Origin of the sequence: Marinobacter sp. OP 3.4 (assembly GCF_036224885.1) — a bacterium.
Lineage (GTDB): Bacteria > Pseudomonadota > Gammaproteobacteria > Pseudomonadales > Oleiphilaceae > Marinobacter.
Genome location: NZ_JAVVLT010000042.1, coordinates 1 through 57,671, shown reverse-complemented (window position 1 = coordinate 57,671; position 57,671 = coordinate 1). Strand labels below are relative to the sequence as shown.

The 57,671-nt window shown below is 61.3% G+C and carries 52 protein-coding genes; 25 read left to right on the top strand and 27 right to left on the bottom strand.

Annotated features, from left to right (window positions below; all coding sequences use genetic code 11):
* Nucleotides 1-193 precede the first annotated feature (193 nt).
* Nucleotides 194-964, top strand: a complete 771-nt coding sequence (locus tag RO069_RS08245; protein ID WP_328186652.1) for a hypothetical protein — start codon at nt 194-196, stop codon at nt 962-964.
* 75 nt (nt 965-1,039) lie between these two features.
* Complete coding sequence (locus RO069_RS08240; protein WP_328186651.1) at nt 1,040-1,465, top strand: host attachment protein; 426 nt, start codon at nt 1,040-1,042, stop codon at nt 1,463-1,465.
* A gap of 49 nt (nt 1,466-1,514) precedes the next feature.
* Here RO069_RS08240 and RO069_RS08235 read toward each other — a convergent pair whose 3' ends face one another.
* Entirely contained in the window at nt 1,515-2,618 is a 1,104-nt protein-coding gene (locus RO069_RS08235) for a DUF2855 family protein (RefSeq protein ID WP_328186649.1), read from the bottom strand.
* Between the two features lie 126 nt (nt 2,619-2,744).
* Here RO069_RS08235 and RO069_RS08230 point away from each other — a divergent pair, with 126 nt between their 5' ends.
* The 3 genes from RO069_RS08230 (at nt 2,745) to RO069_RS08220 (ending at nt 4,953) form a co-directional block, all read left to right on the top strand.
* The gene (locus RO069_RS08230; protein ID WP_328186648.1) at nt 2,745-3,398 is read left to right on the top strand and encodes a TetR/AcrR family transcriptional regulator; all 654 of its coding nucleotides are present in this window, start codon (nt 2,745-2,747) and stop codon (nt 3,396-3,398) included.
* A 218-nt stretch (nt 3,399-3,616) separates the two neighbouring features.
* Nucleotides 3,617-4,582, top strand: a complete 966-nt coding sequence (locus RO069_RS08225; protein ID WP_328186647.1) for a hypothetical protein — start codon at nt 3,617-3,619, stop codon at nt 4,580-4,582.
* Nucleotides 4,583-4,776: 194 nt separating this feature from the next.
* A complete protein-coding gene (locus RO069_RS08220; protein ID WP_328186645.1) occupies nt 4,777-4,953 on the top strand; it encodes a DUF2897 family protein in 177 nt (58 codons plus the stop codon).
* 52 nt (nt 4,954-5,005) lie between these two features.
* Here RO069_RS08220 and RO069_RS08215 read toward each other — a convergent pair whose 3' ends face one another.
* The 11 genes from RO069_RS08215 to amrB form a co-directional block, all read right to left on the bottom strand.
* Entirely contained in the window at nt 5,006-7,024 is a 2,019-nt protein-coding gene (locus RO069_RS08215; protein ID WP_328186643.1) for a carboxylesterase/lipase family protein, read from the bottom strand.
* A gap of 28 nt (nt 7,025-7,052) precedes the next feature.
* Nucleotides 7,053-9,053, bottom strand: coding sequence for a carboxylesterase/lipase family protein (locus RO069_RS08210; protein ID WP_328186642.1), 2,001 nt, complete (start codon nt 9,051-9,053; stop codon nt 7,053-7,055).
* A 287-nt stretch (nt 9,054-9,340) separates the two neighbouring features.
* Entirely contained in the window at nt 9,341-9,811 is a 471-nt protein-coding gene (locus RO069_RS08205; RefSeq protein WP_328186641.1) for an ion channel, read from the bottom strand.
* A 16-nt stretch (nt 9,812-9,827) separates the two neighbouring features.
* A complete protein-coding gene (locus RO069_RS08200; RefSeq protein WP_328186640.1) occupies nt 9,828-10,880 on the bottom strand; it encodes a DUF2955 domain-containing protein in 1,053 nt (350 codons plus the stop codon).
* Nucleotides 10,870-11,985 carry an HlyD family secretion protein gene (locus RO069_RS08195; RefSeq protein ID WP_328186663.1) on the bottom strand — a complete coding sequence of 372 codons (1,116 nt, stop codon included), beginning with the start codon at nt 11,983-11,985 and terminating at the stop codon, nt 10,870-10,872. The genes RO069_RS08200 and RO069_RS08195 overlap by 11 nt, the downstream gene beginning before the upstream one ends.
* Before the next feature lie 59 nt (nt 11,986-12,044).
* Complete coding sequence (locus tag RO069_RS08190) at nt 12,045-13,622, bottom strand: TolC family protein (protein ID WP_328186639.1); 1,578 nt, start codon at nt 13,620-13,622, stop codon at nt 12,045-12,047.
* The gene (locus RO069_RS08185; RefSeq protein ID WP_328186638.1) at nt 13,615-14,742 is read right to left on the bottom strand and encodes an AI-2E family transporter; all 1,128 of its coding nucleotides are present in this window, start codon (nt 14,740-14,742) and stop codon (nt 13,615-13,617) included. The genes RO069_RS08190 and RO069_RS08185 overlap by 8 nt, the downstream gene beginning before the upstream one ends.
* A gap of 14 nt (nt 14,743-14,756) precedes the next feature.
* Nucleotides 14,757-15,272 carry a hypothetical protein gene (locus RO069_RS08180; protein WP_328186636.1) on the bottom strand — a complete coding sequence of 172 codons (516 nt, stop codon included), beginning with the start codon at nt 15,270-15,272 and terminating at the stop codon, nt 14,757-14,759.
* Nucleotides 15,273-15,463: 191 nt separating this feature from the next.
* Nucleotides 15,464-15,856, bottom strand: a complete 393-nt coding sequence (locus tag RO069_RS08175; protein ID WP_328186634.1) for a cupin domain-containing protein — start codon at nt 15,854-15,856, stop codon at nt 15,464-15,466.
* Nucleotides 15,857-16,008: 152 nt separating this feature from the next.
* Nucleotides 16,009-16,677, bottom strand: a complete 669-nt coding sequence (locus tag RO069_RS08170) for a DNA-3-methyladenine glycosylase I (protein ID WP_328186632.1) — start codon at nt 16,675-16,677, stop codon at nt 16,009-16,011.
* 304 nt (nt 16,678-16,981) lie between these two features.
* Complete coding sequence (gene amrB, locus RO069_RS08165) at nt 16,982-17,785, bottom strand: AmmeMemoRadiSam system protein B (protein WP_328186630.1); 804 nt, start codon at nt 17,783-17,785, stop codon at nt 16,982-16,984.
* Nucleotides 17,786-17,915: 130 nt separating this feature from the next.
* Here amrB and amrS point away from each other — a divergent pair, with 130 nt between their 5' ends.
* A complete protein-coding gene (gene amrS, locus RO069_RS08160; RefSeq protein ID WP_328186628.1) occupies nt 17,916-19,010 on the top strand; it encodes an AmmeMemoRadiSam system radical SAM enzyme in 1,095 nt (364 codons plus the stop codon).
* A gap of 5 nt (nt 19,011-19,015) precedes the next feature.
* Here the strand turns inward: amrS and RO069_RS08155 are convergent, their stop codons facing one another.
* Nucleotides 19,016-19,330: a DUF3175 domain-containing protein gene (locus RO069_RS08155; protein WP_328186626.1), complete on the bottom strand. Its 315-nt coding sequence runs from the start codon at nt 19,328-19,330 to the stop codon at nt 19,016-19,018.
* 190 nt (nt 19,331-19,520) lie between these two features.
* On the opposite strand from RO069_RS08155, the gene RO069_RS08150 reads away from it, so the two are divergent.
* Together RO069_RS08150 and RO069_RS08145 are read left to right on the top strand one after the other, a co-directional pair.
* Nucleotides 19,521-20,069: a glycine zipper domain-containing protein gene (locus tag RO069_RS08150; RefSeq protein WP_328186624.1), complete on the top strand. Its 549-nt coding sequence runs from the start codon at nt 19,521-19,523 to the stop codon at nt 20,067-20,069.
* A gap of 160 nt (nt 20,070-20,229) precedes the next feature.
* A complete protein-coding gene (locus tag RO069_RS08145; RefSeq protein ID WP_328186623.1) occupies nt 20,230-21,522 on the top strand; it encodes an MFS transporter in 1,293 nt (430 codons plus the stop codon).
* A 47-nt stretch (nt 21,523-21,569) separates the two neighbouring features.
* On the opposite strand, the gene bla is transcribed toward RO069_RS08145, so the two are convergent.
* Nucleotides 21,570-22,349 carry a class A beta-lactamase gene (bla, locus tag RO069_RS08140; protein WP_328186621.1) on the bottom strand — a complete coding sequence of 260 codons (780 nt, stop codon included), beginning with the start codon at nt 22,347-22,349 and terminating at the stop codon, nt 21,570-21,572.
* 442 nt (nt 22,350-22,791) lie between these two features.
* On the opposite strand from bla, the gene RO069_RS08135 reads away from it, so the two are divergent.
* Nucleotides 22,792-23,379: a YiiX/YebB-like N1pC/P60 family cysteine hydrolase gene (locus RO069_RS08135; RefSeq protein WP_328186620.1), complete on the top strand. Its 588-nt coding sequence runs from the start codon at nt 22,792-22,794 to the stop codon at nt 23,377-23,379.
* Between the two features lie 170 nt (nt 23,380-23,549).
* A complete protein-coding gene (locus RO069_RS08130) occupies nt 23,550-23,963 on the top strand; it encodes a DUF1090 domain-containing protein (RefSeq protein ID WP_328186618.1) in 414 nt (137 codons plus the stop codon).
* A 51-nt stretch (nt 23,964-24,014) separates the two neighbouring features.
* Here RO069_RS08130 and RO069_RS08125 read toward each other — a convergent pair whose 3' ends face one another.
* Nucleotides 24,015-24,713 (bottom strand): SDR family oxidoreductase, encoded by a 699-nt coding sequence (locus RO069_RS08125; RefSeq protein WP_328186617.1) that lies wholly within the window; start codon nt 24,711-24,713, stop codon nt 24,015-24,017.
* A gap of 111 nt (nt 24,714-24,824) precedes the next feature.
* The gene (locus RO069_RS08120) at nt 24,825-25,739 is read right to left on the bottom strand and encodes a LysR substrate-binding domain-containing protein (protein WP_328186616.1); all 915 of its coding nucleotides are present in this window, start codon (nt 25,737-25,739) and stop codon (nt 24,825-24,827) included.
* 181 nt (nt 25,740-25,920) lie between these two features.
* On the opposite strand from RO069_RS08120, the gene RO069_RS08115 reads away from it, so the two are divergent.
* The 4 genes from RO069_RS08115 (at nt 25,921) to RO069_RS08100 (ending at nt 29,254) form a co-directional block, all read left to right on the top strand.
* Nucleotides 25,921-26,352 carry a hypothetical protein gene (locus tag RO069_RS08115; protein ID WP_328186615.1) on the top strand — a complete coding sequence of 144 codons (432 nt, stop codon included), beginning with the start codon at nt 25,921-25,923 and terminating at the stop codon, nt 26,350-26,352.
* Between the two features lie 180 nt (nt 26,353-26,532).
* Nucleotides 26,533-27,753, top strand: coding sequence for a helix-turn-helix domain-containing protein (locus RO069_RS08110; RefSeq protein ID WP_328186614.1), 1,221 nt, complete (start codon nt 26,533-26,535; stop codon nt 27,751-27,753).
* A gap of 68 nt (nt 27,754-27,821) precedes the next feature.
* The gene (locus tag RO069_RS08105; RefSeq protein WP_328186612.1) at nt 27,822-28,454 is read left to right on the top strand and encodes a Vgb family protein; all 633 of its coding nucleotides are present in this window, start codon (nt 27,822-27,824) and stop codon (nt 28,452-28,454) included.
* 62 nt (nt 28,455-28,516) lie between these two features.
* Nucleotides 28,517-29,254 carry a maleate cis-trans isomerase family protein gene (locus tag RO069_RS08100; protein WP_328186610.1) on the top strand — a complete coding sequence of 246 codons (738 nt, stop codon included), beginning with the start codon at nt 28,517-28,519 and terminating at the stop codon, nt 29,252-29,254.
* 10 nt (nt 29,255-29,264) lie between these two features.
* Here RO069_RS08100 and efpL read toward each other — a convergent pair whose 3' ends face one another.
* From efpL to RO069_RS08085, 3 genes are all read right to left on the bottom strand, one after another.
* Nucleotides 29,265-29,831: an elongation factor P-like protein EfpL gene (efpL, locus tag RO069_RS08095; protein ID WP_328186609.1), complete on the bottom strand. Its 567-nt coding sequence runs from the start codon at nt 29,829-29,831 to the stop codon at nt 29,265-29,267.
* A 128-nt stretch (nt 29,832-29,959) separates the two neighbouring features.
* On the bottom strand, nt 29,960-30,598 hold the full coding sequence (locus RO069_RS08090; RefSeq protein WP_328186607.1) for an SDR family oxidoreductase: 639 nt from the start codon (nt 30,596-30,598) through the stop codon (nt 29,960-29,962).
* 136 nt (nt 30,599-30,734) lie between these two features.
* Nucleotides 30,735-33,557: an AMP-binding protein gene (locus RO069_RS08085; protein ID WP_328186605.1), complete on the bottom strand. Its 2,823-nt coding sequence runs from the start codon at nt 33,555-33,557 to the stop codon at nt 30,735-30,737.
* Between the two features lie 154 nt (nt 33,558-33,711).
* Here RO069_RS08085 and RO069_RS08080 point away from each other — a divergent pair, with 154 nt between their 5' ends.
* Nucleotides 33,712-34,446, top strand: coding sequence for a metallophosphoesterase (locus tag RO069_RS08080; protein WP_328186603.1), 735 nt, complete (start codon nt 33,712-33,714; stop codon nt 34,444-34,446).
* A gap of 7 nt (nt 34,447-34,453) precedes the next feature.
* Here the strand turns inward: RO069_RS08080 and RO069_RS08075 are convergent, their stop codons facing one another.
* Nucleotides 34,454-36,187, bottom strand: coding sequence for an isocitrate/isopropylmalate family dehydrogenase (locus RO069_RS08075; protein ID WP_328186601.1), 1,734 nt, complete (start codon nt 36,185-36,187; stop codon nt 34,454-34,456).
* Between the two features lie 273 nt (nt 36,188-36,460).
* On the opposite strand from RO069_RS08075, the gene RO069_RS08070 reads away from it, so the two are divergent.
* The 6 genes from RO069_RS08070 (at nt 36,461) to RO069_RS08045 (ending at nt 48,370) form a co-directional block, all read left to right on the top strand.
* Nucleotides 36,461-36,676 (top strand): hypothetical protein, encoded by a 216-nt coding sequence (locus RO069_RS08070; RefSeq protein WP_328186600.1) that lies wholly within the window; start codon nt 36,461-36,463, stop codon nt 36,674-36,676.
* 302 nt (nt 36,677-36,978) lie between these two features.
* On the top strand, nt 36,979-40,305 hold the full coding sequence (locus RO069_RS08065) for an alkaline phosphatase family protein (protein WP_328186598.1): 3,327 nt from the start codon (nt 36,979-36,981) through the stop codon (nt 40,303-40,305).
* 280 nt (nt 40,306-40,585) lie between these two features.
* Complete coding sequence (locus RO069_RS08060; RefSeq protein ID WP_328186597.1) at nt 40,586-41,410, top strand: gamma-glutamylcyclotransferase family protein; 825 nt, start codon at nt 40,586-40,588, stop codon at nt 41,408-41,410.
* A 9-nt stretch (nt 41,411-41,419) separates the two neighbouring features.
* Complete coding sequence (locus RO069_RS08055; RefSeq protein WP_328186596.1) at nt 41,420-42,148, top strand: hypothetical protein; 729 nt, start codon at nt 41,420-41,422, stop codon at nt 42,146-42,148.
* 22 nt (nt 42,149-42,170) lie between these two features.
* Nucleotides 42,171-47,216 (top strand): diguanylate cyclase, encoded by a 5,046-nt coding sequence (locus tag RO069_RS08050; RefSeq protein WP_328186594.1) that lies wholly within the window; start codon nt 42,171-42,173, stop codon nt 47,214-47,216.
* 335 nt (nt 47,217-47,551) lie between these two features.
* Nucleotides 47,552-48,370, top strand: coding sequence for a PEP-CTERM sorting domain-containing protein (locus RO069_RS08045; protein WP_328186592.1), 819 nt, complete (start codon nt 47,552-47,554; stop codon nt 48,368-48,370).
* 249 nt (nt 48,371-48,619) lie between these two features.
* Here RO069_RS08045 and RO069_RS08040 read toward each other — a convergent pair whose 3' ends face one another.
* Nucleotides 48,620-49,297 (bottom strand): nitroreductase, encoded by a 678-nt coding sequence (locus tag RO069_RS08040; protein WP_328186590.1) that lies wholly within the window; start codon nt 49,295-49,297, stop codon nt 48,620-48,622.
* Nucleotides 49,298-49,506: 209 nt separating this feature from the next.
* Between RO069_RS08040 and RO069_RS08035 the strand changes: the two genes are divergently transcribed.
* Nucleotides 49,507-50,250 carry a pseudouridine synthase gene (locus RO069_RS08035; RefSeq protein WP_328186589.1) on the top strand — a complete coding sequence of 248 codons (744 nt, stop codon included), beginning with the start codon at nt 49,507-49,509 and terminating at the stop codon, nt 50,248-50,250.
* A gap of 17 nt (nt 50,251-50,267) precedes the next feature.
* On the opposite strand, the gene RO069_RS08030 is transcribed toward RO069_RS08035, so the two are convergent.
* The 6 genes from RO069_RS08030 to RO069_RS08005 all read right to left on the bottom strand — a co-directional run bounded on the left by RO069_RS08030 (nt 50,268) and on the right by RO069_RS08005 (nt 54,542).
* Nucleotides 50,268-51,002 carry an esterase/lipase family protein gene (locus RO069_RS08030; RefSeq protein WP_328186588.1) on the bottom strand — a complete coding sequence of 245 codons (735 nt, stop codon included), beginning with the start codon at nt 51,000-51,002 and terminating at the stop codon, nt 50,268-50,270.
* Between the two features lie 193 nt (nt 51,003-51,195).
* The gene (locus RO069_RS08025; RefSeq protein ID WP_328186587.1) at nt 51,196-51,822 is read right to left on the bottom strand and encodes a glutathione S-transferase family protein; all 627 of its coding nucleotides are present in this window, start codon (nt 51,820-51,822) and stop codon (nt 51,196-51,198) included.
* Nucleotides 51,823-52,022: 200 nt separating this feature from the next.
* Nucleotides 52,023-52,439, bottom strand: coding sequence for a DUF7282 domain-containing protein (locus RO069_RS08020; protein ID WP_328186586.1), 417 nt, complete (start codon nt 52,437-52,439; stop codon nt 52,023-52,025).
* Between the two features lie 109 nt (nt 52,440-52,548).
* Complete coding sequence (locus tag RO069_RS08015) at nt 52,549-53,307, bottom strand: anti-sigma factor (RefSeq protein ID WP_328186584.1); 759 nt, start codon at nt 53,305-53,307, stop codon at nt 52,549-52,551.
* A complete protein-coding gene (locus tag RO069_RS08010; RefSeq protein WP_328186583.1) occupies nt 53,304-53,915 on the bottom strand; it encodes a sigma-70 family RNA polymerase sigma factor in 612 nt (203 codons plus the stop codon). The genes RO069_RS08015 and RO069_RS08010 overlap by 4 nt, the downstream gene beginning before the upstream one ends.
* A gap of 141 nt (nt 53,916-54,056) precedes the next feature.
* Nucleotides 54,057-54,542, bottom strand: coding sequence for a VOC family protein (locus tag RO069_RS08005; RefSeq protein WP_328186581.1), 486 nt, complete (start codon nt 54,540-54,542; stop codon nt 54,057-54,059).
* 604 nt (nt 54,543-55,146) lie between these two features.
* Here RO069_RS08005 and RO069_RS08000 point away from each other — a divergent pair.
* The 3 genes from RO069_RS08000 (at nt 55,147) to RO069_RS07990 (ending at nt 57,660) form a co-directional block, all read left to right on the top strand.
* Nucleotides 55,147-55,848, top strand: coding sequence for a hypothetical protein (locus RO069_RS08000; protein WP_328186579.1), 702 nt, complete (start codon nt 55,147-55,149; stop codon nt 55,846-55,848).
* Nucleotides 55,849-56,039: 191 nt separating this feature from the next.
* Complete coding sequence (locus RO069_RS07995; RefSeq protein WP_328186577.1) at nt 56,040-56,795, top strand: FKBP-type peptidyl-prolyl cis-trans isomerase; 756 nt, start codon at nt 56,040-56,042, stop codon at nt 56,793-56,795.
* A gap of 352 nt (nt 56,796-57,147) precedes the next feature.
* On the top strand, nt 57,148-57,660 hold the full coding sequence (locus tag RO069_RS07990; RefSeq protein WP_328186575.1) for a hypothetical protein: 513 nt from the start codon (nt 57,148-57,150) through the stop codon (nt 57,658-57,660).
* The last annotated feature ends 11 nt before the right edge of the window (nt 57,661-57,671 follow it).

Sequence of the window (57,671 nt, the reverse complement as noted above, 5' to 3'; positions counted from 1 at the left end):
CACTAGTCGCCCAGGCACACTGAAACAATGGTGAAAAAATGAACTTTCGGAAAATTGTGATGGGCCTCTGGCCCGGAAAGCGCGTGAGAGATGCTCCGTGCCGGGTGACTGTTACTGGAGTAACCTTCCCGGTTCAGGAGTCACTGATATCGCGACGTCATCACACGATTCCGATACACCCAGGCGGATTGCCATGGATCGTTTTACCGAACGCATCAATACCATCATCGCGGACCGGGAACACGGCTCATCCACCCTTGTTCAGTGGATCATCGATGCCCTGGCTGACCGGGGTCCCGACACACCGTCCCTGGCCCAGCGGCGATGGGCGCTTGAGGCGCTGAGGACCATCGACCACTCCATGGTGGTGGTCCATCACCTCCTGGACACCCTGGGGACCGAACCGGGCGACGATTTCCAGGCCAGGCTGGACGACTATATCCACCGGTGGTCGGACATCCCCACCCGGGTGGCCCGCCAACTGCTCTCACTGGGCGACTGGAAGGGTGCCCGGGTCCTGTTGCACAGCCACAGCGGCATGTTGCTGTCCGCCATCGAGCAGGTGCACCAGGCCGAGCCGACCATACGCTTCTGTCAGACCCGTTCCCTGCCCGGGGGCGAGGGCACAACCCAGCACCGGTTCCTGCAGGATCGGGGAATCGCCTGCGAACTGGTGAATGACGGGGATGTCGCCAGACTGGCCCCATCCCTGTACGCCGCCTGGCTGGGAGTGGACCAGTACGATGACCGCTGTTTCGTCAACAAGGTTGGCAGCAGGCGGATAGCCAAGGCCCTGCTGGCCGCCGGGAAACCGGTATACGTACTCGGTGACTCACGCAAACGGGTCCGGCAGGTAGCCTATTCCGGGGAACTCTTCGAAGCCGTTCCCTTTGCGGAGGGCCTTCATCTGGTGACCGAAGACGGCGTCCAGCCAACGGTATCGGGAGCACACAATTTCTCGTAACATCACAAATAGCGCTGATTTGATCCATACTCACGTCATGAGCCGAACTCACCCACCAACGACGTGGAGGACGCAATGGAAAAGATCTGGATTCTGGTCGCCGACAGTGCCCACGCACGGATCCTGGCTACCACGGCCCGCACGGCCGTACCTACCGAAGTTACCCGACTGGAGCACCCCGAGAGTCGGCTCAAGGAAAGTGAACTGGTAGCGGACCAGCCCGGTCGCTCCCGGGAATCCCTGGCGCAGGGCCATGCCATGTCGGAAGCCAGCGCTACCGTCCAGGAGGAAGCCGCGTTTGCCGGGGAACTGGTCCAGACCCTGGAGAAGGCCCGACAGGAAGGCCGCTTCAGCGACCTGATCCTGGTGGCCAGCCCTCACTTCCTGGGCGTTATCCGCCAGAAGCTCAACGGTCCCCTGGAAAAGTCGGTGATCCAGAGCGTCAGCAAGAACCTGGTGAACGAGAGCGAAAGCGTTATCCACCAGAACATCTTCAACTGACGGTTCCTCTGGAAGGCCCTGCCCTGGCAGGGCCTTCCCCTACCGGTATCTACAGGACAACAACGTGGCCCTTGACCGGATCAACCCGGCCATCCACCAGTGATTGGATCAGTGTCTGCGCGGCTTCCAGCCCCTGGTGTTCCTCAACCGTGAGCCAGGGCGAATCTGGCTGCTGGACACGGTCGATAAAGGCCAGCTGGGCCTCGTTGAACCGGCGAGTCACCTCCGCCGGACCCCAGTCCGCATTACGCTTGCGAATCTGGTCCGGGGCGAAATAGCGCCGGGGCGCTGGCCCTGGAAGCGTCCATTCCGCCTCGTTGATATGTTCGTGATTGTGGGCGGAACCGGCATAACAGTTGTGGACCAGTTGCTCTGTCAGGTGGTGGTGGATGGTGGCCCTGACCCCGTCATTGCCCGAAAAGTCCACATACATAGTCGGCACCGACGGATCGAGACCGGTGATACCGTCATAGCCCACCACCTGGTCGTAGCAGCCCAGACCTTCCACAAAGGCCTTGTTGGACGCTGAGGTCAGCCCCACCACGTCCAGATCGTCGCGATCCTGTAGGCAGAACACGGTGCCATAGGCGGTCTTGCTGGAGGCGCTGGAAATCACCACGCGACGGGCACCGAAGAATCCGTTGTCCTCCAGGTAATCCGCCAGCATGAACGAAGTGATGAACAGTGGCCGCAACAGCATCTGGTAGTCCTCGTTCTCCGGACGATAGGCCGCATCGGTATGCACCCGCTGGTACTGGTTGTAGGCCGAGACCAGCTCCAGGCGGTAGTCACGGCCATCGTAGAACCCCCGCTGGCTGACACGGACCGGATCCACCACCACATGGGTGGCGATGGGCCAGAAGCCATAGAAGCGCTCGCCCGGCTCCACCCCTTCCACGGTGGACTCCACCACCTCCGCGAACCCCCAGGCCGGCATCTGCCCCCAGCCCTGATCCGCCACCGGATAGTAGTCCCAGTAGCGCAGGTGGGGCGTGTGGCCAAAGGCGGCATAGGTGATATTGTTGGTGGTCACCGCCAGGCGGTGAATCCGCATCAGGGCCTGTCCGTCCGCCAGCGGCGGAACCTGCTCGTTGATGAGCTTGGAGACGCCCAGTGCCTGTTGGTCAGTCACCAGTCGGGTGATGTCTGTCATGCGCCTGATCCTCGTAAAAGGTTTACCATGGGTGTTACCGGGAGGCTGTCGATGCCACCCGGTTGCACACGTTCTGTTTCAGGATCATTGTATCCAGCGCCCGAAGACAGGTGGTTCGGAATACCCATGACCAAGCCCCAGGCTGCCGATAGCCCCCGCAACAAGCCGCTCAAGCGGCCGAGACAGGCCCGTGCCCGGTTCACGGTACAGGCCATTTACGACGCCTATGTTCGGATTTGGCAACGCGACGGCTGGGACCAGCTCACCACCCGCAAGGTGGCCCTTGAGACCGGCATCGCGGTGGGCACCTTCTATGACTATTTCCCCAGCAAGGAGGCGCTGCACTCGGGTTATGTCCGCCATTGCATCGAGGAACTGCTCCAGCGGATCGAGGAACGGGTGATCACCCCGGATAACCTGGACTGGCGTCAGCGGCTACGGGGGCTGATCCGCCACCTGGCGGGGCTGGAGTCGGACCGGACCTGGTTCTCCCCGGACATGATGCGACTGGAGCCGATTGTGGCGGACCCCAGGCACCAGCAACGGGCCTACGATGAGCTGCTGGGCATCTGGCACCGGACGCTGGCGGCCTGCCCTGACCTTTCCCCCGGGCCATCCGCCGAGACCGTGGAGGCCCTTCACCTGGCGGTATGGGGTGGCCGGCGCTACGCCCTCCATGTGCATCTGGACGTGGCCCGGGTGGAATCCTGGGCCACGGAGATGGAACGGTTCTGCGCCCTGGCCCTGTCGACACCGGCAGTGGAGGAACCCCGGGGCTGATCTGTCATGCCCTGGTCCGGTCGTTCATGGGCCATTTTCAGCATCTCGCCTGTCTCTCCGGAAGCCAAGCTGGTACGCCAGCCCTTTGGCGGCCGCCTTTCCTTGCCACGTCATCCCCGGGGTGCATCGAATTTACATCTGAGATTCCTCTTTTAATTGACACTACATGAACTTTCTGCAACCTTCTCCCACTCAATAATCAAGGAGGTACCGTTTCAATGAGTGATGCAGTCAAAACCCCGTCAGGAAGCAACAAAGGGAAAATCGCCATCGCGATCGTCGTGATCCTGGCCGCCCTCTACGTCGCCGTATCCAGGTTCATCAATTCCCAGGCGGAAGCCAAGGTCGTGGAAGCGATCGAAACCATCGAAGAGGAAAGCGATGGCGATGCTGTGATCACCTATGACAGTATCGATTCCTCCCTGTTCTCAAGCTCCGCCACCCTTAACGGTGTGCAGGTAAGCAGCAAGTCGGAAGGCGATATTTTCAAGGCTGACAACATCACCGTTGTCATGGAAGGCTATACGGAAAACGAGCGTCTGCCGGACAACTTCAGCCTGTCCGTCGAGAACCTGCAAATCCTTAACGAGGAGCTGCTGACCGAAATGTCCAGCTTTGCCGAGGTCGACTACCGCGAGCACCCCATGGATTTCCAGTTCGGCTATGACGTTGACAGCGGCAACGGCGAGCTGGCCTCCAACCTGACCTGGTCCACCGAGGGCCTGAGCAGCCTGAACCATGAGATGACCCTGTCGGATGTTTCCGGTGGCTGGGAAGCGGTACAGGCTGCCTATAAAGAAAACAGCGGCAGCACCGACTTCACCCCTGCCCAGCAACAGGCCATCCAGGCCGAGCTCCAGAGTGTCCGCTTCAACCACACCCAACTTCGCTATGAGAACGAGGGTGAAGTGGAACTGATGATGGAAGCGGTAGCCAGGAACAACGGCGTGACCGCGGACCAACTCAAGGCCCAGATCCTGGCCGGTATGGAACAACAGCTTGGTGATTCCGACGTGGCTGGGGAGATCCGCGCCTTTATCGAAAACCCCGAGCAGCTCCTGGTGACCATCGAGCCGGAAGAGCCCCTCAGCATGGAGGAGCTGACCCAGGTCAGTATGATGTTGATGATGGGCGCCACCGCCGACGCCACCAAAGTGTTGGGGCTGACCGTCGACGCCAACTGACCGCCGCCTGTAGCCGGTCCGGGTAACCGGGACTGGCCTCCGGATTTGCGGCGACTGAGTCTCTCCCTGAGAAACCAAGGGGCTGTTCGGTAGTCAGCCCCTCCCTTCCCGACCGACCTCTCCCGGCACTGGCATATCCCCCAAACCTGGTTCACCATAAACACCTATTTCATGGATAATCAGGAACCCGGTATATGCCAACGATAGGCTGGATATTCCTCCTGCTCGCCCTGGCACTGGTTGTCGGCAGCCTGCTGATGCTCAGGGACAGTGCCAACATGCCCATCTCGAAAGAGAAGATGGCCAGGATCAAGAAGCAGAAGGCAGAGAACGAGGAACAGGACCGCAAGGACGATAAGGGCGGCTGGTAGCCCAGCCGCCCTGACACGGGGTCCGGCTAATGCCCCGGGCCCCGGCCATCCCTTATTCCAGCGCCGACTCCAGCCCGGTTTCGGCGGCAGCGGCACTGCTTGGGCCGATGTGCATAAAGGCATCATTGAAACCGGTATAGGCCGGCCACGCCAGACTGCCCGTACTCGGGTCGCCGGTCCTGGCGAAATTCGTCCAGAAGGTCATGGTCAGATCGGAAATCGCCACATCATCCGCACCGTATCGCATCGATGCAAAGACATCCGCCGCATCCCCTTCGGTGCCTGACACTCCGTTTCCATTGAGATCGCCGATGTCCGGTTGCGCCCCCTCCGGGGTCAGCACCAGGCCCAACAAGTAATTCTGGACCATGCCGGCTGGATAATTGAATACGTAGGGCAACTCACAACCGTGACAGCTACGCAGCCCCAGCGCGTTCCAGCCATCAGGCACCCGACTGAATACGTAGACAAACTGGTCGGACTCGTAGGCGGCAGAGCGCTGGTCCAGCCAGATCGGCAGGGCCTCCCGCAGACTGTCATAGTCACCATTGGTGGCGCCGGCCATCAGCGGTACGTCACTGGGCATCCCCTCCTGCACATTCTGGTAATAGGTCCTGGTCTGGTAGTGGTTGTCCACGTTGGGCCGGTAGGTCTGGCGCGGGATATTATTGTCCAGGTCCGCCTGGGTAATCTCGGTCCAGGACAGGGCCCGCGCCTCTTCCAGGGTGCTTACCCCAAGCCGCTCGAACAACGCGGTTCCAATAGCCTCGGCTTCCGCCAGCGAGTCCTCGGCGGTTCTGTCCTCATCCATTGGGGCAAAACCGCTCTGCACGATGGCCTTGTGAAACAGGCCCGTCGCCTGGGGTGAGTTCATCAGGGAATATACCTTGCCGCCACCACCGGACTGGCCGAAGATCGTGACGTTGTCGGGGTCACCACCAAAGGCCTCGATGTTGTCCTGGATCCACTGCAATGCCAGCACCAGGTCCATCTGGCCATAATTGCCCGAGCCGTCATAGCCACTTTCTTCGGTCAGCAGGGGATGGGCGATATAGCCAAATGGCCCCAGCCGATGGTTGACGGTCACCAGGACCACGCCCCTGGCAGGCAGGCTTTCCGGGTTGTTGTACTGCATGGAGTTTCCGGAGAGGATGGAGAACGACCCGCCATGGAACCAGACCATCACGGGCAGATCCTCCGCCTCCTTGGGTGTGGTGACATTCAGGTAGAGGGAGTCTTCGCTCATGCCACCCTCATTCACCGATTCCAGGGTCGGGTTCTGGGCCGACTGGTCCGCCCAGGCCGTGGCCTGACGGACACCTTCCCAGGGCTCCGCCGGCTCCGGCGGACGCCAGCGAAGCTCCCCGACCGGCGGCTTCCCGTAAGGCACCCCAAGAAACTGCCAGGTGTCCTCGCTGGACTCAAAACCCCGTAGGTCGCCCCCGGTGATGGCCACCGTGACGCCTTCACTGCGACCACGCTGGAAGTGTTGCGTTGCACCCGCCACGTCACGGGCCTCCCGCGGACGGGGATCCAGGTCGGTGAACCCGCCGCTGTCCTCCAAGGCCGTCAGGACCGGGGCCAGGCCGCTCCGGAAGTCCTCCGGCGCCTGGCCAAAGTCGATCAAGCCAGCATCGGCCGATACCTGGTCACGGATGGCATCGGTGATCTGGATGCCGTTGTTCAGGTCACCGTCGGCATCCAGACTCTGCAACAGGATCAGCCGGTTGACGACCCCGGGATCATCCACAGAACCGGCGCCACTGGTGATCGTCAGGGGCGTCACCACCTCTGCCCCTTCAGTCGACCCCAGTTCCAGTTCGCCGATGGCAAAGGTAATGGTCTCCCCCGGCTGGTACTGGAATTCGCCCTTTTCGTTGGTGCGTCCGGCGGACGTATCCGGGCCGCTATAATCCAGCCCGGCCACCGGGCTGTCCACAAAGGTGCCGGTACGGGCGTCGTCCGAAGAACTGCCGCCGCCATCGCCACCACAGCCGGTGAGCGCTATTGGCGACGCCACCACGGCCATCAGGAAAGTCCGCCACGCCCGGGGCCCGGTTGGAACACTCATCACTACCTCCACGAAACGTTTTCCGGTCTTATTCATTGTCCAGCACCTCCCCCAGGCCACTGTTCACTTCCGCCTCCACGCCGATATCCACGTAGGACTCAGTGGCAGCGTCGTAGACCGGATAGTCGATCTCACCCGGTATGCCGGGATCGCCGGTCTTGGCGAAGTTGATCCAGATGGTGAGCATCCGGTCTATCACCACCGCATCGGTCCCATCGAAGCCGGCGGAGGCAAGGATGTCCGCCGGATCACCGTCCGAGCCGGATACCCCGCTTCCGTTAAGGTCGTCGATTTCCAGGGACTCGCCGGTGGCCGGATCAATCACCAGACCCAGCAGGTAGTGGGTGACCACGCTCTGGGGCATGTTGAACACATAGGCCAGTTCCGCCGCGTGGTAGGCTTCCACGCCCCGGGCACGCCAGCCGGCGGGTTGGTGACTGAACAGGGTGGCGTACATGTCGGAGGTGTTCAGTGGCGCCATCCAGGGGAAGACCTCAATGGCGGTGGCCGTCGGGTCCGGGGTGTCGTTGGTGTTGATGGAGAACATGAACGGCACGTCGTTCTGGTTGCCGTTCTCGAAGCTCGCCCGCTCGGTATAGGGCTGGTAGTGGTTGTCGACGTTGGTGTAGGGCTGCAGTTCCGCGGACGCGGCCACCACCTCGCTCCAGCTGGCGTCGCGCATTTCCGCCAGTGACGAGGCGCCCAGGTTGCTCTGTAGCTGCTCGCCGATGGCCTCGGCATCCGCCAGGCTGCGCGTGTCGGGATAGAGGGTCCCGCTCTGGCTGATGGCCTGGTGGAACAACCCTGCCCCCTGCGGCGAGGCCATTAGCGACAGCACCTTGCGGCCGCCACCGGACTCCCCGAAGATGGTGACGTTGTCCGGGTCTCCCCCGAATGCCTCGATATTGGCCTGTACCCATCCCAGGGCAGCCACCAGGTCCATCTGACCGTAGTTGCCCGAGCCGCCATAACCGCTTTCCGCCGTCAGGTCCGGATGCGCGATATAGCCAAAAGGCCCCAGACGATGGTTCACCGACACCTGTACCACCCCCTTGGTCACCAGGGCCTCCGGGTTGTTGAAGGGTTTGGTGTTGCCGGTCAGGGAGGTAAAACCGCCGCCATGGAACCACACCATCACCGGCAGCCCATCGGCCTCCTTGGGGGTGGTAACGTTCAGGTAGAGGGAATCCTCACTCATGCCCCCTTCCCCGAACTGTTGCAGGGCGGGATTCTGGGCTGACTGGTCGCTCCAGGATACCGCCTCACGCACCCCTTCCCAGGGTTCCAGGGGCTGGGGCGGGCGCCAGCGTAGATCATCGACCGGGGGCTGGGCATAGGGGATGCCGAGGAACTGCCAGGTATCAGCGCTGGCCTCGAAGCCTCGCAGTTCACCATCGGCAGTCTCCACCACCAACCGCGGGCTGATGGACCGGGCAAAGTGCTCGGCCGCATCACTGGCGGCCACCACCGCCCGGGGCCGGGGATTGTTGTCGGTGAAGGCCTTATCGGCTTCCAGGGCATCCACCACCGGCTGCAGGGCAGCGCTGAAATCCTCCGGCGCCAGACTCAGGTCCAGGCTGTCGGCACTGGCCGATACCTCCATCTGGATGGCGTCGGTAATCTGGATGCCGTTGTTCAGGTCGCCGTCGGCGTCCAGCGTCTGCAGGAGCACCAGCCGGTTACTCACGCCGGGGTCTGATCCGTCACTGGCGCCTTCGGTTATATCCACCGGGGTCACCGTGCCGGCACCGGTTGCCGACCCCAGCACCAGGTCTCCGATGGCAAAGGTCAGGGTTTCACCCTCATGGTACTGGAACTGGCCGTTTTCATCGGTAACGGAGGCCTCCGTTTGATCGCCCTCATAGTCCAGCCCCGAGACGGGGCTGTCCACGAAGGTACCGGTGAGGCTGTCGGGTGTTGAAGATCCACCACCGCCACCACAGCCGGTAACGGCGAAAGCTAGGGACGTGAGCGTGGCTACAAACGTCGTACGACGGCACAACGCCGTGTTCGGGTTGGGATAGTTCATGCAGGAATCCTTTATTGTTGTATTCGTCTTTCTTCCTGAAAATCGCCGGGAGATCCGGTTAGCCGAAACGGATCAACAAACGTACTGCATTCAGAGGGATAGGGCCTGGCCGAGGCGCCGGTGTGCGTTGCTGGTCTATCTTCTCCAGGGTTATGTCGTTTATGAGTCAAAATCACTATAGGTCTCATTCAAGGACGGGACAACCCTGAATTGAAAGGATTCAAAAAATTTCCAGTTTGCGCCTGGGCGCCGATGTCATGGCGAATCCCATGTCTTATCCCGTTGGATCAACGGGATCCACGATCGTCTCGGCGCTCTTCAAGAGTCCATTTCTGGGCCGCCAGGGACTCTTTCAGACTGTGTTGCAGCGCCGTCATCACGGCGGCGGTGGATACCCCGATCATTATGACGCCGTTGATGGCTTCCATCGGACCCAGGAGGCGGTGTTGCTCTGACATCACAATGTCCCCGTATCCCAACGTCGCGAAGTTCACGGCGGAGTGGTAGACCGCCACGGACAATGCCTCAAACTCTCCCAGTACCATGAATACCAGGGCCCAGATCGTGCATTGCAACAGGTTGCCAACGACCAGCATGACCATGAAAGCGCAGATAACGCGGAGCGCCGACCAGAATGAGGATGTCGTCGCCACTCGGATATGACGAACGTAATAACGGATTGCCAGCACCAGCAGCACGGCCTGCAACAACAGGCAGGCCGCCATGGTGGATAGCCCGATGATCAGGTTCAGCAGCAAGGGTCGCCCTCCTGTTTCATTGTCGTCGCCTTGCGGCCAGTTCCTTCAGACGTTCCAGCACGATGATCGCCAGCCACGCATAGACCGTGATGGCCACAAACAGGATGAAGCGCATGGCGAATGCCTGTTGCACGTCCTTACCGGAGGCGCTGTCCTGCACCGCCGGCCCAACCAGGATGATCAGTGTCACCGCGACATTCTGCCAGAATGTCGGCGGGAAACGGCTTGCCAGGGCACCGTAGAGCTTCCCGCCAAAAAAAAGGCCGAACAGCAACATCCAGAGGAAGAACATCCAGAGGGTGGGCGCCAGCCTGAGGGCAAACCAGAACACCACCGCCAGCAGACCCGCCAGGAACGTCGAACCGATCAACTCATGACCGGCTGCCCTGGCGCTGATCCTGGAGCCCTGCTGGGCCAGTGTCGCGGTCTTGATAATCGACGCCATGTAGAGCGCGGGATTGGTGAAGGCCAGCAGCACCGGGGGAATAACGATCAGCGTGGTGCGGGCGGCAATCCAGCGAGCCTGCCCCGACGGTTGCTGAGGCGGTACGGATTTCACCGGCGTTGGCGGTTCCGGGAACAGCGGGTACACCAGCCACTGGCACAGCACCGCCACCACAATACCCGCCACCAGTCCCTGGAGTACGGCCACCGCCAGGGCGTATTCCACCAGCCCGGCGGCGGGAATCATGGTGACCCCAATGGTCAGCAATATGCCTGGGAGCACCTTGCCACCACCGACACTGAGGTAGGTGGCGCCGTACAGGCAGACGGCGATCACCAGCACGATGGCCATCGGATAGACGGCAAGGAAGGGAGTCAGGAACAGCCCCAACCCAAGCGCCAGCACGACCAGCATCACCAGCGCAAACAATCCCCTGACAGCCGGCGGCGGCCCCGGTGTTGCCCCCAGGAGTATCGCGAACAGCGGTGCGAAAAATGGAAACGGCAGCGCCAGCCCATAGCCTGCCGCCAGTGCCAGTGACACGGTCAGGGCAAAGCGGAATGTCCGGGTCGCCGCCAGGGGTGGACGGCCCACGTCCATGGGCCGGGCGGTCTCAGTAGGCATAGGTCAGCCAGCTGTTGATGCGGATGTACAGCCGGCCCAGCCAGTCCAGGATGGCGCTCTGGTCGCTGTAGGCAATGACCGTGGCCTGGCCGCCAATCCTCAGTTGCTGCCGGAGTTCGTCCGCCTGGGATGTATCGAATTCGATGATCACCGGGAAACGTTGCGCCTGCCGCAGCCAGTCCCGGTCATTCTGGATGGTGGGCAGGGAACCCACCGGCTGGCTCCGGCCATCACTGACACCGAGGCCGACACTGCGGATTTCCCCGTCGAATATCCGGCCTGGAACAGCGTCCAGCACAATGTCCACCGGCGTGCCTACCCGGATGTGGCCCAGGTTGTTCTCGGTGAACTCGGCATTGATCCACACATCGTGGATGGGGATCAGGGTCAGCACGGGATGGCCGGCGCTGGCGAACTGGCCCGGATCGGCCCGAAGATCGGTAATCATGCCCCTGGACGGAGCCCGGACCAACGTGTTTCGGAGGTCCAGCTCGGCCTTGTTGACGGCGGTAAGGGCGCCCTTCAACAGGGTATTGTTCTCGACGTCATCGCCCCCCATCTGTTCGATGGCCCGCTGGATGTCCGCCCGTGCCGCGGTCACACCAGCCTGGGACTGCTCCAGGGTTGCCCGTGCAATCTCCAGGCGCCGTACGGAGATGGTTCCCGGGTCTTCCGCATACAGGCGCTCCAGTCGACTGGCGTCCTGGCGGGCCTTGCGCTCATTGGCCTGTGCGGCCCGCAGACTGGCGCGGGCCGCTTCCACGGCGGCGCTGCCGGCGCCCATCTGTCGTTCCGCATTCTCCAGTTGGGTACGGGCACTCTCCAGGGCAATCTCGTACTGGGAGCGATCAATCTGGAACAGGCGATCCCCGGCCATCACCTCCTGGTTGTTCCGTACCCACACATCGGTCACCCGGCCACTGACGTCCGGCGCCACACCGACCACGTACCCCTCAATCCTCGCCTGACTGGTGACGGGCGTGAACCGGTCCGCCAGCAGGTAGGCGGCCAGGCTGAGGATAATCACCAGAACCACCAGGAGTCCGCCCTTCTTCACGGTTTTTTCCGGATCAGGGGCCTCGGTGGCGGGCTCCGTCGGAACCATGTCCTGCTCCGGCTCCTGCGCTACTTTTTGTGGTTTTTCGTCTGTCACGGCTGTGGCTCTCACGGGGTGGATGGTGATGGGGCCGCACTACCGGCGGGGTAGCGCACCTCGGGAACGGGTTCATCCAGGATGTTCCCCCAGTCCGTTCGCTCTTCCATGGTCTGGCGAATGTCCGCCGGCAGCATGCGGTCCATGCTCATGGGCATCCAGCCACCGCCCGCGGCCCGGTACAGGTCGACGATGGCACTCACATGGGCGCCGTGGTTGACCAGTTCCCGTTCCGCCTGGGCAAACAGGATGCGCTGGGCATCCAGCACCCGCTGGAAGTCCGAGTAGCCCTCCTGGTAGCGCTTGGTGGCCAGATCCAGGGCCCGTTGTGCCGCCTCGACGGATTCCGTCAGGGACTGCTGGCTTTCCACCGTCTTCACCACCTGGACGGCAGCGTCGTCCAGTTCCCTGGCAGCGCCCAGGACCTGTCCCTGGAAGGCCGCAATGGCCGACTGCAGGCGGGCATCCTGCAGGCGCACGTTGTTGCGGATGCGACCATAATCGAAGAGATTCCAGCTCAGGGCCGGACCGGCCAGCAGGCTGGTGCTGGAACCGCTGTTGGACAGCGTGGACGTGCTCCAGCCGATGCTGCCGAACAGGGAGATCGCCGGGTAGTAATCCGCCTCCGCCACGCCGATCTGGGCCGATTGCGCCGCCACCTGCCAGGCGGCGGAGCGCACATCCGGGCGTCGTAGCAGCAGTTGGGCGGGCACCGCCTCGATGGCCATCGGGCGGACAGGGGGCAGCTCACCCTTGGTGGCCTCCAGTTCCGGAATGGGACCGGGGGGCCGGCCCAGCAGACCCGCCAGGGCGTTACGCAGCCGGATCAGATCCGCCTGTAACAGCGGGATGGTGGCCCTGGTGGCCAGGTATTGGGTCCGGGCCTGCTGCAGGTCCAGCTCCGAGCCCTGCCCCGCCTTGAATATCCGCTCGGTGATCTCGAAGCTGCGGTGCTGGATGGCCGCATTGTGTCGGGCTATGCCGATGCGCTGCAGCGTCGTGCAATAGGCGTAGTAGAAATCCACCACCTGGGCCACCAACAGCACCTGGGCGTCCTGCTGGTTGGCAATGGAGGCGAAGAAGGCGGCGTCCGCCGATTCAATGCCGCGGCGGAACCGGCCCCAGAAATCCAGCTCCCAGCCCACGGAAAAATCCGCCGAATAGCGGGCGAAACTCCGGTCACGGTTCGCCCCACCCGCCTGTTCCTCGTGGATGTAGGTGGCATCGGCACCAATCTGCTGCAACTGGGGATAGCGGCCGCTGTCCGCAATCCCCAGGGTCGCCCGGCTTTCCAGGATGCGCAGGCCGGCAAGTCGCAGGGAGGGATTCTCGCGGCGGGCCTCGGCAATCAGGACCGTGAGCACCGGGTCATTGAACAGCTGCCACCAGAAGCGCAGGTCATCCCCCGTGCCGTCGTCCGCCTGGGCCTGCTGGCCATACAGGTCCGGCTGCCAGTCCGCCAGCCAGTCCACTTCCGGTGGCTGGTAATCCGGTCCCACGGTGGCACAGCCACCCAGCAGCCCCAGCCCCAGCACCACCAGCACACCCCGTAACCGTCGCCATCCAGGCGATGGCACGGACTCAGTCATTACCCTCGGCACTGGTCTGCACATCCGTTGCGGCTTCCTCCGTAACCGGTTCACCGGAGTCCACCCATTCCATGAATATCTGGTAGCCCACCGCGAGCACCACCCCACCGACAAACAGCCCAATCAATCCCCCGGTGATCATGCCGCCCAGCGCCCCGAGCAGGACAATGATCATTGGGGCTTCCACCCCCCGCCCCAATAACAGAGGTTTTAGGACGTTGTCAGACAGCCCCGCGACAAACAGGTAGACGGTGAACACCGTGTTGCTGACCGTGGAACCATCACCGGTCCACAGGTACGCAATGGCCGGCAAGGTGATGATCAGGGCCGGGAGCTGGATGATGCCCGTCAGGAACACAACCAGCGCCAGAACACCGGCCGCCGGAATACCCGCCATCAGGAAGCCCACCCCCAGCAGTAACGACTGAATAAAGGCCACCCCGATGACTCCCGTGGCCACCGACCGTACCGTGGCGATGGATAATATTTTCAGGCGATGCCCCCGGACAGGATCCGTAAAGCGGACGAAGATCCGCTCAAAGGCCTGATCCGCGTGGGGGGAATAGGCCAGCATGACACCGGCAATGGCGATGGACGCAAGGAATAGCAGGACGCCTACGACGCTACCGGCAATCCCTGACAGCGCCCGGCGCGACCACTCACCCAGAGCTTCACGATGATCCTCGGCAAACTGCGGCAGGTTGGCCGACGCCTCGCTCCAGGTGCCGTATACAGCGTTGCCGATCACCGGCCAGTCTGCCACGGTGGATGATGGCGCTTCGATGTGCAGCGCCCCACTCCTCACCCCATCAAGAACTCCGGCCAGGTGATCAACAAAGGAAATCCCCAGCAGCAACGTCGGTACGCCGATCAGCAAGAGCCCGGAAATGACGATAATACTCGCTGCCATGCCCCGATGACCGCCCAGCCGGGCGGCAAGAGCCTCCGTCATTGGCGACAGTGCAATGGCTAGAATGGCAGCCCAGATCACCAGATTGGCAAAGGGCGTGACGATGCGAACACAGACCACCGCCAGGACCAGCACCAGAGCAATCCGGATCAGCGTCTCCAGCAGGTCACGGGTCACCAACTTACGAACGACGGATTCATCAAACGCCATGGATGTTCTCTCCATCACCGGCGAATGCCTTCGCCATTGGTCTTGTCGCTGGCTTCCCGGGATTCACCAAGCCACCGATAGACCCGTGCGACCAGCTCTTCGGCCAGCAGCATGGTGACAATCACCAGTATCAGCACCAGCACGCCATGGAACCGGCCCAGGAACTGCACACTGTCACCGAAGGCAAACGAAATCGCCTCCAGGATCACGAACTTGGAACCGAACAGCAGCAGCCAGGCACTGAAGTAACGCATGAATACCGCAAACCCTCCCTCCATGGCCTTGAACCAGGCCGCCACCCAGTGCTCAATCGCAATGGTCAGGCGCAGGAGAACCTGTAGCAGCACGGCGGCGAACAGGGAGGTGGTAAAGGAATCAATACGGACGCGGTCTGAATACTCGTTGAACAGGTTCAGCACCACCAGATCAATCAGGATGGCCAGGAAATAACGGACAAAAAGCCGCTGTCGGTTATTGACGACCTGTACCAGGACGGGCTCGAAGACGCTGTGGCTGCCTGCCTTCTCCATTGGCGGTTCCCTTCATCACGTATACGAACGCATTGAAAGTGCCTGAGCACCTGCGCAGACAGCCTGGGCCGACCATCTTCATCGAATCCCTGACAGGCGTAACAGGATGTTCTCCCGAGCGGACGATCTTAATTAAAGACAATGTCCGGGGTACTGGCAAGGCAGGATGTTCGCTACGCGGCTCCTCCTGATCAGGCCGGCCTGTGCTCGGTGCCCTCACCCGGGGTGACAAACAGCATACGGGACGATTCATGGGCTCTGGCGGTATGCCAGACATCCGCAGGAACCACCACATAGTCGCCCGGAGTCGTCAGCTCGACTTCCCGGTCGCCATCCGCTGACTCCAGGACGAAGGTCATATGCCCGGACAGCAGGATAACGATCTCGTCACCATGGGGGTGTTTTTCCCAACTGGGCCAGTCCGTGGTGAACTCATGGTAGGAAATCAGTTCACAGCCGCTGAAGCCGTTGTAGTCCCGGTCCAGGCGTTGGTAGAGGGTTCCGTCGCACGGCTCCAGTGTCGCCTTCTTGGTGGCATCAAGGACAACGAAATCCTTCTTCAGTGATGAGGTAAGTACAGGCATGGTTGACGCTCCCTTTCTCGCCGATCCGGCCGGGCCGAATATTGTCAGAGACTACTGTACCGGACGATTCTGGACGGAATCTCCTGGAACAATCAACCGGTTTGCTTCGGCACTACGCCCTCTACCCTTCACCCCATGCCTGAATAACAGCCTCAATCGCCAACCGTGAAAGACAGGATCTTCGAGAGGTGGCTGTAGGGTAATCCGGTTTCCCGGTGCCAGTCGTTGAATGCTGCCTGGGCCTGCATCAACGCCTTTTTTGTGCCCGGTGTGGCATCCAGGAGATTATCCCGGCGCAGGGCCGCGATCACATCCTGTGACAGCACAAACCCGTCCCAGCCCATGCGGCGGAGAAAGTACTGAGCGGTGTTGCCGCCCAGGCGACTGCCATTATGCTTGAACCACAGCAGCAACCCGGCCTGGTCATCCGATGGCCACTGGGCGAGAAAGCGCCCAAAACTGCCCTTGTCCCGGGCCGCGTCCACAATCATCCGGGCGTTCTCCGGCAAGGTGCGGATCTTCTGGAGGTTACGGACGATACGCTCGTCCTTCGCCAGCGCTTCGATCACCTCCGGCGGCACCTGTTGCCAGTACAGGGGCACAAATCCATCAAAGGCGGCCTCGAAGCCCGGCCACTTGTTGTCAATCACCCGCCAGACGAACCCGGCCTTGAAGATGCAGCGGGTGATTTCCGAGAGGTAGCGGTCATCCCCCAGGGCTTCCAGTTCGCCGGGCTCCGCTATCCGGGGTAGCAGGCTTTGCAGTGCTGATTCACCCCCCTTTCGGGCGGCGGCCTGGTCGTAAAGTCTGGAAAACGCCATGGATAATGCTCCGGTGAATGGGTGTCACAGAAGTCCGTTAACGGGACGGAACCGTTAAGGCTGCTCAGGATGCCACAAAACAGCTGCTATGGGCGCGGACCGGAACACACCGCCTCAACGGGATAACGCCCGAACCGCAGCGACAGGGACCGGTAGTCGTCCGGCAGGACCGCCTTGCGTTTCAGGTGGTGGACGGACAAGGACATCAGGCCTCCCCTCAGGAGATGCCCCGAGACAAGGCCCTCCAGGATTGAACCGTACGCCTGCGCCAGCAATTGCCGACGTTCATCGTCCGACAGCATTGTCAGGCGTTCGCGCCAGTCAGCACATAGGCGCCGTAGCCCACCACCCGGTCCCGGGAGCCGGCGGTGTCACCGGAGTTGCAGAGCGCCAGGGTGCGGATGCCCAGCCCCCGCTGTTTCGCCAGGTACAGCAGGCCGTTGACCGGGTTGCGACCGCAGGCATCGTCGTACTGGATATGCTGGTAGTCCAGGGTTTCGATATGGCGGCTGGTCTGTGCATCCTGCTGTCGGGCGACCTCGTAGGGATGGTAGTGGCTGAGGTCGGAACTGATCACGATCAGGGTCTCCTCACCACCCCACAGGCTCTCGAGCACCTCGGCCATGTGCTCCGGTCCCACCTCGCCGACTACCAGGGGCACCAGGGCGAAGTCGTCAAACAGCATCTGCAGGAACGGCAGGTGCACCTCCAGGCTGTGCTCCAGGCGATGGGCGCTGTCGTGGTAGATCACCTGGGGCAATGACTCGATGGTGGCGATGGCCGCCCGGTCCACCTCGACGTTACCCAGCGGGCTTTCGAAGTACTTCGCCGTGGGCGCGCCAATGCCCCGCAAGGGGACCCGGTGGGATGGCCCAAGCAGGACCACCCGGCGAATCCGGTCCCGCAGGTTGGCCAATCGAGCGTAGGCCCGGGCCGCCACGGCGCCGGAATAGGCGTAGCCGGCATGGGGCACGATGATCGCCTTGGGCGGGGGTGCTTCCTCCACCGGTACGGCATCCAGAAACCCCTTCACCATGGTGGTCAGTTCAACCGGATTGTCGGGATAGAACAACCCGGCGACAGCGGTATGACGATTTGTACCGGACATGGTCATTACCTCCTGCCTGTGATGTGGCCCTGTCTCGCTGGTCTTCAGGCCGGGCGTTTTGACACGGGTTCTGACACACACTATAGATGAGGAGTAAGTGCTCTGTAATCGAAGGCGCGGAGGTCTGACCATGGGCGACACTCCCATCCTGCAGGGCCATCCAGGGGGGTACTGGCATTTCCTCGATGACGGCCGGATCCAGTGCGACCTGTGCCCCCGCTTCTGCAAACTTCATGAAGGCCAGCGGGGGCTGTGCTTTGTCCGTGGACGTCTGAACGACGCCATGGTGCTGACCACCTATGGGCGCTCCAGTGGCTACTGCATTGACCCGATCGAAAAGAAACCCCTGAACCACTTCCTGCCCGGCACCCCGGTGCTCTCGTTCGGCACCGCCGGCTGCAACCTGGCCTGCAAGTTCTGCCAGAACTGGGACATCAGCAAGTCCCGCCAGACCGACGAACTGGCCGACCAGGCCAGCCCCGAGGCCATCGCCCGGGCTGCGGCGGCCAACCGCTGCAAGAGCGTTGCCTTCACCTACAACGACCCGGTCATTTTCCACGAGTATGCCATTGATGTGGCCCAGGCCTGCCACGAGGCCGGGGTCCGCTCAGTGGCCGTCACCGCCGGTTATGTCACGGCGGAACCCCGGGCCGAGTTTTACCGACACATGGACGCCGCCAATGTGGACCTGAAGGCATTCACCGACCGGTTCTATCACCGCATCACCGGGGCCCACCTGGAGCCGGTGCTGGAAACCCTGGAGTACATCCACCACGAGACCGACACCTGGCTGGAACTGACCACGCTACTGATACCGGAACAGAACGACTCCGAACAGGAACTGCACCGGATGACCCGCTGGGTGGTGGAGCACCTGGGGCCGGACGTGCCCATGCACTTCACGGCGTTCCACCCGGACTGGAAGATGATGGACACCCCGCCCACGGAGCCGGCGATCCTGGCCCGGGCCCGCCGTATCGCGCTGGAGAACGGCGTTCGCTATGCCTATACCGGCAATGTCCATGATCATGGCGGCTCCAGTACCTACTGCCACCACTGCGGCGACCTGCTTATCGGTCGCGACTGGTACGAACTGGATGATTGGAATCTCACCGACGATGGCCACTGCCTGAACTGCGGCACCCGATGTGCGGGGGTGTTCGACGGACCGCCAGGGCATTGGGGCGCCCGTAGACAACTGGTCCGCCTGCGGGACTATGTGTAGTCGCGTCATCTCCTGCGGGGACGCCCATAAAGCTCCCGCAGTTCGTCCTTGGCCTGATCCAGCCTCTCCCTCTGGGCATCGGACAGTTGGCTACCGGCACGGTTCATGTAGAACGTCAGCATCGACATGGCCGAGCGGTAGGGGTCTGCCTTGCGTCTTTCACTCTGTTCCGCCGAGGCCTTCAAGGAGCGGGCAATCTCCACCGGATCCTTCAGGGAGAATACCCCTTTCTCCAGATCCAGGGCATCGCTGTTACGGGTAACCTTCTGCGACCAGTTGTCCTGTTTGCCTGCAGACCCGGACGATGTCGCTTTTGTCATGGCAGCACCTCCCGTTATCGGGGCACACCTGCCGCTGGCAGCGGCAGTCTCAACATTACCGACTGTTACAACCAGCCTGATCCCTGAGGGTAGCAGAGGATGGAGGCCTGAAGTCGCCGGTAGATCTGCTATCGTTACGTTAGGTTGTGTGTTGTTGCGGAAACTCTGATACACCGTCAGGGGGAATCCTATGGGACGTATCATCGCGGGGCGTATAGACGTCCAGGAACACGCAGAGGAACTCGTCAGTGCCATACAGGGATTGGGCATCAGCCGTAAGAAGGTCTCTGTCTTTTACGTGAACCCCGATGGCCAACATCAGCTATTACCCATGGGGGGCGACAAGGACCATTCCCCGGGCACTTCCGCATCCGGCAAGGGCGCCTGGATCGGAGCCGGGGCCGGGGCTGCTGCTGGCGCCGCCGTGGGCTCGATTGCCGGACCGGTCGGTACAGCCGCCGGCGCCGGTGTCGGTGCCTATACCGGATCATTGGCCGGCGCCGTGGGTGAAACCGACAAGACCGCGGAATCGGCCGACAAACCCGCCGGCGGATCACGCATCGCCGATCGTCAGGCAGGGCTGCATGTGGCGGCCGAAGTCAGCAGTAGGTGTCGTCAGGATGTGGTGGCACTGATCCGTCAGTACGAAGGCGAGCAGATCGAAGACACTCCGGGCCGTATCGAGGATGGCGAGTGGGTCGACTTTGACCCCACCCAGCCGGTAAACCTGGCCTCCTGAGAACCAGCGCTCATCGGGGATGCCATCCGGCAAACTCACTCCGGCTCCATCCGTAATGCCGACCGGCTTCCCTTTTTGTTCCGGTGCTTCATCCCCACAGCCCTGACAGGGGCCAATATCAGGCCCTTTCTGACACTTCATCAACCGGGACGGAAGACGGATGCAGAGAACCATTGTCAGCCTGTCATCACTGATCCTGAGTATCATCCTGCTCATCATGGGCAATGCCTACCTGATGACCCTGCTCGGGTTAAGGCTCAGTATCGAGGACTTCAATGCCAGCGTGATCGGCTGGATCCTGGCGTTCTATTCCATCGGCTTCGTGGCGGGTACGCTCTATGCCGGTCGGATTATCGAGAAGGTGGGCCACATCCGTGCGTTCGCGGTACTTGCTGCGGTACTGGCCGCCTCGATACTGATCTACCCGATGCTGGTGCAGGCGGGCCTGTGGGGCGTCCTCAGGGCGGTGGGCGGTTTTGCCATGGCGGGCCTGATGATCGTGATGGAGAGCTGGTTCAGCAGCCGGGCCGACAACCGCAACCGGGCCAGCCTGTTTGCCGTCTACCAGATCATCTTCTTCCTCTCCACGGCTGGCGGCCAGGTGCTGATCCGGGTAGCCGATCCGGCAGGCTTTGTCCCCTTCTCCCTGGCCACTATCCTTGTTGTGCTGGCGCTGACTCCCCTGTCCATGACCCGCCGGGAGTCCCCCACCATTACCCAGGGTGAGCGGCTGTCCCTGCCCAAACTGTATCGGAAATCCCCCACCGGTACCCTGGGCGCCCTGATCGCAGGGCTGCTGATCAGCGCCTTCTATGCCATGGGCCCGGTCTATGCGGACCGTATCGGTCTTGACCTGAACCAGGTATCCAACTTCATGGCCGCCGCCATCATAGGGGCCATGATCCTGGCCTGGCCCATCGGCCAGTTGTGCGACCGTTTTGACCGTTACCGGGTGATGCTGGTGTCCGCGGTAGTCGCCGCCCTCTGCAGCGTGGCGGCGGCCATTATTGGTGGCATGAACATGGTGGTGCTGGTGTTTTTCGTGGGCCTGTACATGGGCATCAGCGCAGCCATCTACCCCATTGCCGTCGCCATCACCAACGACCTGATGGAAACCCACCAGATCACCGCCGCCAGCACTGCCCTGCTGCTGAGCTACGGGCTGGGCAGCATTATCGGGCCCCTGGTCAGCGCCCTGTTCATGGATTTCCTGGGCCCCCGGGGCCTGTTTATTAGCAACGCCCTGATGCTGGGAGGCCTGGTTCTGTTCATGGTGGCCGGACCGAAGCGCCGCCATCCGACGGTGGAAGAGCAGGAGCAGTATTACACCACCATGCCGGAAGCGGCGCTGGGTATGGAGGAGCTAGACCCGAGGAATACCGGGTTCGAGGAAACGGCGGACACCGATGGCGCGGAAGATCCGGAACAGACGACCGGGCGGGACAGGGATTAGTCCCCCGCGCCCGCCAACGGCTCTGCCGGACGGCTGACGATGACTTGCTATTCACTCTGCACAATATTGGTCACCAACCGCCCTACCTCGGCGTGCACCGCGCTGCGGGCATCGTTCGATTGGTCGGAACCGGAGTAGTAGGCCGCAATCAGGACCGGACCGGCATCCGGTCGCCAGACAATGGCGACGTCATTGCTGGCGCCATTGGCCCCGCTGCCGGTCTTGTCCCCTACCGTCCATTGCGGGTCCAGGCCGGCCCGGAGCTTGCTGTCCCCGGTGGTGTTGCGGATCAGCCAGTCATGCAGCTGTTCCCTGGACCCGGTGGACAAGGCCTCACCCAGCAGTACCGTTTCCATCAGGCCCAGCATGGCGACAGGCGTTGTGGTGTCCCTTTTATCCCCTGGCAGGTTGGTGTTCAGGCCCGGCTCGTTCCGGTCCAGCCGGGACACGGTGTCGCCCTGGGAGCGCATGTACGAGGTCAGCCCTGCCGGGCCGCCGATAGTTTCCAGCAGTAGGTTGGCGGCGGTGTTGTCGCTGTAACGGATGGAGGCATCGCTCAACTCGGCCACTGTCATTTCTCCCTCGTGCAGGTGCTCTTTCGCCACCGGCGCGTAGGAGAGGATATCGCTGTCGTCGTAGCGAACCGGGCGGTCCAGGGTCTCCTCACCCGCATCCACCCGGGCCAGGACCGCCGCCACCAGTACCCACTTGAAGGTGCTGGTCATGGCGAAGCGTTCATCAGCCCGATACCCGAACCGCCGACCGGTTTCCGTATCCAGAACCGCCACACCCAGGCGGCCACCATGGGTGGACTCAAGGATTGCCAATGACTGCTGAAAGCGGTCGTTCGCAGACGTGCGGACTTCGGCACAAGTCACGTCAACGGTTAACAACAGAGCCACGAGAGCGGCTAGCAGTTCAAACGGGCGTCTTCGTTGGGTCGTTGCGCTTACCATTGATGGATATCCTCGGCTTTGGTGGGAACAGGCAAAGCGAAGGATACCTTGTGATGGACAAGCAAAGACGGTGGAAGCATGACAAATTGTGGCGAAATATGGCGAGCTTGTTGAGGACGGATAGCCGAACCACAGACTATCGTCTGACTGAACAGATCGGCTCCCGTGGTCTATTCTTCTAGACACGCTGGTCGACGAGCTCGCCCCGACAGCCACACCGCAATCCCACTGTCACCTGACTGCGGTATAGCTGTCCAGGGTGACTCACTCCAGTCCCCCAACCCATAACACCGATCGTCAGGGAAGAAGTATCATGGCGGCCCACATTGAAAAATCAGACCTTGAAGCCCTACCCGTCCTTTCCTACCAGGCCCTTCGCCCGCAAATAAGATCCGGCGACCTGCTGTTCACCTCCGGCGACTACCTGGTCTCGAAAGCCATCCAGACCATGACCGGCAGCGCCTGGAGCCACGTGGGCATCGTCTTCCACATCGAGGCCATTGACCGCATCCTGCTGCTGGAAAGTGTCGAGGATATGGGGGTCCGCTTCGCCCCACTGTCCAAGTACCTGAAGAACTACGAGAACGGAAAACCCTACAAAGGGCGCGTCGCCATTGCCCGCTGCGATGACATCACACCCGACATGGTCCGAACGCTATCCGTTTTTGGTGTGGACGAGCTGACCCGGCCCTATGACACGGACGAAATCGCCAATGTGCTCGCCCGTATCACCCTGGGCAAGGGCAAACGCAAGCGGGACCGGGAGTACATCTGCTCGGAGCTGGTCTACGAATGCTTCGCCCACGCCGGCAAGGAGTTCCGCTACAACCGGAAGGGGTTTATCAGCCCCCAGGATATCTGGCTGGATGACCGGCTTTCACTGCTTGGCCGGATTCTGTAGGCAATAGCCCTGGTAGCCGACGGCGTCGATTACGCGACGGTCAGGACCATAGCTGACCCTGCAATGATAGGATGGGCCGCAATGGTGGTTGATACGCTTGGCCAGTCATCAGCGAATGGTCGTTGCTTCAGTTCCGATCTCACCTTTACTTCTCAAATCATGGGCAGCAAATGAAAAAACACACTCTCTCCCTGTCGGCACTGGTGCTGGCTCTCGGCTTCAGCGTTCCGGCGTTTGCCGCTCCCGCCGACAATCCACTCTGTGCCGACAAGGAAGCGGAGGTAGAACGGCAAATGGACATGGCTCGCGAACAAGGCAACCGGGATCGGCTCCGGGGCCTGGAAACCTCGCTGGAGCAAATCCGCACCCATTGCACCGACGAGGAACTGCTGGCCGACGCCGAGGAAGAGGTCCGGGACAGCCTGGAGGATCAGGAAGAGCAAAGGCAGGAACTCGAGGAGGCGCTCCAGGCAGGTGACGTCGACAAGGTGGAGGACCGCCAGGAAGACCTGAAAGAGGCCACGGAAGAGCTTGAGGAGCACATACGGGAGCTGGAAGCACTACGCAGCCGGGCGGCCCGGTAGCGCCAGCTCTCCGTCGGGGCCGGCCCTGCTAAACCTTTCCCCTGGCCGGCATCACTCCCCGGCCGGTGTCGGTCGCACCAGGATCTCGTTCACATCCACGTGGGCGGGCTGGGCCAGAGCGTAGGTGACGGCGCGGGCAATGTCCTCCGGCGCCAGCGCGTGTTTCGGGGGCTGGTCAAAGAAGGGGGTGTCTACCATGCCCGGCTCAATCAGGGTGACGCGGATGCCGCTGCCCCGAATCTCCTCCCGCACGCCGTAGCCGATGGCGGATACCGCCCATTTGGTGGCGCTGTACATGGAGCCGGAAATGGTGACCCGGCCTGCTGCGGAACCGGTGATCAGGATGTGTCCCCGGGACTCCTTCAGTGCCGGCATACAGACCTGCAGCGTGATGCCCACGCCCAGGATATTGGTGAGGATCATATCCTTCCAGACTTCGGGATCAGCCCCGGAGAAGCCGCCCGGTTCGCCGCCGCGACCGGCATTGGCAAACACCGCATCAATACGACCGAACCTGGCCAGTGCCTTGTCCACCATGGCTTTCTGGTCGCCGACGGACTGTACGTCACAGGCCGTGATGGCCACCCTCTCCTCGCCGCCCAGTTCCCGCTGGAGCGACTGGAGTTTATCTTCGGAGCGAGCTGCCAGCATCAGGCGATAACCTTCCTTCGCTGCTGCTCTCGCGGTCTCGGCGCCGATACCGGAGGACGCACCGGTGATCAGAAGTACGGGGCTGTTGGAGTCTGTCATGATATCTCCTCATTATCATTGGGGGATGCATTACAGCCTTATCCACAGCGGCACATACGTCCAGCGACGGGGAGCCGATCGGAAAAGCCGTAACCACAGAAATGGCCCGGATCACACCGCCCTGGCTGAGGCTCCGTCCCTCAGTTCCAGCAGCGCGCTTCGCACATACCCACCCAGCGCGTCGCTCACCGGTGCCCGGGCCCGTTCCACAAGCACAATCTGATAGTCCGCCAGCGCTGGCAAACCATCCCGATCCAGCCGGCGCAGCGGTGCCCGCACCAGGCTGCGTGGGAATGGTGCCACCGCCAGGTCCGCCATCATCGCCGCCTCCTGCCCCGAACAGTGGTCACAGTTGAACGCGACCCGGTAGGAAATGCCCGCCCGGTCGAGGGCATCCAGCGCTGTCTTGCGCCACACGCAGCCCTGGTTCGCCAGGGCCACTGGCAGTGGTGAGCGATGCGCGGCCACGCCATCTTCCCGGCCCGCCCACACCAGCGGCTCCGTGTGTACCACCTCTCCCCTTGCCGGCTGGTTATGGTTACCCGCCGTCACAAGCACCAGATCCAGCTCGCCGGCATCCAGGCGCGCCAGGTTCTGTTCGCTGGAGCCAACCACCACATCCACCTGGACTGCCGGGTGCGAACGGGCAAACCGTGATAACACCCCGGGCAGGATGCGGGTACCCACATCGTCCGTGGTGCCGAGACCGACCCGCCCTTCCAGTGCTGGTGACAGGAACTGCTGGACGGCCTCCTCGTTGAGACGCAGGAACCGCCTCCCATAACCGAGCAGCACCTCCCCTTCGGAAGTGAGCCTGACCTGTCGGGCCTCGCGCACGAACAGTGCCTGCCCCAGGATCTCCTCCAGGCGCTTTATCTGCATACTCAGTGCCGAGGGCGTGCGATGAACCTGCCGTGCGGCGCGGGTAAAACTGCCACTTTCGGCGATGGCAACGAAGGTCCTGAGCACATCGATGTCCAGCAAAGGCAGGTTGGCGGTATTGAGTGTGGAAACGGAAGCGTCCATCTGAGCCCTCACCTTCTGAATTCTAACCTTTCAATTTTACTTAAAGGACACCTTAAATCTTTTCGTTTGTCTTATCAATCTGCCCGACCCATCCTGTTTGCAAAGGACGGGAGGCCAACAGAAGCGCGAGGCTTCCTTAGCCAGCACACCCTCGAACGACAGAACAGAGGAGGCCAGCACCATGAACCACAACCACACATTCCAGCGCCCACAACCAACACCGGAATCCCCCCGGAAGCCACCGCGGCTGGACCTGTATATGCCCGCCACGCCTCCGCTGGCGTCGCTGTCAGTGCTCGAATTCTGGGTGCGGATGGTATGGCGCCGGCTGAGGTTCCGCCGCCGCAGTGCTCCCTTGCTCAAGGCATCGGACACGGTGTTACAGGATGTCGGTCTGGATCGGAGCGATATCGAATGGGCCCTCAAACTGCCGCTGAAGGTGGATGCCCTGAAGGCCCTGGCCAGGTGCCGGCGGGCACGGCGGCAGTACCTGGGCGAACCATACGGAACACAATCCTGTTCTTCCGGTGACAGCGCTGGAACAACAGTCACCGTCACCGGAAAACCGGCACCCACCCGCCCTGACGGCGCAACCGTCGCGACAGGTTGCTGAAGCGGCCAAACCTTTGTGGAGGGGAACACTCTCATCGACGTATTCCCCTCCATGATTCATTCCTCTCTGCAGTTGTTTATCATCAGCTAGACTGGTGCCCCATTCGAGTTGTTCATTAACACGCAAGGAAGTGGCTGTCGCACATCCAGCAGGGAGGATGACCAATATGGCGGGATATCCGTGGACGCGTTGATCACGGCGGGGGCCCGTGCCCTGGCGGCGGGCGACCCGATCGGCGCCCTTAACCGGGTTGCCCTGCGCGATGATCCGCCGGCACTGGCGCTGCGGGGCATTGCCATGGCCCAGCGTGGGGATTTCGGGCGTGCCAGGGTGCTCCTGCAACGGGCCCGGCGCTCCTTTGGCCGCAAGGAGGCCCTTGCCCGGGCCAGGTGCACCATCGCCGAGGCGGAAGTGGCACTGGCCTCCCGGGACCTGGGCTGGCCCGCCGATGCGGTCGACCGGGCACGGCAGACACTGGAACAGCACGGTGACCGGGCCAACGCCGCCCACGCCGGTTACCTGGAGGCCAGGCGCCAGTTGCTGATCGGGCATATCGACGACGCCGAAGCCACCCTCGCCCGGCTCGAGCCCACGGACTTTCCCCCACCATTGTTAGCGGTCCACGAACTCCTGACGGCAGGCATTGCCCTGCGACGACTTCAGACCCGACCTACACGGGCGGCACTCAACCGGGCCCGACAGGCGGCCGACGAGTCAGGCATCCCGGCACTGGCCGGTGAGGTGGATAACGCCTTCCAGGTGCTGGAGGCGCCGGCAGCCCGACGGGTGTCGATGGGGAGCGAATCCCCAATGCGGCTGGAAGAGGTGGAGGCCCTGTTCGCCTCGGACACCCTGGTGGTGGACGCCTGCCGGTACCTGGTACGTCATCGCGATCAGGTGGTTTCCCTGGCCGGTCGCCCGGTGCTGTTCACCCTTGCCCGCATCCTGGCCGACGCCTGGCCGGTGGAGGTCTCCCGGGACACCCTGACCCACCGCGCCTTCCGGCTGGAACCCACGGATGAATCCCTGCGGGTGCGGCTGCGGGTGGAAATGGGGCGGCTGCGTACCGCCCTTCAGCCCCTGGCCAGCGTCAGCGCCACCGGGGGCGGCTATGCCCTGACACCCCGGAAGGGCCAGGACGTGACGCTACTCGCTCCCCCGGTGGACGACAGGCACGGGGCGGTACTGGCCCTGCTGGTGGATGGCGAGGCCTGGTCCAGCTCGTCCCTCGCCATTGCCCTGGGCACCAGCCAGCGCACCGTGCAGCGGGCCCTGGATGCCCTGGCGCAGGCGGGCAAGGTGCAGGCTTTCGGGCGCGGGCGGGCCCGGCGCTGGACCACGCCATCGGTGCCGGGATTCACGACAACCTTGTTACTCCCGTCGCCACTGCCGGTGCATTAGGCTGTTGTTGACGCTGCCAGCCATCAGGCGACGGCAGCCCCACCTCAATCAGCGAAAGGAATGCCCCAATGAAACAATCCAATGCCGACATTATCGACGAATATGGCCCCTTCCCGGAGGTCGATGCGGTTCATGGTGTCAGTTACGACGGTAAGCATGTCTGGTTTGCCGTGGGTGACCGGCTGCTCGCCCTGGACCCTGCGAGCAGCACACTCCAGCGCACCCTCAATGTGACGGCCAATGCAGGGACCGCCTGGGACGGCACGCATCTATACCAGATTGCCGAGGATCGTATCCAGAAGCTGGACCCTGGCACCGGCGAGGTGCTGTCCACCATCCCGGCCCCCGGTAGCAGCAGTTCCGGCATGGCCTGGGCGGAAGGCAGTCTGTGGGTCGGGCAGTACCGGGACCGCAGGATCCATCAGGTGGACCCGGCAACCGGCGATATCCTGCGCACCATTGAAAGCAGCCGTTTCGTGACCGGTGTTACCTGGGTGGACGGGGAACTCTGGCATGGTTGCTGGGAAGATGACGAAAGCGAGCTTATGCACATCGACCCCGACACCGGTGAAGCCCTGGAAAAACTGACCATGCCGGCGGACACGGGTGTCTCCGGGCTCGAATCCGACGGCAGCGGCCGTTTCTTCTGTGGTGGTGGCACCAGTGGTAAGATCAGGGTGGTGCGACGCCCCCAGGGGTAGGGTCAAAAGGGCCTGGCCCGGGTGTTTGCGCCGTTCACGACATAAACGGTATCTGGTTATCTATGAGCAGCACAACGGCCCGCATAGCCTTCCTCTATCCCGGCCACGCCGCCGAGGACGACTACCCGCGACTGGCGCGGATGGTCTCCCCGGCGGCGGATGTCACCGTTATCCATACCGCGTTTGACGAGGATGCCCATACCGTGGCGGCACTCACGGAGATGGGCAGCCCTCGGCGCCTGACCGAAGGCGCCGGACAGCTGGAGAACCAGGACCTGGACGCCGTGCTCTGGACCTCCACCAGCGCCAGCTTCGTGCGTGGTATCGACGGCATCCGGGAACAGATCGAGACCCTGGAACACCTGCTCCATATCCCGGCGTCCACCACCGCCATGGCCTTTGCCCGGGCCATTACCGCCCTCGACGCCAAGCGTGTCGCCATCGCTGCCAGCTATCCCCGGGATATCGCCCTGCTGTTCCAGGCGTTTCTGGAGCACTTCGATATCGAGGTGGTATCTGTCGCCAGTCACGACATTATCACCGCCACTGAGGTGGGCACCCTGGACAGGGAGGCAGTGCTCGGGTTCGCCACCGACAACAACCACCCGGACGCCGATGTCCTGCTGGTGCCGGACACCGCCCTGCACTCCGCCGCCTGGCTGGAAGACCTGGAAGCGGCGGCGGGCAAACCGGTGCTGACCGCCAATCAGGTCAGCTTCTGGGAAGGGCTGAGGTTATGCGGCCGGCTCAGCCCCCAGTCCGGCCTTGGTGCCCTGTTCCGGATGGATCCCCTGGGGTGATGGGGTGTCGCTAGGCGCGGCCCAGGAACTTCCGTTCCTCCACGTTGACCCGGATCCGGTCCCCCGTGGAGATATGCTCCGGCACCTGCACCACCAGGCCCGTGGTCAGCTTCGCCGGCTTGGTACGGGCCGTGGCTGAGCCGCCCTTGATCGACGGGTCCGTCTCGGCAATTTCCAGGTCCACCGTGGGCGGCAGGTCGATGGCCACCGGCGCATCGTTCAGCAGGATCACCATCACCCCCTGGGTTTCCTCGGTGATGAACAGCAGCTCGTCGGCGATGGCTTCCCGGTTCAGGCTGTACTGGGTGTAGTCCTCCGTGTCCATGAACACATACTCATCACCATCGGAGTAGGAAAAGGCCGATGGGCGGCGAACCAGGTCCGCCAGGTTGAGCATATCGGAATCCTTGAAGGTCTCATCCAGCTTGGCACTGGTCACCACATCGTACATGCGCATGCGGTAGAGACTGCCCCCGGCACGCCCCTGGGGCACCGAGCGCTCGATATCCTTGACGAAGTAGACCCTGCCATCGTATTCAACGGCCTGATTTTTCCTGATTTCACTGGCTTTTGGCATTGCTGTCCGTCCTGCAACCGTAAAGTGGGATGAAAAGGCTTGCTGATATAGCACGACTGGCGCCAACAATCGACAGGCAGGGCACGGTGCCAGGAAAATTTTCTGGCACCTCCCAGGGACGGCAGCGCTTACAGACTGGCGAGGGACTCGGCGATCCCGTCGTCCCCCGACAGCAGGTCGAAGGTTTTGTGCACGGTGTTGTCCGCATCCAGCGTGGCGAGCAGCACGGCGGCCACATCCTCACGGGGAATCGAGCCGGTCCGGTCAAGCCGGGAGCGGAGTTCGACCCGCCCGGTACCGGGGTCGTTGGTCAGGGGGCCGGGGCGAACCAGGGTGAAATCCAGACTGCTGGCCCGCAGGTGTTCGTCCGCCTTCTGCTTGGCCCGCAGGTAGTGATGTATCTTCTCCGGGGCCTTCTCCGGCGCATCGGCCCGCATGCTGCTGACCATGAGGAAGCGCTTTACGCCGGCCGCCTCGGCCGCATCAATCAGGCGGATGGCACCGTTCTGGTCCACATCGATGGTCTTGTCCGGGCCGGTATGGGGGCCGGAGCCTGCGGTGAACACCACCGCGTCGCAGTCCTTCAGGGCATGGCTACAGTCCTGCTCCAGGTCCGCCACCACGGTTTCGGCGGCACCCAGTTCCTCCATGGTCTTCGCCTGCTCGGGATTCCGGACCATGGCCCGGGCGGAATGCGGGCTGCCGGCCATCTGCCGGACAAGGTGCTGGCCGATCTTGCCATTGGCACCGGCAATAAGAACACGCATGGTTCACCTCCTGATCATTGGCGGGATAGTCCTGTCTTACTGCGTCCGGCAACAGCGTCTTTCAAGCCGGAGGCCTCGGAAGAGGTTGGGGTTCGGTGTAACTATCGCCACTGCCCCCGATTATCATCCCGGACCGTTACCAGGCGAGCCGGTCGGGTTCGCCAGTCATCTCCAGCAGCCGCCTGCGGGTCGTATCCCGTAGCCGGATGGCGGAGGCCCAGTCCTCCCCGGTTGGCTCGATGGCCTCCCCCACGATGACGTCCACCGCACCCGGCCGGGGATTCCACCGATCCGCCGGTAACTTGGCGCGGGTTCCCCTGAGCGCGATGGGGATGATCGGTTCCCGGAGCAGCGACGCGGTCATGAAGGCGCCCATATGGAAGGGTCGCAACCCCGGGGCGGCATCAAAGCTGCCTTCGGCGAAGAACACCAGGCGCCGGTCACGACCGCGCTCGGCAATCTGTCGTGAGCCCCGGACACTGGCCTCACCGCTGGCGCGCTCGATGGTTTCCACACCGATCCTGTCCATAAAACGCCGCAGCACGGCGAACCGGCGCAACTCGGCCTTGGCCAGGAAAGCGATGGGGAATGGCGCCAGCGCGGTCATAACGAACGCATCGATATAGCTGCAATGGTTGGCCACAATCACACAGCCGCCGGGAGCCTGCTTCAGCCCATCACCACCGTGGACCCGCAGGCGGGTGCCGGTCAGCAAGGCCAGCAGCCTGGCAGCCCGATGACACAGCCGCCAGCGCCAGCGCAATCGGGGCAGGATATTGACCAGGGCCACCACGGGCACACTGACCAGGACCAGGGCTACCCAGGCCCAGCCAGAATAGAGCCAACGCCCCACGCCGGTGACCAGGCGTCTGGCCTGTTGCGGCCAGCTACCACGGGCCAGGCGTGCCAGTTGGCGCCATACCGGTACCGGCTTGCGCTCGAGCTCACCCCGTTCATAACGCAGGCGGGCTTCATGGCGCCGCAGCTTGCCGCTGGTGGTCTTGGGAACGCTGCGGGGCCTGACGATAACCACGTCATCCACATCAATGCCCAGTGACTCCCGCGCAATACGGGCAATATCGTCCCTGAGCCGGTCGCGGACCTCACGGTCGGTGGACCTTGTCTCAGCCACCACTACCAGCTTCTCGCCCTGGCGCTCCCCCATGCCGGTGGCGAAGGCCACCACGCAGCCACTCCTGACGTTCTCCAGTTTACCCACCGTTTCTTCGATCTCACCGGGATAGAGGTTGCGGCCTGCGCGCACAATCAGGTCCTTGTTGCGACCGGTCAAATAGAGCTCGCCATCGGCGATGTAGCCGCGATCACCGGTATTCAGCCAGTCACCCTCGAACAGTTTGGCGGTCTCTTCATCATTACGGAAATAACCAACCGTGGCGGAGGGTCCGGTGAACTGCAGCGCTCCCTCGTGGCGTTCCGGCAGTTCCTCGCCGCCGGCATCGACGATCCGTATACGGTGACCGGGAATGGGCCTGCCGCAGGACACGAAGCGCAGTGGATTTCCTGCCCCGGCGCCCGCCGGACGGGCCTCGCCCTGCTCCTGGAACCGGTCACGGTCGACCTCGTCGATCACCGGTTCCCTGGGCTCCGCCGGAAAAGTCAGCGCGACGCAGTTCTCCGCCAGGCCGTAGACCGGCGCCATGGCTTCAGGCCGGAACCCGTAGGGTCTGAAGCGTTCGATAAAGCGCTCCACCGTATCCGGGCTCACAGCCTCCGCCCCATTGAAGGCCACCCGCCAGGAGCTCAGGTCCAGCCCCTCCAGGTCACTGTCGTCCAGGCGCCGGAGGCAGAGCTCGTAACCGAAGTTGGGCGCCGGCGACAGCGTGCCGCCAAACTGGTGGATCGCCCATAGCCAGTAACGGGGCCGGGCCAGGAACAGCAGCGGCGACATGATCACCAGGTGCATGCCATACCACAGGCTGGACAGGCAGGTGCCGATCAGCCCCATGTCATGGTAGAGCGGCAGCCAACTGACGAAGACATCGTCCTGGTCCACCCGCAGCACCTCATTGGCGGCACGGATATTGGCAAACAGGTTGGCATGACTGAGCTGGACGCCCTTGGGATGGCCGGTGCTGCCGGAGGTGTATTGCAGGAAGGCGACGTCCCCGGCCCCAGGGCCACCAACCGGTCGCTCCAGCGGATGGGTCCAGAGTTCATCCGGCGTCACCACGTGCCTGAGGGTTGGCACCATCCCCTTGATCAGGGACGCCAGCTTGCGGGCCTCCGGCAGGGTGATCATGACCCGCACCTGGGCATTGTTGAGGATATCCGCCTGCCGGCGCAGGTGTTCCTCAAGCTGGGACGCCCGCGCGGGTGGGTAGAGCGGCACCGGAATGCCGTTGGCGTAGAGTGCACCAAAGAAGCCATGGAAATAGTCGTGGCCGGTGGGCAGCATCAGCGCCACGGTATCCCGCTGCCGCAGGTCATGCTGGAACAGCCCATTGGCAACCCGCAGCGCTCCCGTGTGCAGCTCGCCAAACGTCAGTGGGGCGACATCGTCATAGCTGCGGATCCAGTGCAGGTACGTCCGCCCGGGATGCTGCCGGTTGTGCCATTGGAGGGCATCCTGCAGGGTGTCGAAATCCGGTACCTGGAAATGCTCGCGGTCCTCTTCGGTATCCTCCAGGCCTTCCGTGCCGGAACGACCACCAGCGGACTCCGGCTGCTCGCCCCGCAACCGTGCCACCGCATCCAGGATATCCCGCGGAGTGTCGGCATTGCTTAGCAACTCTTCGGGCAACTGGACCGAGAACCGGCGTTCCACATTCACCAGCAGTTCCGCCCTGCCCAGGCTGTCCAGCCCCAGGTCGCGTTCCAGTTGACTGTCCAGGGTCAGCCCGGTATCCCGTCGGTTCCCCGGCTCGCCATGTTGCAGGATCTCGTCCAGCGCGGTCATCATGGTCTCAACCATGGTGTCGCGATGTTCCTGTTCCGGCATAGCCACTCCAGTGGGGACATTGACGCTGGCGCCGCCCAGGGGACGTTTTCCCATAAGCTGCTGACAGCCCAGCCTTTGTCGGCTATTTTCAGATAAGGATAGTAATTCCGGGGGTGTTTACCAATCCATCTCCCTTCAACCAGGCAAAACACCCATGCAACTCCAGGCATTAACCGTTCTGCAAGAGAATGACCGTGGTCGGGATTTCATCGTAGGTGATCTCCACGGTTGCTACGACGCCCTCATGCGACAACTGGACGCCAGGGGGTTCGACCCGGCGGCGGACCGCCTGCTCTCCGTGGGCGACCTGGTCGACCGGGGGCCGGACTCCCGGCGTTGCCTGCAACTGGTCCGGGAACCCTGGTTCCATAGCGTCTGGGGCAATCATGAAGACCTGATGCTGAGGGGGCTGGCCACCTCCCGGAACTCCCCCGATTTCCGGTTGTGGATGCTCAATGGCGGCGATTGGGTGCTGGAGGCGGACCGGGACGACCTCAAGCAGCGGATCACAGCCCATGCTGCAGCAGCCTCGCTGGCCATGGAAATTCCCGTGGCAGGCCAGAGGGTTGGCGTGGTCCATGCGGAGGTTCCCGGGGACCGATGGGCATGCTGGACCCCGCCCCTTTCGGATGAGGACCGGCAATACGCCATCTGGGGCCGGACAACCCTGACCAACGTGATCCGTGGCCAGCCTGCCCCGCCGGTCAGCGGCATTGACCACGTGTTCTTCGGACACACGCCCCTGGCCGCCCCCACGCACCTGGCCAACCGCTTCTACATCGATACCGGCGGAGGCTACCCGGGCGGCGAGCCCACGCTGTTTGAGCTGACGGAGGTCATCAACCGAAACCTTGGCTCATCGCCGGAACCGTTTCGCCCAACCTACTAGTCTCCCGTCAGAGCCGCTCCTGCAGGGCATCGATAAAGCCGTACAGATCCACCACCTTCTCGGAGCCCGGGTCGGTGGTCTTGCCTTTGAGGTCGGCGGTGATAATGCCGTCGGCCACGGTATCCTTGAGGGCCTGTTTGAGCGCCAGCGCATACCTCGCCAGTTCGTCGTTGCCTTCGTTCAGCGCGAGGGTTTCCAGGGCGTTGCCCAGGGCATAGACCAGTGCCGAGGGGTTGAAGTGGGCCTCCTTTCCGCCGCTTTCCTGATACCGGACGTACAGGTCATGGGCGGTACCGTGGGGCGCCTCGAAGAGCATGGTGCCCTCCTGGCTTTCAATGATCGAACTGGCGGTGGCCAGGCTGCCGCCCAGGGCGGCGGAGATGTCCGAGAAAATGTCCCCATCCAGGTTCTGGGACGGGTACAGTGCGTTCCGGGGCGGGTCGGTGATCATCTTGATGAGCTGGCTGGAGGGCCGCATGATCATGAAGGAAGGCGGCGGTGTGTCCTCCTTGGCCAGTTCCCGGCGTACTTCGGTGATGACATTGCTGAAGACTTCGTCGTACTCCATGTATTCACGTTTCAGACCGAAGTAGACTTCCTTCTGCTTGCGTGATGCGTCGCGGAAGACCTGGCTGACCCAGTCCTTGATGGCCCTGCGGTCGTTGGACATCAGCAGCATGGGGTCGCCCTTCCTGACATGCCTGGCATGCCGCTCCTCACCGTCCACCACCACCTTGACGATGCCGTCTTCCCGGGCGGGCTCGTTGAAGCTACCGTACTGGTCACCACCGCCGGCGCTCATGCGGGAGATGGACACATGGGCATTGCGGGGCGGGATGCCGTGGAGCTTCAACTGGTTGACCAATTTGAAGAGTTTGCGGCCAGTGGTGTTGTCCGGCACTCCCCACAGGGCGCGGTCCGGCGGGTTGGATACGATCCGCGCCGCCTGGGCATCGATCAGTTCGTAATGGAAGGCCAGGCCGAGGGCTTCCACTTTCTCCTGGTAGTCGCTCCGGTAGATGCCCTCAACGATGGCCCGCATGGCGCCGTCATAGCCGGGGATCACTGTGTCCTTCAGGCCCAGGTAGATGTCCCGTTTCTCATCAATGGCCCGCTGGAAAAACCGGTGCGCCCAGTCCGCGATGTCGTCAACACTGTTGGTGGCAAGCAGCAGCGGATCGCCCTTGCTGATCTCCCGGCGATGCAGTTCCTCCGGGTCGCCACTGCTGCCCACGAAGAGCAGCTTGATGATGCCCGTGGCCCGGGACAGCTCGTTGAAGCTGTCCTTGATGCCGCCGTCGTCCATGGTCATCACCTCGATGTCGCGGCCGACCCATTCGGGCCGGCGCACCCGGATATTGCGGAACTGGATATCCTCCCGGGTAATGTTACCTCCAATACCCTTGCGGATGGCGCCATTCGGTGACTTGGTCGCCAGCGGGTCCAGGGCGCTGCCGTCCACATCCGGGTGCTTGCTGAGCAGCTCATTGAGCTGGCTCCGGTTGACGGTGATACCGGCGTTCTTGATGCCCACACCGTACTCCCGGAGCGCCTCAATGGCCTCTGTCACCGCATGGCCGTTGGTCACCAGGCGGTTCTCGGCGGAGAGATCGATTTCCCTGAGTTCGATAGCCAACCGTGAGGAAACGAAGGTCTTCAGCAGTTCCTCGAACGCCACCTGGGCCATCTCGTCGCCATGGAGGATGACCAGTGGTGATGCTACCTGGATCTTGTTGCTCATTGCTTGCTCCCTTCGGTTGTCCCGTGATCCGGCTGTCAAAAGTGGACCCGTCACTACTAACCCTACGACGGATTACGCCGTGGTCAAGAAAACCGGGCTGCCACAGATTTTCGATCTATACCCTTTATCATCATTTGAAATGATGACTCGAATACGATTAAACAATTTTTCTGAGCAGCCTAACTCCTCAATAATACAACCATCGAGATCAGCGAAGGCTACTGAACGCTGATACCCGGCTCAACCAAATAGTCGTTTAAGAGGAATTTTATTATGTTCGGTATCAATGCAAACGTGAAGAAAACCGCTGCCATCGCCGCCATCGCTGTTGCCGGTGTCCTCGGTGCCGCCAACGCCAGCGCACAGCAGGTGTGGATGGAAGAGGTCCTGGACCAGCAGCTGCAGGCATCCCAGGAAGAGCACGACACCAAGGCGGCTGAAACTGTCGACAGCAAAGTTGAAGAGAAGGTCGACAGCAGCGCATCATGATCGGCTGACAGGGCCCTGACCATCACCGGCCAGGGCCCTTCGTCTTCCATAGCCACCAATCAACACCCATTTCTCCGCCCTGCTTACTGCCCTGCCCCAATCGTCATCCGTTTAACGCACGCCCCATCAATGCCCTTTCTAACCTGACCGTGACCCGGTGACCCCGGACAAACTGCAAGAAGTAGTATGGCCCATCCGGGATGTTAAACGATCACACCGGCCACTGGATGCTCTGTGGCAACTGGCACTCCTGCGTATGTCAACACATACTGCGTCAATACCAATAACAGGGAGACGAGACTGTGCACAGCCAGGAAACCAGCACCAAACGCACCAGCATTGATATCGGATTGGGCTACTACCAGGATATCGAAGGGCTGTTCCGGTTCGGGGACAACAGCCCATACCTTGATGACGCGATCACCTTCGTATTCAGCCAGACCCTGCAACGGGACCGGTACTTCGGGTCATGGGCCCAGGCCTACCGCAACGGCAATGGCGAGTACCGCCTGAAGGTCACCAGCCCCTGTGATGATGTTTCCCCCTACGAAACCCTGATTCCGCGATACATTGCCGCAGGCAAGCAGGCCCTGACCAGCTACTACGAAAACATCCCCGCTCGGGCACGCACCGGCTGGGAGTTCCTGCTGCCGTTTGGCCTCGCCATGGCGAATGTCAGATCGGTCCAGCTACTGCACTTTCCGCCCCTGGAGACCTTCACCTATAAGGATTACCTGTACTCCCCCACCAACCGGCGTTGGGAATGTCTGCTGGCGCAAAACGGCTTTGACGGGGACGGCAACACCTCGGTGGAACGGATTGTGGATGTGGCCCCCATCGCCGCGCCGGGGGGCGCCGGCAGCGAGCTGAGCGATTACAACCAGGATTTCATCCCCTACACCATGGCGCAGCTAAGGAACTTCCTGACGCCGCTGGCGGAGACCGGCCATGAGCTGACCCAACCGGTGGTCGCCTACGGCGAGCCGGTCCACGACTGGCTCAGGCAGGCCTTTGATCTGTCGAAGACGCCCGGCACCCTGGATATTGTGCAACTGTCGATCCTGGAGGCTGGCCACGGGCAACCGGCAGCAAAGACCTGGGTCCTGTGTGCCAACCATCCCAGCGAATATCTCTATGACACCAACCTGCCGTTAAGCGATGCCTTCAAACCCAACGGCGACTACCCGCCCCCGATCCATGTCATGTGCCAGGACCTGATCGCCGCCGGCTGGCAGGCCCATATGGCCAACCACCCCGATGATGATCCCCACCGGGTCCTGGCCGCCCTGGAGGAACAGTGGGGCTGGGACGCCAGCAGTGGCACAGTGAGGAAGGACAAGGCCGACGCCCTGCTGGCGATCATGAAGGAGCAGAACCAGGCCTTCGGGCTCGACAACAACAGCTTCACACCCACCGAGGCACAAGCCACGGCAAAAGCCTTTGCCCTTAAGCGCTCACCCGATTCGGATCAGTATGCGGCCTACGCCTTCGCCCCCCATGCCGATCAGCCCTTTGCAGAGATACCCATGGCCAGCCACGCCCGTTTTCCCGCCAGCCACCGGCTGATGCAGGTGGGCGGCTACCTGGTGGACTGGACGCCACCAGCGTCCGATGACGACGTTATCCACTACCGGGTGGTGAAGTACGACCGTGACAGCGGCAATCCCCTGGCGGAGAAAACCGTCACCCATGGCACCTGGGACCGGGAGAAGTTCTTCGGCGACTATCGCCCCAACTTTGGCGCCGGTTTCGGGCAGCTCGAACTGATCGGCCTGCCGGGGTATGTCCTCAGTCTTATTCCCGCCGCCGGGCGCCGCACCTACCAGCTCTGGCGCTTCGACCCACAGGCGGAACACGACTGTCTTTCCGCCGGGGAATTCAGCAGCGGCGGTTTCCGGGATATCACGGCCGACCGTGAGCTCTACCCCATCGGCAACTATGTGCTGGACCGCAAGGGTGCCCACTACCGGGTCTGGAGTTTTGATCCCCAGTCCGCCCCGCCGCTGGCACTGCCCACCGTGCAGGAAGGCCACTGGAGCAAGATTGACGACAGCGACGCCATGGCCGTGGTGGGCGGGTACCTGGTCACCTGGAAACCGGCAGCACCCTCGACAGGCTGTCGCATCTGGCCGTTCGATGCCCGCAACGCGGACCCGCTAGGAGGCGAACCGCTCAACACCGCACCACTACCGGACGGCTTTGAATCGCATTCGACACTGTCTGGCGTGGTGCCCAGCCAACCGGTCCATGCCGTTCGCGCCAGGACACCGGGTACCATCGAGTTCATGCGACAGGAGATTGAGCATGTGGTCTACTACATGCTGGAGAGCCGGTCCTTTGACAATGTACTGGGGTGGCTCTACGAACGCGGCCAGCGGGATGGCCTGAACTGGATCGGGCCCGACACCGACGGCTTCCGTGGCCTGGATGCGTCCATGAGCAACCCACTCCCCGACGGTCGGCAGGCGTTTGTCAGCCAGTACATGGAAGGCAGGCTGAGCAACGAGTTCGTGCTCGGCGGCCCCGCCCAGGACCCCTGGCACGACAACAGCGATGTGCTGATGCAGATGTTCCATGGCTACCAGGGCTACGCGGAACGACGGACGCCCACCATGGACGGCTTTGCCTGGAACCAGGACAGCGCGGCGGTGCTATCCAGCTTTACCCCAGAGCAATTGTTGGTGTTGAACGGCCTCGCCAGGGCCTTTGCGGTGAGTGACGACTGGTTCGGCTCCGTGCCCGGCGGCACCGATATCAACCGCGGTTTCTCCGTCAGCGGGTCAGCCTATAACCGCCTCGGCACTTGGGAAGGCGGCAAGGCCTACCAGGACTGGCCCGATACCGCGCACCGCCAGTCCCTCTGGAAAACCCTGTGGAACCACGGCCACCAGGACTGGAAAATCTACTACAGCATCCTCTGGCAGAAGGCCGTGTTCACCCATCAGCTCTACCTCAAGGGCCAGATACCGGAGGTGGACGCCGCCTGGGCAAAGGCTGTACTGGAGGCAAAACCCCACGGTGACCTGCCCACATCCCAATGGATCGCACCGCTCCAGCAGTTCCACGAGGATGTAAAGAACGATGCACTGCCCCGTTTCAGCTACCTGGAGCCTGCCTGGGTGGGTGACAACTGCACCTCCTATCACCCCGGCTCTTCCGCCAGCGGGCTCAACTCGGTGGTGCCCGGTGAACGGGCCCTGAACGAGATCTACCAGGCCCTCAGCAGCAATGAAAAGGTCTGGTCGAAAACCCTGCTGGTGGTGACCTTCGACAAGAACGGCGGACTGTTCGACCATGTGCCCCCGCCCTATGCCCGCAAACCCTGGCCCAACGATATGGCCGACGGCTTCGGGTTCGACCTGATGGGGCCGAGGGTACCGGCAGTATTCGCCTCACCCTGGATCAGGCCGCAGACGGTCCTGCGCAGCAGCGGCGACCAGAGCTTTGACTCCACCTCCTTTGCCGCAACGCTGCTCGACTGGTACGGCATCGCCCGGGAAACCTGGGGACTTGGCGACCGGATCGCGGACGCCCCCACCTTTGAAGCGGTATTCACCGAGCCGCAACCCCGCAAGACGGTGCCGGAGCTTTCCGTGCCCTATGACAGGGACTTTCCCCGACAGGCGTAAGCCGGGCCGTCAGCAGAGCTGTTGAGCCCCCAACATGGCATTGCCAGCCTGCGGTTCACATCCGCAACCGCAGGCTGGCCCCTGAAAAGCGTCCGGACATTGGTTTGCGGGGTTATAGAAAAGTCATGGCTGGCAGGTTAACCTGTAGTCTCTCTAATAAATCAGGTAATTGGGTTGAGCGGCCCGGGCACTCAGGGGTGACTGTGCCAGTCCTGTCGACGGGCACTGATAATAATAAACGCCGGCCTTCGGCTGATAAGCGCTACCACCGGTTTATAGTTTGCGACGTCCTATGTTCCAGTACTTCGGCTTCGGTTCCAACATGAGCATGCTGTCGCTGAGAGCCAAGGGGGTGGAACCTCTGGCATCGCGGCGAGCAGTGCTGTCCGGCTGGCGCCTGCGCTTCAATGTGCAGCACTTTTTCCGGCATGAGGGTGGCGTGGGCAATATCGAACCCACCGGCAACCCGGACGACCGTGTCCTCGGCGTGCTCCACGAATGCCCGGATGAAGCCCTGGCGCAACTGGATGCCGCTGAAGCCTATGGCCACGGTTATGACCGCATAGAGGTCGAGGTAACGCCACCCGGGGATACCGGCGGCAGTGGCAGGAAAGTCCCCGCACTCACCTATGTGGGCATGCCCGGGTTTATCGATAACAGCCGCCTGCCCAGCCGCCGCTACCTGAACATCGTGCTGGAAGGGGCCCGCCAGGCCGGACTGGATGACGAATATATCGAGGCCCTGGCCAGGCACCCGGTACACCGGATGCACGACTACCCGACATTCACGCCGCCGTTGGGTCATTTCCCAACCTTTGACAAAGAAACACTGGCCGACCGGCCGCTCTATACCGCACTCTATGGTGCGGTATTCGATATGTCGGAGGCCCGGCCGCTACACGACTTTCTCAGGGGTTTTTTTGGTGGCAGGGATATGACGCTGTATCACCTCAGGCGGCTGGACAGCAGTAACGGTGATGAAACCATGGACGATATCCGGAAGGGACGCCTTGATCAGGCCCAGGAACAGTACCTCAACGCCTATCTCAATGAGTACGCCAGGGAGTATCACTATGTTGGCCGGTATAACTATGACAAAGATTGAGGAATCCCTATGGACCAGGCAGTAACTTCCCCTTTCCCTCCCGCCCTGGCACACGGTGCCATTGAAGAGGTCTTTACCGATGTGTTCATGGTCAGCGGTGCCATGGAAACCGTGCTCATGGACCTGGACTGGCAGTTCAGTCGCAATATGACCATCGTCCGGGATGGCGAACGGCTGATACTGATCAACACCGTCCGGCTCGATGATAGCGGCCTGGCCGAACTTGACCGCCTGGGGAAGGTCACCGACGTGATCCGCCTCGGGGCGCTGCATGGCCGGGACGATGCCTTCTATCTCGACCGTTACCGGGCCCGGTACTGGGTAACCCCCGGCCTGGAGGCGGACGACAGCAATCAGGCCAGGCCACTCGACCAGACATCGTCACTACCCATTGGCGATGCCTCGCTGTTCCAGTTCAGAACCTCCAACGTTCCGGAAGGCGTGCTCCACCTGAACCGGGATGGCGGCATACTAGTCGCCTGTGACGCCCTCCAGAACTGGCTGAGACCCGACGAGCACTTCTGCGACGTGACCCGCGAACGGATGTCGGGGATGGGCTTCTTCACGCCAGCCAATGTGGGCCCGGTCTGGCTACAGGCCGCGGAACCGGCCGCCGAGGACTTCAGCCGCCTGAAGGACCTGAACTTCAGGCATGTTCTGTGCGGCCATGGCGAGCCCTTGCTGGACAGTGCCCACGAACAGTTCAGCGCGACCTTCAATCGGTTGTTCCAGTGCTAGTATCCGAATCGGGACACCCCTGATGCAGAACACGGTCCAGCTACCGGGCTACACCATTACCGACTGCCTGTGGCGCCACACCGGGCGGGTAGCGTACGGTGCACAGCGTCAGGTGGATGGCGCCCGGGTCATTATCGAGACACTGGACACCGAGTATCCGGACCGTCGCCAGGTGGCCGCGCTCCAGCACGAAGCGAGTATCGCGGCCCGCCTGGAAGGAGTCGGCGGGGTACGCCGGATTCACCAGGTGGCGCCACACGGCAGTGGCAACCTGGCACTGGTCAGCGATCACTACGACAGCTCCCTCACCGATCTGTTGAACCGGACCAACGGTGGACACCTGCCGGTGCTGCAGGTGCTGGAGATCGCCCGGGACCTGACCCGGACCCTGGGCGAGATCCACGCCCGGAACATCGTCCACAAGGCGATCACCCCCCATAACGTGCTGTTCGACCGGAAGCGTGGCGAACTCGCACTGACCGGCTTCAGCATCGCCTCCGAGCTGGGCCAGGAACGCCAGGCCACGGATCTCGCGACTCACCTGGAAGGGCTGCTGGCCTACATCTCCCCCGAGCAGACCGGTCGCATGAACCGCAGCCTCGACTACCGCTCCGATTACTATTCCCTCGGCGTGCTGCTGTACGAATTGCTCACCGGCCAGCCCCCGTTTGTTGCCGACAACACACTGGAGTGGGTACACCATCACATCAGCCGCCTGCCACGCACTCCCAGCAGTGTGTCGCCGGAAGTACCAAAGGCGATTTCCGACATCGTGCTGAAGCTGTTAAACAAGTCCCCGGACGAGCGCTACCAGAGTGGCGAGGGCCTGCTGCATGACCTGGCCCGGTGCATCACCGATATTGAGCAGGGCCAGCCACCACTCCCCTTCGAGCTCGGAGAACAGGACCGCCTGCAACAGTTCCTGATCCCCCAGGCCCTATACGGGCGAGAGCGGGAGCTGGACGAGCTTCTGAACCTGTTCGAGCAGGCAGTGGAAGGCCACACCCGCTTCTGCCTGGTCCATGGTTATTCCGGTGTGGGCAAGTCAGCTCTGGTAAATGAGATCGACCGTTACCAGGTGCGCGAGCGCGGCTTCCTGGTGCAGAGCAAGTTCGACCAGTTCCAGCAGGGTGAAGCCTATTCGGCCCTGGCGGCTACATTCCGGGGCCTGGTCCAGCAGGTCCTGCTGGAACCGGAAGCACAACTGTCGAAGTGGCGCGAACGCCTGATCGAAACACTGGGCCCCAACGGCGCCCTGGTCATCGACCTGGTGCCGGAACTGGCGCTGATAATCGGTGACCAACCCCCGGTTCCCGAACTGCCGCCGGCGGAAAACCGTAACCGGCTGCAACTGGTGCTGGCCGCCTTCCTGCGGGTGTTTGCCGGCAAGGGGCACCCCGTGGTGCTGTTCCTGGACGACCTGCAATGGAGCGACACCCCCACCCTGGAACTGCTACGCCGGGTTGTCACCTCCCGGGACCAGAGCCACCTGTTGCTGATCGGCGCCTACCGCAGCAACGAAGTCGGCCCGGGGCACCCTCTCAGCCTGCTACTGAAGGACCTGGACAATCACCAGCGCCTCCATGAAATCCCTGTCTGGCCACTGGACCACTACTCGGTCACGCAGCTGGTGGCGGACGCCCTTCGCTGCGACCCTGACGCCAGCGCCGAACTGAGCGGCATGCTCTATCAGCGGGCCGAGGGCAACCCATTCTTTACCAACGAACTGCTGCGCCAGTTGCATGCCCAGGGCGCAATCTCCGCGGACCCGGATACCGGCCAGTGGCACTGGCAACTGGACAGTACCCGATGGGAGGACATCAGCCACGATGTGGTGGCGTTCATGCTGGACAGCCTGCGACAGCTTCCCGCCGAGACACAGACCGCACTGAAACTGGCCGCCTGTATCGGCAATACCTTCACCCTCCACACCCTCGCCGCAATCTACGAGCGTTCGACGGCGGACACCGCCCAGGCATTGCTGCCCGCCCTGAAACAGTACACCGTGCTGCCGCTGCACAGTGACTACCGGCTGGTCAGTCAGCCAGATATCCGGCTTTCCCTGAACCCTCACTACCGCTTCCAGCACGACCGGGTGCAGCAGGCGGCCTATAACCTGATCGAGTCGTCGGAGCTGCCGCGCACGCACCTGCGGGTGGGCCGGTTGCTGCTACAGCACGGTGGCGAGTCCGCCGACAATGACCTGCTGATCGATATCGTCAACCACCTCAACCTGGGGCGCGAACTGATCGAGTCCGAAGACGAACGCTGGCAACTGGCCGGTTTCAACCTTCATGCCGGTACCCGGGCCCGGCAGGCCTCCGCCTATGAGTCGGCCCTGGACTACCTCAGGATTGCCCGAGAACTGCTGCCGGAGAACGCCTGGGCCACCCATCCCACCCTGATGCGGTCGCTGGCCTCGGAGCTGCAGCTCTGCTTCTACCTGACCGGCCGCACCGACGAGGCAGACCACTGGCTGGAGGTCATGCTGGAACATGCCGTAACTCCCCTTGAACGCGCCGATATCCTCGCCACCCGCACCCGGCAGAACGCCACCCTGGGCAGGATGAACGAGTCCATCCAGGCCGCCATCGAAGGACTGGCCCTGCTGGGTGTCAATTTCACCGAACACCCGTCCCTCGACGATATCGCCCGGGAACGCCAGCGGGTTGAGGAATACCTGGCGGGCCGGGAGATTGCGGATCTGGTCGACGCTCCAATCATCGACGACCCCGCCACCCTGACGGCCATGCGGCTGCTGATGGAGATCTTCGCCGCGGCCTTCCTCTCCGGCAGCAACCTGTTCAGCTACCTGGTGCTCAAGGCGGTCAACCTGGCGTTGCACCGGGGCAACTGCCCGGAATCCGCCTTTGCCTATGCCGCTTATGGCATGCTGCTGTGTGGCGAACTGGATGAACCCGCCCTTGGCTACGAATACGGCAAGGCCGGCCTCGCCATCAACGAACGGCTCGACGACCTGAGCCTGAGAGCCCGTGTCATCTATGTCTATGCCATGTTTGTCCATCACTGGAGCAATCACTGGTCGACCCTGACGCCCTGGTTCCGCAAGGGTATCGAGGCGGGCTACCAGTCCGGAGACCTGCTCTATCTGGCCTACAGCGCCCAGGACTGCGTGATCTGGGACCCGACCATGGACCTGGAGACGGCCCGTCAACGGCACGCCGAGAACCTGGAAATCGTGCGGGAATGCGCCTACCAGGACTCACTGGACTCCGGCAGCCTGTTCCTGCAGATGCAGCGCAACTTCCTCGGCGAAACCGAGGCTCCCTCCAGCCTGAGCAGCAGCGACTTCGATGCCAACCATTGCCTGGACGCGATGACGGACCGCCAGTTCATGACCGGTATTGCCAACCACCACATCTACCATGCCGAGATCAATGCGCTGTACGGGGATTACGAAAAGGCGCTGGAATCCATCAAGAAGCAGGACAAACTGATCCGGTCCGCCATGTCACTACCGCAACTGGTGCGTTTCTATGTCGTCGCCAACCTGACACTGGCCACCTGCTACCCAACCATGGGCATGGCCGAGCAACAGGCCACCCGGCAGAGGCTGGAGCAGGACCTGGCCAGGATGACCCTCTGGGCCGATAACTGCGAGGCCAACTTCCGGCACCTGCAATGGCTGATGAGCGCGGAGCTGGCCCGGCTGGACGGCGACAACCTGACCGCCCTGGCCCACTACGATGCCGCCATCGACGGCGCCCGTGCCAACGGCTTCCTGAGGGACGAAGCCGCCGCCTTCGAGCGCGCCGCCCGCCTGCTACTGGCCCTGGGCAGGGACCGATCGGCGGAAGGATACCTCCGTGGCGCCTACGGCATGTATAACCGCTGGGGTGCCAGGCGCAAGGTGGAACAACTGGAGGCGGAGTACCCGCTACTGCGTGAGTGGCGCCAGGGACAGTCCGGCGAATCCGACCTTTCGCTGTCCAACCTGGACCTGGCGTCAGTCATGAAGGCCTCCCGGGAGATCTCCGGCGAAATGGTACTGGACCAGCTACTGCGGAAAACCCTGGCCATCCTGCTGGAGAATGCCGGCGGCCAGTGGGGCTGCATGATCAAACGGACCGGGGCCCGCTGTGTGGTGGAAGCCGCGGTCCTGCAGGAGCAGGACCAGCCAACCGCTGACATTCCCGCCCATTCCACCCTGAGCGATCACCACGGCAACGCCATCGCCATGCCAATGAGCGTCCTCAGCCAGGTGTTCCAGCGGGGCGAAGCCATCGTCCTCCACGATGCCGCCGCCGATGGCCCGTTTATCAACGATCCCTATACCGTCAGCCTGCGCCCCCGCTCGGTCCTCTGTGTCCCGATCCTGAGGGAGCATTTCGAGGGGGCGGTCTACATGGAGAACAACCTGACCGACGGCGCCTTCACCGGGGACAGGGTGGAGTTGATCCGGTTACTGGCCGCACAGGCGGCGGTGGCCATTGAGAACGCCCACCTGTATGCCCAGGTCCAGGACTATTCCCGAACCCTGGAAGAGAAAGTCGCCGAACGTACCGCCGAGCTGGAATCGCTCAACGTGGAACTGCAACGACTGGCCGACCGGGACGGGCTCACCGGCGTCGCCAACCGGCGCTCCGGCAACGCGTACCTGCAGGACACCTGGCTGCGCCTGCGCCGTGAGCCTCAACCCCTGTCGGTGATCATGCTGGATGTGGACGACTTCAAGCGTTTCAACGACAACTATGGTCACCAGATGGGTGACGAGTGCCTGGTCCGGGTGGCGGCGGCGCTTGAGGCACAGATACAACGCTCCACCGATATGGTGGTGCGCTACGGCGGCGAGGAGTTCATGATGATCCTCCCCAACACTGACCGCGACGGCGCCATCCGGGTCGCGGAAAACGCCCGCCTCGCCATAGAGGCGCTGGCTATCGAGCATGACCACTCATCAACCAGTGACCACATTACGGTCAGTGTCGGCTGCGCCACCACCGTCCCCAGCGAACAGACAACGGCCGAACAACTGGTGTATGAGGCGGACCAGTCTCTCTACAAGGCCAAACAGGGCGGGCGCAACCGGATTGAGGTTGCTGGTTGAGCTGAATATTCGATGCTCCCTTCCCTACCCCGGAGGACCCTTTCCCGCCCCCTAAAACCGTCAGGATTATTTACAGATGTAGACGGAGCACGGATACGCATCGCTCATACCAACTGGCACCTTCAAATGGCTCAAAATATCCACCTTGAAAAAGCCGCATCCTTTCATACCGTTAGAACCACCATTCGCCAACCTGACTCTACTGAATCGACATACCGCCTTTATGTGGCCTCTAATTTGCTGCCCGTATCATCAGAGGGCAGAGCGCATTAACCATGCCGTACAGGTTCTCTAACCTCTGTTTCCATAAACAAAGGTTGAAAAGGCGATTTGTTATGAAGAAACAAACAGCGATCAGTTTTTTTGATGGAACAGGGATTATAAAGGCAGCCATTGGTGTCTTTATTCTGGGAGGTGCCGTCCATTCCGCAAACGCCGCGATCATTGAAGTGGATTATTCATCCCTCAGTGGCATTGCCGGTGCAAATTTTGAAGACCTGGGCCTTGGTCCTAACGAACAGGTAACTTTCGACGCGATCTTTGAGTCGGGAAACACCTCCTTCGGCGAAAGCTTTGCGGGGCAGACTGTCACCACAAGCGGTGACTTCGATGTCCTGACCGGTTCGCCCACGGGGCCCCTAACCCTGGTTCCCGGCGGAGCCGTCACAAACATCACGGCGGTTGATGGTGGTGCTGGCGATGTTGGCAACACAGCCATTGCCGGTAGCGGCCCCGACGGATACCCCGCCGCCAGCGCAGTAGGCGAGGGCTCGATTGCAATCCTGTTTGATTTCGATCAGTCCGAGTTCGGGTTCGATATCGTGGGTCCCAATTTCGGATCAGCGACCGCCCAGTTCTGGGCCCGCGACGGATCCCTGATTGATGAGATCAACTTCGCCCTCGGAGGATCCGTGTTTGAGTCATTCGGTTTTGTGACCGATGACGCTTCGTTTTCCGTCGCAGGCGTTTCCATCTTCAATAATGACCCCGGAGGAATCGGATTCGACAACTTCATCTTCAATGTCGAGGGCGTTCCGGGCACCCCCGGTGACGGTGGCACTCCGGTTCCAGAGCCATCCTCCCTCGGACTATTGGGTTTGGGGCTGGTTGCTCTGGTATACAGACAGCGCCGTCTGCCTTCCCGTCCCGCCTAGCACGGAATCGGAGGCTCAAGGATTCCTGATCCGCAACGGAGTGTCCTGGCTGTCCAGGGCGCTCTCTGTTGTCAAGTTCGCAGTGGCACACTTCCGATCCTGACTCACCGGACATGACAGCATAGAGCTACCCTCCAGATGGGTCACTGTGCCTCACCCCCAGTTGGGGAGCATTTGCTCTCATCTGGGCCGCGCCACGCCATTACGAACCGGAAGAAAGGCTATTCTTCCCGATAACTCCGTCAGCACTCAGCCTTCAAAGCCCAGGAAGCGCGCGGTATTACTCACCGGCCGCCGGCGGGAAACCACGGAATTGGCCACGAACTCATCATCCGGCCAGCCCAGCGCGACACAGGTCAGTATGACCTGGTCATCCGGAATCCCGGCCACCTCCCTCACTACCGGGCTCTGCATGATGCCCTGCCCGTTAATGACGGCACCCAGCCCCCGGCTCCAGGCCGACAGCACCAGTCCGTAGGTCATGGCCCCGGAATCAAAGTGGGCAATCGGGTTGTCCAGCAGCACCCGGTCGAAGCAGACCACGATCGACACAGGCGCATCAAACTGGCGGAAACCCCGCATCACCCAGTCCTGCCGGCGCTCGGCATCGTGGCGTTCAATACCCATGGCCTCGAACAGCTGTACCGCAATTTCGATCTGGCGCTGACGATGCTCTCCCTCGTAGGCGCTGTAGTCGCCGATTTCACGGCTGGGCGGCACGCCCTCAAGCATCCGCTCCGTATTACCCCGGCGAACCCGTTCAAGGGGCTCACCCGTCAGCACATGCAGGTGCCAGGGCTGGGTGTTCATGGAGGAAGGCGCACGACTCGCCAGCGCAATGATCTCCTCCAGCAGTTCACGGGGAACGGGTTTGTCCAGGAATCCACGGATGGAGCGGCGCTCCTGAATGACCTGATCAAGTTTCATGGGATGCCCTTTGTTAGGTTTGTACTGTCGGCTTCAGTGACAGGCGATGTAGAGCCCTTGCCTGCCTGATCGAAGATCTTGAATTAATAGTGCGAGCGCTCGATTATAGACACTATAAATACGCATGCTCAACAACCTGATCCATCAAGCAGATCCGTCACCTCCTCTGATAAGATACCCACCAACTCCAAACCATCGCAGACTTATCCTTGAAACTCTCCCGTATCCTGAGCAACCAGAATGGTGTCAGCCGGCAGCAGGCAAACCGGGCCATTGCCTCCGGGCTGGTACGGGTGGATGGAGAGGTATGCACCAATGCCGCCAGGGAGGTTTCACGTTTCCAGGGCGTGGTGGTGGGCGATAAGGTCATCAAACGGGCGTTGCCGGCACACTACCTGATGCTGAACAAACCGGCTGGATACCTCAGCGCCACCTGGGATCCCGTTCATCCCACGGTCATGGAGTTGCTACCACCGGAGATCAGGGCCGACCTGCACATCGCCGGACGCCTGGATCGGGCCAGTACCGGACTGATGATCCTGACCAATGATGGCCTGTGGTCACGGCGCCTGACGGAACCCGAAATCAAACTACCCAAGGTCTACCGGGTAAGCACCCTCCGCCCCATCGAGCCCCACACCGCACAACGGTTTGAGGAGGGCATCTGGTTTGCCTACGAAGGCCTGACCACCTCCCCGGCCACGCTCGAACAGCTTGGCCCCACCGACGCACGGGTGACCATCCTTGAAGGCCGCTACCACCAGGTAAAGCGCATGTTCCATGCCGTTGGCAACCAGGTGACCAGCCTGCACCGGGAGCGGATTGGAGAAATCACCCTGCCCCGGGATCTGGCACCCGGCGCCTGGCGGAGTCTGGAACCAGACGAAGTCCAATCCGTGCCCACAGGAAGAGCCACCGTCTTCGGGAAAGCCGGTCGCCTGGCCGTTACCTGACGCTTGCGTCCTGCATATTAAGGACGCCGGAACTCCCCGTCCTGCAGGAAATGCAGGGTCTGTTCGATCACCTCATCATCCGTCATCAGGAAAGGGTGGCTGACCGGCACGGTGATAAAGTCCTGCATGCCCTCGAGTTTCGCCCGCTCGATGGACACCTTGCCGTCATCGTCCCCGGGGATCAGGGTCGACAGGATAAGGTTGATGGAATCATGACCGGCGATAATGCCGACTTCGAGATCGGTGGGTCCCAACGACTGGGGGACCGAATCGCTGTCCGTTCCCAACTGGTTTCCGGCAGGCCCGTTAATCCATTGGAAAGGCGCCAGACCACCAAGTTTATCCACGACCTCACTGCCCTGGTTTGGCGGTCCCAGCATCACTACCCGCCCAAAGCGGAACGGGGCATCACCAGCATTCAGGTAACGCACGATGATACCGCCCAGGGAATGGGTCACAAACGCGACCTCGCTGTCACTCTCTGGTCCGACACATTCCAGGATCTGCGGGACAACGTAGTCTCTGGCCAGTGTCCCAATGGGATGGTCAGTGGAGGGATAGTCGATATTGCATGGGTGGAAACCCGCCGCCGTCAGGGCCTCCGCCATGTCGTCCATGGAATGGTGCGAACGGGCCAGACCGTGAAGTAGCACAACGGGGGAATCAGCCTGATCAGCCCGGGCACCCTGCGCGCCAACAAGCAGAATCACCAACAACAGGAAGCTGCCGGGAATAGAGATGGGATACCGCATCCTGATTATTGTCCCCCTGACGGCAGGATGGCGCTGGCATCCGGCCGTTTTTAGTCCGTTTCCTGTTGCTGCGACCATCCCGCTAAACTGACCATTCGGCACGCCAGTCGTGGTCGCCAGGACGATGACGTCAGGCGGCGACAGGGCGCCCGCGCCCATCATCATACCATCAGAGACGCGGAATCCGGCCCCATCAGGTTTCCATCGCGGCGAACGACTCGGCAATGGTTGGCGGCGCGGTGGGGCGGGCGTACATCCGCGTCAGGTACTCCCGCAACCCCGGCGTGTCGCCAAGCATCTCCTCCTCGTTCGCCCAGTCAAGGGTATAGGCCGCATTGAAATCGGCCACACTGAGCCGGTCGCCCACCAGGAACTCCCGGCCCTCCATGTGTTTCTCAAGCACGGCCACCATATCCAGGCACTCCTGTCTTGCCAGGGCGATATCCTGGGGCAGTCGCCTGTCTTCCGGATACAACAGTGTGTGCCGCCCGATTCGCCACAGGGGCTGTTCGATCTCGGTCACCAGGAAGAATATCCAGCGATACATCTGGCCCCTCTCCTCCACAGTCTCCGGAATAAACCCGGCCTGGGGGTGCTTCTCCGCCAGGTAGAGCTGGATCGCGGCGGATTCGGTCATCACAACACCGCCGTCCACCAATACCGGAACCTTTGCGGCAGGGTTGAGGGCCAGGAACTCCGGATTCATCTGCTCGCCGCTGAGGAGATCCACGGGGAGCATGTCGTACTCCAGGCCGAGTTCATTCAATAACCAGATAACACGCAGGACGCGGGTCGGGGGTGCTCCATACAGTTTCATCATGTCCAGCTCCGTTCACGTTCAGGAAGGGGATCTTTCTGACTCCCTGACTAGTCGGGCTGGAAAAGGTTAAATCGACACCTTTCTGGAAATCACCGTATGAGGGTCCCTGCTGCTTGCAACCATTCTCGTCCAACGCTGGTATCAGCCACACTGAGGAAATCCAGGCAGGGCCGAATACCCTGCCTGGAAGGACGGTCGGCTTACTCTGCGGTAATGGTCTTCATCACGAGCTTGCCGTCTTTCTTGACGGGGCCGTCTTCCGTCGCGCCAAGGGTGTATTCGAAGATCCCGGTTTTCATACCACCCTCCTCGCCATGGAGCATAAGCATCAGCCTATCGCCGGATTCCACCTCCTCGGTGAGGATCGCGGTCACATCGGTGTTGTCACCCATTTTCAGCGGCGCATGCCCAACCACGGGGCCGGGCTTCATATCAGCACCGGTGCGGTGTACCACGAGCCAGCCATTACTATCGGCAACGATCTTGTCCGCTGTGACGGTGCCACCGGATACCGACTGGTCGGAAGCCCAGACCCCGACGCCCATGCTGTCGGCCAAGGCATTACCTGACATCAGAGTGGCGGCCAGAAGGGCGGTTGTCTTCAGATACTGTTTCATGGTGCTCTCCTCGTACTTTGGTAGGCCCCAATGGGGCTATGGTCCCCAGATGGGGATACCGACAGCTACGGGAGAGCTTTCAGAAAGTTTCAGGGCAGCCACTATTTTTCTATAGCCTCTGCCCTGCCGGCCTCTCGCTGGTGGGATAGAGATAACCATGAATCGCAGGTCCGGTCGGTTGTCCGGTGGGCGAGCCACCCTCGGGTTCGACACTGATACCGAAGGTAGCCTGTTCAAGCAACTGGGCATCGTAGCCCTGAAGGACATCGGCGGCCACGGTCAGATCATCGCCGAGAACCGCTACCGACCGCGGTTTCGGACCCAGCCGCTCCGCCTTGATCCAGAGCTGGTATGAGCGGTCTTCCAGGGGCTTTGCGGTCACTGGCTTAAGAGTGAGTTCCCGGGTATTCAGGTCGACGGACAACAGAAAGGCCGGTTGCTCATCATTCTGCTGGAACACCGCTACATGGGAACGTGATTCCGGCGCCGGCTGCCATACAAGCACCGACATAAGAACCAACGCCGCCACCCCGGCAACCGCAGTACCCATCTGCCATCGCCTCAACCGATTACGAAGGGTTACCACAGTACTGCCGGCCTCGGGTTTCCGGTCTGCTTTCGGCCTGCTATCAGGTCGCGCCTGCAGCTCATCCAGTTGACGCTCGATGCGTGGGAGCAGTTCCGGACCTGGCGCCACCGGCACCACCTCATCGTTCATTGGCGACAGCAGGTTTTCCCAGTGCCGGATCAACTGATCCAGCTCCTGGTCGCGTTGTCGCCGCGAGGCCACCGACGCCCGTTCCCCGGCATCCAGGGTGCCCAGCACAAACTCCGCAGCCAGCATGTCGAGATCATCGCGCTCGGTCATGATGTCAGGCACCCTTTGAGTTGCTTCAGTGCCCGGTAAAGCCAGGTTTTGATGGTGTTCACCGGCTGTTCAAAATGAGCAGACAGCTCACGCCGGGACCATCCGTTCAGGTAGGCAAGTCGCACCATATCCCGGCGATCCTTTTCCAGCTGTTCCAGGCAATGGTTCAGTTGGTCCGCCGTTTGTCCTGCCTCCAGACTGGCCGGGCCGTCGGGTTCCGACGACGCCAGTTGAGCCAGTTCGTTGTCAGTGGCACGCGAGCCGGCAGGCTGACTGCGAATTCTGTCGATGGCACGGTTGCGGGCAATGGTTACCAGCCAGGTGATGGGAGATGCCTTGGCAGGGTCGAACTGCTCCGCCTTCTGCCAGATACTGACATACACCTCCTGGAGCACATCCTCCGCCCAGCCCCGATGTTGCAAGATACGCAGGATGGTACCCAGAAGTTTCGGGGCGGTGGCATGGTATAGCTCGGTAAAAGCGGCACGGTCCCCCCGGGCCACACCCAGCATCAGTTCACTGACCTGGGCTGACGAACTGGGCAACACCCCTGAGCCCGGGGATGGCGTGAAGCGGTCTACTGCGGAAGACGGGTCGGAATCGGACATGCACGGATCGCCAGTGAATGGAACAGGCCAGGGGCCGGTAACTCCGAAGAGTGACGCCGTAACCGTGCCTTGGTCAAGCGTTACGGTATCGGCTCGCCCTGGCTAACGGTCCACGGTCTCTTAAAGAATGCCCTCAACCGGCTAACGTCGAATCGCGGCCTCGATGGCAGCAATATCAATTTTTCCCATCTGCATCATCGCCTCAAAGGCCCGCCTGGCCCTATCAGGATCGGGGTCGGTAACGGCCTCCGTCAGTACGATCGGCGTTATCTGCCAGCATATTCCCCATTTATCCCTGCACCAGCCACAGGCGCTTTCCTGGCCCCCGTTGCCAACAATAGCGTTCCAGTAGCGATCCGTTTCAGCCTGATCCGTGGTGGCCACCTGGAACGAAAACGCCTCATCGTGCGTGAACGCAGGCCCACCGTTAAGCCCAAGGCAGGGAATGCCCAGCACGGTGAACTCGACGGTAATGACATCTCCCGCTTTCCCTGCGGGATAATCCCCCGGCGCATGGTTAACGGCAAGGACCTCGGAATCCGGAAACGTATCGGCGTAAAAGCGGGCCGCTTCCTCGGCAGTGCCGTCGTACCAGAGGCAGACTCTGTTCTTTGGTGTGGTCGTCATAATCAATGCTCCTTGGTAAACGTAGATCTGCTGGATGCTCTCTACCAGTACCCCGTCGTGCGGGACCCTGCCAGATCGACACTCACGCGCGTTCGTGAATCAACGTAGCACGGCCATCCGATTAGGCGAGTTTGGCCTCCCTTTATGGCTGCCACGGTAACTTACTTCATCGACTACTTTTCATGCCCTTGCCGTAGACCGTCACCATCGAATCTTTTGCCTAAATCAGCGTCGAAAATAGGGTTGGCAAACACGGATAATGTGAAATAAGCGAACCGAAAATAACTTTAAATACCACAAATCTTCAATTACAGATTCTCGAGTAACAACTAATGGTCCATGTTGGTAAATATGAAAGAAAGGCGCACTAGTACAAAAATTGATCACCCGACATTCCGACAGATGATTTTTTGTGGCTTCCGTGTGATAGCGGAAGCCTAAACTCGCTTTTACACTCCCCAGGATCCTGAAGCAAAGATCTGCTTCCAGATCTGAGCTCAGGTGCAGATCAGTGTGTTTGCATAGTTGTAATTTGGACCCTTACTTGCCGTCAGGTTAAGTAACGATCGCAATTACAACATCAATTATAAAAAAGAGGTTTCTTATGAAAATGTCAACAAAAATGAAACTGGGGAGCATCGCTGCCGTTCTTGCGTCAGGGCTTTTTATGTCAGGTTCCGCACTCGCTGTCGGCGGCGGTGGCGGCGGTGATTGCAGCGTCAGCACCGAACGATCACTGGGCGCGGAATTTTTTGTGCCCAGCGGTGGTGATGGTAACTACAACATCCTGGGCTGGGGCAACGGTACCGGTGGCTCCGTTAGCAACTACGACGGTATGCTGGAGTCCGTCGCAGAACAATGTATTCTGGTAGCCGCTGCCACGACCTCTCAGTCTGGTGACGGTAGTGATGTAGAGGATGCGGTCAACCGGGCGAAGAGCCGTTACAGCAACATTGTTGGTTCAGACCCCAAAGTCTGTACCTCCGGTCACTCCCAAGGTGGCGGTGGTTCTTTCAACGCTGCAAACCGTCTGGATGCGGACTGTGTGATCGCCGTTCAGCCTGACACCGTCTACACCACCAGCATTGATCGTCCTGTGGCCAGCGACGTTGATGTCGTCTGTATCTTCAGCACAGGTGACACCCTGGCACCCGCATCGCCGTTTAACGGCAGGAACTGCGAGCGTAATTCAACCCGTTACACCCAGGAGCTAACTTCTGGCACCCACTTTACACCGACCTCCGGTGATGGTGGCGCCGTTGGCGACGTAATGCGTGAATATGCCGAGCGTTGGCTGGTTAACTAATCAACGCCAGCTCTAGCACTTCAAAAACCTCAACCTACAGGGTTGGGGTTTTTTATTGTAGCCCTGAATTTTGCAATGCCTGCATTTGTCTTTAAAGAAAAATAGCGTGACATAAACAATATTTATCCAGGCATGCGTAACAGTTTGGTTAACAGCCTATTGATTCACGTTTGGCTCAGCGAGGAAATGACATGAAACAGACAATTGGCGCGGTCACGGTTCTGGTGATGAGTGTGGCGTTCGTGGGGACCTACAGTGAATCCTCTCAATCCAGGGAGTCCGAAAAAAAATCGGTTGATCAGGAACAGGAAATCTTTGAAGACCTGGACGACCGTTACAGTTACGCCTATGGCGCTGAGTTGGCACAGCAGTTTAAAGCTGAAGGCATTGAACTGAACGTCGAGTTGCTGGCCACAGGAATGCGGGATGTATTGGATGGGGGCGAGCAGAAAATGTCTGATGGAGAAGTCGCCGCTACAATTGAAATCTATCAGGAAATTCATACAAAGAAGAAAGAGGCAGAACGAGCTGTCATTGCTGAAAAGAACAAACAGGAAGGCGAGGCATTCCTTGCGGAGAATATCAACAAGGACGGCGTAATCGTTACCGATAGCGGCTTACAATACAAGGTAATCAACGAAGGTAATGGTGGATATACCCCGACAGAAGAAGATGAAGTGACCGTGCACTATCGAGGTACCTATGTGGATGGTACCGAATTCGATAGCACTTATAAACGTAACGAACCTTATACAGTGAAAGTCGAACGACTCATCGAAGGCTGGTCTGAAGCACTCCAACTGATGTCAGAGGGGGCCAAGTGGGAACTGTATATTCCTTCCGACATCGCGTATGGGGAGGAAGGATCAGGACAGTATGTCGGCCCAAATGCCGTATTGGTATTCGAGGTGGAGTTGCTTGAAATTAATAAAGTAAAAGAATCGTAAGCATCGTGTAATCCACTTCCCTGGCCATAAACAGGACGACACTCCTGATAGCGCCAAAGGTATTTCCCCGACAATATGGGAGCACCACATGCCATGCTCCCTTTTTGTGCGAGACATCATTTTTGATTACTTTGATCCTCCATCAGAATCAGATTTTGGTCTTTTCGTGTTATAGCAGGACGGGCCCCCACCTCTTACCCTAGTGGAGAACCTGCCGAAGACATTAGCTTTCAGGTCTGGGTGCAGGTGCCTATCAGTACGTTTCCATAGTTGTATATTGAATCGTTAATTTTTAGACATATTACAAAAATGTCGAAAATATCATCATAACGTACAAATAAAGGGGTTTGTTATGAAACTGTCTACAAAGATGAAACTGGGAAGTATCGCAGCCGTTCTTGCCTCCGGACTCTTCATGTCCGGCTCCGCCCTCGCCGTCGGTGGCGGTGGCAGCGGTGGTGCCTGCAGCGTTGACACTGAAATCGGATCTGGAGCCAGGTTCTTTGTGCCCAGCGGCGGCAGCGGTAACTACAACATCCTCGGCTGGGGTAATGGCACCGGCGGCACGGTAAGTGCCTACAGCGGCCTGCTGGAGTCCGTTGCGGAACAGTGTGTTGTGGTCGCGGCGGCCACCACCACCCAGTCCGGCGATGGCCGGGATGTGGAAAGCGCTGTTAACCAGGCGAAGAGCCGTTACAGCGACATCGTTGGTTCAGACCCGAAAGTCTGTACCTCTGGTCACTCACAGGGTGGTGGTGGCTCTTTCAACGCTGCCAATCGCCTGGATGCGGACTGTGTCATCGCCGTCCAGCCCGACACCGTCCCCCTCTGTCAGCCTAGTTGTCCAGTTGGCTATTTCGCCTGATTTTAATAATC

What these genes read in the sequence shown, in the direction of transcription:
- amrB (WP_328186630.1), bottom strand. Translation starts at nt 17,785, where the DNA reads ATGTCCGGTACAAATCGTCATACCGCTGTCGCCGGGTTGTTCTATCCC.
- RO069_RS08125 (WP_328186617.1), bottom strand. Translation starts at nt 24,713, where the DNA reads ATGACAGACTCCAACAGCCCCGTACTTCTGATCACCGGTGCGTCCTCC.
- RO069_RS08010 (WP_328186583.1), bottom strand. Translation starts at nt 53,915, where the DNA reads ATGTCCGATTCCGACCCGTCTTCCGCAGTAGACCGCTTCACGCCATCC.
- RO069_RS08055 (WP_328186596.1), top strand. Translation starts at nt 41,420, where the DNA reads ATGGACCAGGCAGTAACTTCCCCTTTCCCTCCCGCCCTGGCACACGGT.
- RO069_RS08000 (WP_328186579.1), top strand. Translation starts at nt 55,147, where the DNA reads ATGAAAATGTCAACAAAAATGAAACTGGGGAGCATCGCTGCCGTTCTT.
- RO069_RS08115 (WP_328186615.1), top strand. Translation starts at nt 25,921, where the DNA reads ATGAACCACAACCACACATTCCAGCGCCCACAACCAACACCGGAATCC.
- RO069_RS08030 (WP_328186588.1), bottom strand. Translation starts at nt 51,002, where the DNA reads ATGCGGTATCCCATCTCTATTCCCGGCAGCTTCCTGTTGTTGGTGATT.
- RO069_RS08175 (WP_328186634.1), bottom strand. Translation starts at nt 15,856, where the DNA reads ATGCCTGTACTTACCTCATCACTGAAGAAGGATTTCGTTGTCCTTGAT.
- RO069_RS08150 (WP_328186624.1), top strand. Translation starts at nt 19,521, where the DNA reads ATGGGACGTATCATCGCGGGGCGTATAGACGTCCAGGAACACGCAGAG.
- RO069_RS08020 (WP_328186586.1), bottom strand. Translation starts at nt 52,439, where the DNA reads ATGAAACAGTATCTGAAGACAACCGCCCTTCTGGCCGCCACTCTGATG.
- RO069_RS08210 (WP_328186642.1), bottom strand. Translation starts at nt 9,053, where the DNA reads ATGAACTATCCCAACCCGAACACGGCGTTGTGCCGTCGTACGACGTTT.
- RO069_RS08105 (WP_328186612.1), top strand. Translation starts at nt 27,822, where the DNA reads ATGAAACAATCCAATGCCGACATTATCGACGAATATGGCCCCTTCCCG.
- RO069_RS08235 (WP_328186649.1), bottom strand. Translation starts at nt 2,618, where the DNA reads ATGACAGACATCACCCGACTGGTGACTGACCAACAGGCACTGGGCGTC.
- RO069_RS08225 (WP_328186647.1), top strand. Translation starts at nt 3,617, where the DNA reads ATGAGTGATGCAGTCAAAACCCCGTCAGGAAGCAACAAAGGGAAAATC.
- RO069_RS07995 (WP_328186577.1), top strand. Translation starts at nt 56,040, where the DNA reads ATGAAACAGACAATTGGCGCGGTCACGGTTCTGGTGATGAGTGTGGCG.
- amrS (WP_328186628.1), top strand. Translation starts at nt 17,916, where the DNA reads ATGGGCGACACTCCCATCCTGCAGGGCCATCCAGGGGGGTACTGGCAT.
- RO069_RS08025 (WP_328186587.1), bottom strand. Translation starts at nt 51,822, where the DNA reads ATGATGAAACTGTATGGAGCACCCCCGACCCGCGTCCTGCGTGTTATC.
- RO069_RS08230 (WP_328186648.1), top strand. Translation starts at nt 2,745, where the DNA reads ATGACCAAGCCCCAGGCTGCCGATAGCCCCCGCAACAAGCCGCTCAAG.
- RO069_RS08085 (WP_328186605.1), bottom strand. Translation starts at nt 33,557, where the DNA reads ATGCCGGAACAGGAACATCGCGACACCATGGTTGAGACCATGATGACC.
- RO069_RS08215 (WP_328186643.1), bottom strand. Translation starts at nt 7,024, where the DNA reads ATGAGTGTTCCAACCGGGCCCCGGGCGTGGCGGACTTTCCTGATGGCC.
- RO069_RS08170 (WP_328186632.1), bottom strand. Translation starts at nt 16,677, where the DNA reads ATGGCGTTTTCCAGACTTTACGACCAGGCCGCCGCCCGAAAGGGGGGT.
- RO069_RS08005 (WP_328186581.1), bottom strand. Translation starts at nt 54,542, where the DNA reads ATGACGACCACACCAAAGAACAGAGTCTGCCTCTGGTACGACGGCACT.
- RO069_RS08195 (WP_328186663.1), bottom strand. Translation starts at nt 11,985, where the DNA reads ATGGTTCCGACGGAGCCCGCCACCGAGGCCCCTGATCCGGAAAAAACC.
- RO069_RS08100 (WP_328186610.1), top strand. Translation starts at nt 28,517, where the DNA reads ATGAGCAGCACAACGGCCCGCATAGCCTTCCTCTATCCCGGCCACGCC.
- RO069_RS08155 (WP_328186626.1), bottom strand. Translation starts at nt 19,330, where the DNA reads ATGACAAAAGCGACATCGTCCGGGTCTGCAGGCAAACAGGACAACTGG.
- RO069_RS08015 (WP_328186584.1), bottom strand. Translation starts at nt 53,307, where the DNA reads ATGACCGAGCGCGATGATCTCGACATGCTGGCTGCGGAGTTTGTGCTG.
- RO069_RS08070 (WP_328186600.1), top strand. Translation starts at nt 36,461, where the DNA reads ATGTTCGGTATCAATGCAAACGTGAAGAAAACCGCTGCCATCGCCGCC.
- RO069_RS08180 (WP_328186636.1), bottom strand. Translation starts at nt 15,272, where the DNA reads ATGGAGAAGGCAGGCAGCCACAGCGTCTTCGAGCCCGTCCTGGTACAG.
- RO069_RS08075 (WP_328186601.1), bottom strand. Translation starts at nt 36,187, where the DNA reads ATGAGCAACAAGATCCAGGTAGCATCACCACTGGTCATCCTCCATGGC.
- RO069_RS08130 (WP_328186618.1), top strand. Translation starts at nt 23,550, where the DNA reads ATGAAAAAACACACTCTCTCCCTGTCGGCACTGGTGCTGGCTCTCGGC.
- RO069_RS08220 (WP_328186645.1), top strand. Translation starts at nt 4,777, where the DNA reads ATGCCAACGATAGGCTGGATATTCCTCCTGCTCGCCCTGGCACTGGTT.
- RO069_RS08145 (WP_328186623.1), top strand. Translation starts at nt 20,230, where the DNA reads ATGCAGAGAACCATTGTCAGCCTGTCATCACTGATCCTGAGTATCATC.
- RO069_RS08045 (WP_328186592.1), top strand. Translation starts at nt 47,552, where the DNA reads ATGAAGAAACAAACAGCGATCAGTTTTTTTGATGGAACAGGGATTATA.
- RO069_RS08080 (WP_328186603.1), top strand. Translation starts at nt 33,712, where the DNA reads ATGCAACTCCAGGCATTAACCGTTCTGCAAGAGAATGACCGTGGTCGG.
- RO069_RS08040 (WP_328186590.1), bottom strand. Translation starts at nt 49,297, where the DNA reads ATGAAACTTGATCAGGTCATTCAGGAGCGCCGCTCCATCCGTGGATTC.
- RO069_RS08245 (WP_328186652.1), top strand. Translation starts at nt 194, where the DNA reads ATGGATCGTTTTACCGAACGCATCAATACCATCATCGCGGACCGGGAA.
- RO069_RS08190 (WP_328186639.1), bottom strand. Translation starts at nt 13,622, where the DNA reads ATGACTGAGTCCGTGCCATCGCCTGGATGGCGACGGTTACGGGGTGTG.
- RO069_RS08240 (WP_328186651.1), top strand. Translation starts at nt 1,040, where the DNA reads ATGGAAAAGATCTGGATTCTGGTCGCCGACAGTGCCCACGCACGGATC.
- RO069_RS08200 (WP_328186640.1), bottom strand. Translation starts at nt 10,880, where the DNA reads ATGCCTACTGAGACCGCCCGGCCCATGGACGTGGGCCGTCCACCCCTG.
- RO069_RS08135 (WP_328186620.1), top strand. Translation starts at nt 22,792, where the DNA reads ATGGCGGCCCACATTGAAAAATCAGACCTTGAAGCCCTACCCGTCCTT.
- RO069_RS08185 (WP_328186638.1), bottom strand. Translation starts at nt 14,742, where the DNA reads ATGGCGTTTGATGAATCCGTCGTTCGTAAGTTGGTGACCCGTGACCTG.
- RO069_RS08090 (WP_328186607.1), bottom strand. Translation starts at nt 30,598, where the DNA reads ATGCGTGTTCTTATTGCCGGTGCCAATGGCAAGATCGGCCAGCACCTT.
- efpL (WP_328186609.1), bottom strand. Translation starts at nt 29,831, where the DNA reads ATGCCAAAAGCCAGTGAAATCAGGAAAAATCAGGCCGTTGAATACGAT.
- RO069_RS08050 (WP_328186594.1), top strand. Translation starts at nt 42,171, where the DNA reads ATGCAGAACACGGTCCAGCTACCGGGCTACACCATTACCGACTGCCTG.
- RO069_RS07990 (WP_328186575.1), top strand. Translation starts at nt 57,148, where the DNA reads ATGAAACTGTCTACAAAGATGAAACTGGGAAGTATCGCAGCCGTTCTT.
- RO069_RS08120 (WP_328186616.1), bottom strand. Translation starts at nt 25,739, where the DNA reads ATGGACGCTTCCGTTTCCACACTCAATACCGCCAACCTGCCTTTGCTG.